The organism is Burkholderia sp. BCC1047 (genome assembly GCF_902833155.1).
GTDB classification, from domain to species: Bacteria; Pseudomonadota; Gammaproteobacteria; order Burkholderiales; family Burkholderiaceae; genus Burkholderia; species Burkholderia sola.
The window spans coordinates 57,672-114,226 of the sequence record NZ_CADFEH010000021.1 but is presented as its reverse complement, the minus strand read 5'-3'; the positions used below and the strand labels follow the sequence as shown (position 1 = coordinate 114,226).

Below are 56,555 nucleotides of genomic sequence, written 5' to 3'. Positions count from 1 at the left end.
ACCGACAACGAGGTGTTCCGCACCTTCATGCGCGAATCGCCCGAGTACAAGGCCGCGCAGGACGCCGGCAAGGACGACGCGGCGGCGATGAAGCTGCTCGCGGCCGACCGCGGCTTCCTGCATGCGCTGTGCAAGGCGAAGACCGACGTGCAGGCCGGCTTCCTCGCGATCGATCCGCGCGACGGGCAGATCCGCGCGTGGGTCGGCAGCCGCGACTTCACGCGCGAGCCGTTCGACCACGTCGCGCAGGCGCGGCGCCAGCCGGGCTCGACGTTCAAGCCGTTCGTCTATGGCGCCGCGTTCGCGAGCGGGATGAAGCCGGAGGACACGTTCATCGACCAGCCGGTCGAGATTCCGCTGAAGGGCGGCGAGATCTGGCGACCGAACGATGACGCGCCGCCTACGGGCAAGCCGATGACGCTGCGCGACGCCGTCGCGCTGTCGCGCAACCGGATCACCGCGCAGGTGATGGAGAAGGTCGGGCCGGGCGCCGTCGCGCGGCTCGCGCGCGACATGGGCGTGCGCGAAAGCCCGCTCGAACGCGTGCCGTCGCTCGCGCTCGGCACGAGCCCGGTCACGCTGAAGGAAATGGTCGCGTCGTATGCGACGATCGCGAACGACGGGCTGTACGTCGAGCCGCAGATGGTCACGCGCATCGAGAACCGCCAGGGCGAGGTGCTCGCCGAATACGCACCGGCGCCGCCCGAGCGTGCGCTCGATGCCGAAACCGACAAGACGCTGCTCGACGTGATGCGCGACGTCGTGACGCGCGGCACGGGCGGCAGCATCCGCACACGCTTCGGGATCCGCGGCGACGTGGCCGGCAAGACCGGCACGACGCAGGACAACGCGGACGGCTGGTTCATCCTGATGCAGCCAGGCCTCGTCGCCGGCGCGTGGGTCGGGTTCGACGACGGCCGCGTGACGCTGCGCAGCGATTACTGGGGGCAGGGCGCGCACAGCGCGCTGCCGATCGTCGGCGATTTCTTCCAGCGCGCGCAGCGCGCCCGGATCGTCGATACGAAGGCGAAATTCGATACCGAGCCGTCGCCGGGCTGGTTCGGATCGCTGCGCGAGCGCGTGACCGACCTGTTCGACACGTGGTTCCCGCCCGAGGCGAAGAAGGCGCCCACGCCGGTCAGGACACAGCGTATCGAGCGTCCGGCCGAGACCGACGAAGAGGCGGCGTCGGCGGCTTCGGCTGCATCGGCGCCGGATGCCGCGTCCGGCGGCATCGTCGAGGAATGGGTGCCGGCGTCCGAAGTGGCCGCGTCGGCCGCGGCGCTGTCGGCGAGCGCATCGCAGCCTGCGCAGCCGCCGGCAGGCGCCAGTGTCACGAGCGGAAGCAACGCCGGCGTCGGCGCCGCCCCGTCGGCCGTGCCGGCTCCGCCACCGCCAGCTCCAGTGCCGGCCGTGCCCGATACGCCGGGCGCCTCGCAGTAACGAAGCCGTTCAGATCCGCGCGATGCTGCCGTAATCAAGTTGTCACGATAGCTCGCGCGGTCGCTCCGCGCTTCTCCGATGCGGCTTTCCACCGACTACGTCGCGCTCGCGCGCGACGATCTTTCCGCCGGCGTCCCGCTCGGCTTCGACCTCTACGACGCCGACGGTGCCGCGCTGCTGCCGGCCGGCACGACGCTGCAGGATGCCGCGCAGCATGCTTTCCTGTTCGACCATTTCCACCCCGTACGCCGACGCGAGGGCAGCGGCATCGAGCCGAGCGTGCCCGGGGCGGCGGGCGCGCCCGCCACGCGCATGGGCTTGTCGGCGGGCGCCGCGATCGGTATTCGCCGCCGGGTCGGCACGACGCGTGCGCTGCAACGCTGCCGGCTGATCGGTGTCGGTGCGTCGGGCGCGCTGTTCGTCGAACCGCTACCCGCCGCCGTGCTCGAGTTCGCACGCGGCGACGACGTCGAAGCGGTGGCGATCGGCGCTGCCGCGGTGTTCCGTTTCGGCGCGACGGTCGAATCGGTGCAGGCGTCGGGCGCCGCGCCGTTCATGATCCTGTCGCCGCCCGGCTTCGTCGACCGGCTGCGTGCGCGCGCGGAGCCGCGCGTGCCGGTGCGCATCGCCGCCTGCTGCAGCGGCGCGGCGCAGGGGGCGGAAGGCATCGGAATGGTGCACGACATCAGCCTGAGCGGCTTGTCGATCGCCGTCGACCGGCCGCTCGCGGCCACCGGCGAGCCGTTGCGCGTGCTGCTTCCGTACGAAGCCGGCGGCCGCGTCGAGCAACTGGCGCTCGACGGCACGGTGCGGGCCGTGCATGCCGACCCGGCGGCTCCAGCGCTGACGCTGCATCATGCGGCGTTCGGCGACATCGATGCCGACGATCGCGTGCGCCTCAAGGCGTTGCTGTTCGACAGGCAGATGGCGCCGGTGGATACCGATCGCCCGCGCTGACGCGCTGCCGAGCGTGCCGGATGCCGAAGAACGGCATTCGGTGTGCGAGCGTCGATAATCGTCTGATGAATTGCGTTATTCCCGCGCGATTGTACGGTTTCGGTCAACAGTGAATTTGCGATTTAAGTATTTACCCTGATAGCCGCGACTCCTAGACTTCTACTCATGCGCAACGACCCCGAGTCCGAAGCGCCTGACAAAACAATCCTGGAGGTAACGCATCATGAAATCGCTGATCAAGGCAGTTGCACTGGCCGCCCTCGTGGCTGCACCGGTCGTCTCGTTCGCCCAATCGAACCAACAGCCGCTGACGCGCGCGCAAGTGCGCGCCGAGCTGGTCCAGCTCGAAAAGGCCGGCTACAACCCGAACGACTGGATCAACTATCCGGAAAACATCCAGGCCGCCCAGGCCAAGATCGCCGCCGCGCAGAACACGGGCGCGCAAGCCGACGCAACCGGTTACGGTTCGAACCCGGTCGCGACGTCGCAGTCGGGCCAGCGCGCGGTCGTGCCGGCCGTCGGCGACCGCTCGTCGGTGTATTTCGGCCACTAAGCCGGCCGTTGTGTCGCGGCCCTTGGGGGCCGTGGCTGAAGGTTTGTCGAGAAAGCCCGCACTCGGTTCAGTTCCGAGTGCGGGCTTTTTCAATGATGCGCAGCGATCGGATGCTCTCGCCGTCAGGAAAACACGACAACCGGCGAAATCGCGTCTCGGGCGTCACCCCGGCACCCGCTGACAATCCGCCGCGCGTGCGCTAGCATCGCGGTCGATGTCGCCGCGGTGGCGCGGCCCATGCACACGGGGCGCAACAAGGCACCGGGTTCCACACTTCAACGAACAACAAAGGAGCATCCATGCGTGTCTTGACCGGTCTGCTGGGCTCGCTGGCGCTGGTGGCGAGCGTCGCCCATGCGCAGGCGAATTGTGCGGACGCGACGGATCAGGCGACGATGACGGCGTGTGCCGATCGCGCGTACAAGAAATCCGACGGGGAACTGAACAGGATCTACCAGGCCGTCACCGCGCGCCTGCGCGACGCGCGGCCGCTCGCCGACAAGCTCGTGGACGCGCAGCGCGCGTGGATCGCGTACCGCGACGCCGAATGCCATTTCTCGAGTGCGAATGCCGAGGGCGGCAGTGCATACCCGATGGTCGTATCGACCTGCCTCGACGATCTGACCAAAGCGCGCACCGAAACGCTGAAAGGCTATCTGTCCTGCGAGGAAGGCGACCTCGCGTGCCCGGTGCCCGCGAAGTAACGCGTCATGCGCGGGCCTGCCGAGGCCCGCACCACGCCGGCCAGACGTCGTCCGCTACACGTCGTCCGTTACACGTCGTCCGTTTCGTCGAGCAGCTTGTGCCGCATCGCGTAACGTACGAGCGCCGCTTCGTGCGGCATCTGCATCTTTTCCAGGATCCGGGTCTTGTAGGTGCTCACTGTCTTCGCGCTCACGCACAACGCGTTCGCGATCTCGGTCAGCGTCTGGCCGGCGGCGATCCGCCGGAACACGTCGAATTCGCGGTCGGACAGCCGCTGGTGCGGCAGCGTTTCGGCCGGCTCGTTCAGGCTCTGCGCGAACTGCTCGGCCATCGCGAGGCTCACGTAGACGCCCCCCGACGCCACTTTCGTGACCGCGCCGACCAGCTCCGCGCTCGCGCTTTCCTTCGTCAGATAGCCGGACGCGCCCGCGCGGAACGCACGCACCGCGTATTGCTGCTCCGCGTGCATCGTCAGCACGAGCACGCGCAGCGCGGGCTTCTCGTCCTTGATCTGCTTGATCAGTTCGACGCCGTTGCGGCCCGGCATCGACAGGTCGAGCACGAGTACCTGCGCAGGCGTCGCCCGCACCAGCGCGATCGTCGACGGGCCGTCGAAGGCTTCGCCGGCCACCTCGAATCCGGTGGCGTTCTGGAGGATGTGCCGCAGACCGTCGCGTACGAGCGTATGGTCGTCGGCGATGAGCACCTTGATCATGTGATGAGCGTGTCCTGTTGAACGGTGCCGAGCGGAAACGAGACGGTAATCGAGAAACCGCGCGCGAGCGCGGTATCGATGGTCACGGTGCCGCCCAGCATGTGTGCGCGTTCGCGAATGCCGATCAGGCCGAACGATTTGTCCTCGTGGGCCGGACCGCCGGGCGCCGCGCCGCGGCCGTTGTCCGCGACGCGCAGCACGCAAAAGCCTTCCTCGATGTCGAGCCGCAACGCCACGCGCGTCGCATCCGCATGGCGCGCGACGTTCGTCAGCGCTTCCTGGACGATCCGGAACAGCGTGGTCGCGCCTGTGCTGGTGAACGTGAGGCCGCCCGTTTCGATGTGGCGCTCGACATCGATCCCGTAGCGGTTCGTGAAATCGTTCGCGAGCCATTCGATCGCGGGCACGAGGCCGAGGTCGTCGAGCATTACCGGCCGCAGGTCGGCCGCGATGCGCCGCACTGATGCGACCGTCGCGTCGATCAGCCGCCGCATGCCTTGCAGATGCGTCTGCAGGCCTGCGTCGGGCTGCGCGCGGCCGGGCATGCGCAGTTGCTGTTCGACGACCGACAGATCCATCTTCAGCGCGGTGAGCTGCTGCCCGAGGTCGTCGTGCAGCTCGCGCGCGATGCGGGTCTTTTCCTCTTCGCGCACGTTCTGCAGGTTCGCCGACAGTTCGCGCAATTCCTCGCGCGATTGCTTCAGCGCGTTCTCGGCCCGCAGCCGCTCGGTGATGTCGCGCAGCATCACCGTATACAGCTTGCCCGACGCGTCGCGGATCTGCGAGATCGATGCTTCGATCGGGAATTCCTCGCCGTTGGCCCGCAGCCCGAACAGCACGCGCTGGCGGCCCATCTGCCGCTCGGACACGCCCGTCACGCCGAACTGGTCGACGTGTTTCGCGTGCGCCGCGCGGAACCGTTCGGGAATGAAGCGCGACAGCGGCGCGCCGATCGCCTCCATCGCGGACACGCCGAACACCTGCTCGGCCATCGGATTGAAGATCACGACCGTCTGCTTCTCGTCGATCGTGATGATCGCTTCCATCGACGACCGGATGATGCCCATCATCCGCGCTTCGTTGAGGCTGCCGCGGCTGCTCGCGCCCGCATCGGCACGGCCGCGCAGCAGCGCATGGACGAGCGCCGCGAACCCGAACGACGCGATCAGCCCGGCGGCGAGCACGGTGCCGGCCGCTCGCTGCGCGCCGGTCGCGCTCGGCCGGCCGTCCGCGGAATAGGCGAGCGTCAGCGCGGTGCCGCCGAAATTCAGCACATCGGTGCGCCGCATCAGGTCGGGCGACGCCGATGCTTTGTCGGTCGTCGTCTCGACGCTGACGATCGCGCGCGAATCGCCGCTGGCGGTCATCCACAGATCGATCCCGCGTTCCGCGTCGAGCGCGCGCTCGACCAGGCGCCGCGGGCTCAGCGCCGCGAACAGCATCCCGTCGACGCCGGCTTCCCGCGTGCCGGACGGCGTGGCGGCGGCCAACGGCGAGGTCGTCACGGGCAGGAACAGCGTCAGGGTGCGGGCGTCGCGGGACGCGTCGTCGTCGGCCGGGTGAACGCCGAGCGCGATATCGCCGGTCCGCAGCGCGCGCGCGAGCGGCACCGCGTCGGACGCGCCGAAGCGCACGACCGGCGAGTTCGACGCGGGCGCGCTGAGCGTCGCTGCCGCGAGCGGATCGGCCGGCAGCGGCATCGCGCCGGCCAGCGCGCCGCGCGCCGCGCGCGTCAGCGGCGCATAGCCGATCTGCCGGACCGGCGAGCGGCCGCTGTCGAGATCGAGCGTCTCCGCATACCGGCGCCATTGGCCGGGCGTCATGTCCGGGACGAGGCCGAACGCGCCGCGCGCGCCTTCGAGCACGGCGACACCGGCCTGCAGTTCATGCCGCAGCATCGCGGTCACGTGCGTGGTCCGACGCTCGAAACGCGTATGAACGGCGGTTTGCCACTGCTCGCGCACGAGCAGCGCGACGCCGAGCGACAGCACGGCGCCCGCGCACAGCGCGACGACGCCAGCCGCGAACGGCTGGCGTAACATGATCTCGAGGCGCGTGGACTCTCGGGCGTCCCGTGTCGGGGTTCCACTGACGGTCATTCGATGGCCATTCTGTTGTTCGGGCTGCCCGGGGCACTCGGGCAGCGCGGCAAAACCGGGCGAAACTCGCACCGGCTGCGTGCAACGACTATTTTCAGGACGAAATTGTGCGCGTTTTACACATTTTTTGTAATGGGGGCAGTTGAAATTGCGGCAAACGGCGTGCAGCAGCGGGCGCGCCGGCCACGCTTGACGCGCGTCAACGCACGCGTCGGCACGTGGGGCAGACTGTTCGGCAGGCAAGCCGGCGCCGGGCCGGCTCGCGGTAACGGGCCGTGGTTGCGCAACGCGCGACGCACGCCCGGTCGGAGGGACGGACCATGTACAAGCGGATTTTCGTCGGGCTCGATGGCAGCCCAAGCGCGCGTCTCGCGCTGAACGAGGCGATCCGGATCGCGGCCGCGTCCGGCGGCGAAGTGACGTGTGCGTACGTCGTCGAACATCGGCCGCAGCTCGTCGACGTCGACGCCGGCTTCGCAGCCGAGCGCGACGGCGACGTCGCCGCGACCGATGCCGCGACGCCGGTGCTCGACGACGCGAAAGCCGCGCTCGCGCAGCAGCATGTGCGGGGCACGGTGCGCGCGCTCGACGCGTACGGCGAGGACATCGCGACGGTGCTGATGCGCACGGCGGCCGAAGCCGACGCCGATCTGGTCGTGATGGGCACGAGCGGGCGGCATGGCCTGCGCAGGCTGTTGCTCGGCAGCGTAGCGGAATCGTTGCTGCGCGCGGCCGACCGGCCCGTGCTGCTGGTGCGGCACGCCGAGGGCGGGACGCCGGCGGCCGCATAAGCGACGCCGACGCCGCCTGTCCCGCGCATTGGCGGGCCGCAGGAGGCCGCGTGCTTGACCGCACATGGGCGTGATCGGCGTACTGCGCCGTGCGACCGGTACGTTCGCCGGTGCGTGATTGCACGTCGGCGGTTGCCTCCCGGCACGCAGTTCTGGCAGCATCGGCCGGTGTCCGCTTGTTCGCCGCGCGCATGGCCGCGGCGATCGACGCAGGGACATCCGGCGGCACGCGATCGCAAGAATGAGGATCGGGCAGCCCGCCGGATGCCGGTTTCCACCCTTACCGACGTCATCCGCCATGCCGATTTCCGCGCCCGACCTGATTCGCCAGTTCGACCTGCAGCCGCATCCCGAAGGCGGTTATTTCCGTGAAACCTACCGCGCGACCGATTCGGTCGTGCGTCCGGCCGACGGCGCGCCACGTGCCGCGTCGACCGCGATCTACTACCTGCTGTGCGACGGCGCGTATTCGTCGTGGCATCGCATCCGCTCCGACGAGGTCTGGCATTTCTATGCAGGCGATCCGATCGAAGTGTGGGTGCTCGACGCGCGCGACGGGCTGACGATCCACCGGCTCGGCAACCCGCTCACGCATCCGGGCACCGTGTTCCAGGCAGTCGTGCCGGCCGGAAGCTGGTTCGGCGCGCGCTGCGCGTCGCCGGAGCACGTCGCGCTTGTCGGCTGCACGGTGGCGCCGGGGTTCGAGTTCTCGGAATTCGAGCTGGCGGATGCGGCCGCGCTGACGGCCGAGTTTCCCGACTACGCGGAACATGTCGCGCAACTCGCGCAGCGGCCGGACGTGTGACCGTCACGGTCGCGTCACGCCGCGTGCAAAGCCCGTGCGGACGGCCCGTGTTCCGCGCGGTCGAGGCCAAACCCGTTTAGAATGCGCAGGATGCACCGGTCGGTCGCGGACATGCCGCGGCAGCCGTTGCGCCGCCGTACCGACGGCCTTGTCGCGCGGCCCGCATGTCTTCCAGGAGCGCCGCCGTGTGGCACTTTCCCATCGCAATTCCATCGTCGCTCGGCCCGTGGGCCGTGTTCGCGAGCGTGTTGATCACGCAGCTCGGCGTGCCGGTGCCGGCCGTGCCGATGCTGATTCTCGGCGGCACGATGGCGGCGATGGGGCAGGCGTCCTGGGTCAGCATGTTCGCGGCGGCGATCGGCGCGACGATGTTGGCCGATTCGCTGTGGTTCTTCATGGGCCGCACGCGTGGCCGGCGCCTGCTGAACGGCCTCGTGCGCTTCTCGCTGTCGCTCGACACGACGCTGCGTTTCGCACGTAACGTATTCGAAAGGTATGGTGCGCCGCTGCTCGTGCTGTCGAAATTCCTGCCGGGCCTCGGCCTCGTATCGGCGCCGCTGCTCGGCACGACCGCGATCGGCATCGGCGTGTTCCTGTTCTGGGATCTGGCCGGCGCGTCGCTGTGGGCGGCGTTCTGGCTGATCGGCGGCGCGGCCATTCACGACCAGATCGTCCAGTTCGTGCTGTGGGTGCGCGCGAGCGGCGGCACGATCCTCGACGCGTTCCTCGCGATCTTCATCACGTTCCTGCTGTACCGCTGGGTGCGCCGCGTGCAGTTCCGCCGCTATCTCGCGCAGGTGCGCATCTCGCCGCCGCAGCTCGTCGAAATGATGACGTCCGACGAGCCGCCGCTGATCTTCGACGCGCGGCCGAAGGCGATTCGCGAACGCGAGCCGTACCGGATTGCCGGCGCGGTGCCGGTCGATCTCGATTCGCCTGACCTGCTCGACCCCGAAGTGCTGAAGCGGCCGATCGTCGTCTATTGCGTGTGCCCGAACGAGGCGACCGCGAAGCGCCTGATCGCGAAGATGCAGCGCAAGAAGATGATCCACAACATCCGCGCGCTGAAGGGCGGGCTCGATGCGTGGGAAAAGCACGGTTATCCGGTCGAGCCGCTGCCGGCCGATCTGGATTCGGCGCGGTATTTCGTGCGGCCGGAGCAGGGCGGGCTGGAAGGCGAGTATACGGTGCGGGCGACGTTGTCGAAATAAATCCGCAGGCCGTAAATACGTACGCCGCGTCCCTCGCATTCAAATCCAACCACCGCTTCCCCCACCGCGATTTTCCCCAAAATCGCCTGGCGTGAAACCGCCGATCTTCCCTATAATCCCGCCTGCATAATCCGTGCGTGAGATTGCGCACATTCGACGCGCGTTCGTTCGCGCCGAAAGCGACGGATTCCGTTACCGCTCGTCACGCGCACAGCCGCGTCGCGCGGGGCGCTCGGGTGTATTCCGTGAAAGGCCCTATCCGTATTTCCGGCTTGTTCCGGAAATACGGATAATCCGCGCCAATTCCAACCGAATCGGCGCGGCATCCGTGTCGTTTCTCATTCGGAAATCGACAGCGGGGATTATTTCGTTTTCGGCTGCCAAAATCGGCATGAACGGTCGCGCATTGTCATCGACACAATGACGGCGGCCCGCTCGCGGCTGTCAGGAGACGAATTTGAAACAACCTGAAGACCAGTTGCACCGCGGGCTGGAAGAACGGCACATCAATCTGATGGCGCTCGGCGCGACGATCGGCGTCGGCCTGTTCCTCGGCTCGGCCACCGCGATCCGCACGGCCGGCCCGGCCATCCTGCTGACCTATCTGCTGGGCGGCCTCGCGATCTTCCTGATCATGCGCGCGCTCGGCGAGATGGCGATCACCAACCCGGTCGCCGGCGCGTTCAGCCGCTATGCGCGCGACTACCTCGGCCCGCTCGCCGGTTACCTGACCGGCTGGACCTACTGGTTCGTGTGGATCGTCACCTGCATGGCGGAAATCACGGCGGTCGGCGTCTACATGCACATGTGGTTTCCCGGCGTGCCGAACTGGATCTGGGCGCTCGCGGCGTTGCTGGCGATGGGCTCGGTGAACTTCATCGCGGTCAAACTGTATGGCGAATTCGAATTCTGGTTCGCGCTGATCAAGATCGTCACGATCGTGCTGATGATCGTTGGCGGCGGGTTGATGATCGCGTTCGGCATCGGCAACGGCGGCATCGCGACCGGCATCTCGAACCTGTGGTCGCACGGCGGCTTCATGCCGAACGGAATCAACGGCGTGATCGCCGCGCTGCCAATCGTGATGTTCGCGTATCTCGGCGTCGAGATGCTCGGCCTCACGGCCGGCGAGGCGCGCAATCCGGAGAAGTCGCTGACGAAGGCCGTGAATTCGGTGTTCTGGCGCGTGCTGATTTTCTACATCGGCGCGCTGTTCGTGATCATGTCGCTCTATCCGTGGGACCAGATCGGCACGCAGGGCAGCCCGTTCGTGATGACGTTCTCGCGGCTCGGCATTCCGGCCGCCGCCGGCATCATCAACTTCGTCGTGCTGACCGCGGCGCTGTCGTCGTGCAACAGCGGCCTGTTCAGCACCGCGCGGATGCTCTACAACCTCGCGCAGCAGGGCCAGGCGCCGGCCGCGCTCGGTCGCGTGAACCGCAGCGGCGTGCCCGTGTATGGCGTGGCCGTGTCGGTCGCGCTGTTGCTGATCGGCGTGTTGCTCAACTATCTCGCGCCGCAGCACGTGTTTACGTGGCTCACGTCGGTGTCGACGTTCGGCGCGATCTGGACGTGGTGCGTCATCCTGATCGCGCAGATGCGTTTTCGTCGCACGCTGTCGGCCGACCAGATCGCGCGCCTGCCGATCCGCGTGCCGCTCTTTCCGCTCGGTTCGTTCGTCGCGCTCGGCTTTCTCGTGCTGGTCGTCGTGCTGATGGCGTTCACGCCCGATACGCGCGTCGCGCTCGTGATCGGGCCGGTGTGGATCGTGCTGCTCGGCATCGCGTACACGCTGTTCTACGCGAGCCGTCCGGCTGCGTCGATGCCGACGAAGTCGTAAGCCGCGCGGGCACGGTGTCGCGCGACCGTTCGCGATCGTTGATCGCGATCATGCACGCGCGGGCCGGACGGCCTATGCTGAACGAACGCATCGCTTGTCCGCGCTTCGCGTGGCATCCCGCCGATCCCTGACCGCAGCGGCTGTCCGGCCGCCGCGCGAAACGCCCCGTCGTCGCCCGGCGACGACGTGCACGCACGGAGACCTTCGCCATGCAGCCTGCCCAGCCCATCCCGACGCTCGCGCGAATCGCGCTGGCCGTCGATCCGACGCCCGAATCGCTGACCGCCGCCCGTTACGTGCGCACGCTGCTGCGTCCCGGCATGCGATTGCGCATCATTTGCGCGATCGACAATCCGCGTCTCGTATTGCCCGACATTCCGCGCATCGACGCGCTGCTGACGTCGGCGCGCGAGGACATGATGCGCGACGCACAGGCCACCTGCGAGCGGATCGCGGCGCTGTTCGCCGACAGCGAGATCGAAGTCGAACAGGTGGTCGTCGATACGTCGGTCACGGGCGGCTCGGTCGCCGACGCACTGGTCAACGATACGTCGACGTGGCACGCGGACGTGCTGGCGATCGGCGCGAATCCGCATCACGGGCTTTTGCGGCTGGTCGAAGGCGCGATGTCGGACACGCTGACGAAACGCGCGCGCTGCGCGCTGCTGATCGTGCCGTCCGCCTATGCACGGACGTCGGACGGCACGCTGCAGCGGCTGATGTTCGCGGTCGACGGCAGCGAGCCGTCGCTGCACGCGGTGCGCGTCGGGCTCGGCTTCGCGGCGCCGACGACGTTGCTGTATGCGGCGTACGTGATCGATCGCGCGGTTCGTCTGACCGATGTCGTGCCGGTGCGCGCCCTCGAGGATGCGTACCGCGCGGAGGGCGAGGATGCGCTCGCGAAGATCGGCCCGCTGTTTCATGCGACAGGCAATCCGACCAAGCGCGGCATCGTCGAAACGCATCCGACCAGCGACGACGTGGCCCATGCACTGATGCGCGACGCGGTGCACTGGCGGGCGGAGCTGCTGGTGGTCGGCACGCACGGCCGTCGCGGCATCGCCGCCTGGCTGATCGGCAGCGTCGCGCGGCGGGTCGCGCATCTCGCGCAGGTGCCGGTGCTGCTGGTGCGCGGTGCGGAATGAATCGCGCGTCGTCGCGATCGAAGCGGTATGGGTTGACCTGCATCAGAAACGCGGCGCATGTCGCGTGAGACAGTGGGGGAGCGCCCCCGCGACGCGGCTGGCCTTCGCATGCATGCGGGACCAAGGCCGCGCCGGCATGCGAAAGGCGATGAAAGGCGATCGCTGTCGCACTCGCCGCCACATCATGTTCGGGAGCCGCGCCGCGTGTGTGTCCGGCGCGCCATCCGACCGGAAACTCTCTGGCACGAGGGTAGGCAACCGACGGTTGCCTTGGAGGACGGGCGGGGTGGAAGTCACCCCGTCCGCTTTCCGCCTGGCCCCGTCGAATTCATTTCCCCGCACGAATGGTCTGGAATGCGGCCGCGTCGAGCGGCGCGTCATCGCGCGCGACCGATGCACGGCGCCGTGCCGTGCGCCGGTGACGTGCGCAGATCAGACGGAGCGAAGAATCGATCGCAGGTCGTGCCGGCGGCCCGTGCAGCGACGGGCCCGCGCATGCGGACGCACGACATGGAGCGGCGCACACGCGCTGCACGTGCGGCTGCGCAAACGATTCGCATGCGGCCAGCCGGGGCGCGCCTTGCGACGCGGCTCCGATGCGGCCGGCGCGTCGGCCGCGTTGCGCGCGGACAGCGCCGCGGCGAATCGCTGCAACGCGAGGACCGACCCCGCGACGCTCTGATACTTCTCGCGGCCGATCTGCCCGTCGAGCGTGACGAGCAATCCGGCCTCGCGTGCGAGCGCGAGCAAGGTGTCGAGGTCGTCGGACGGACGGTTGCCGGCCGACGCGGGCCGGGCGGGCAGGGCGCGCGCGTTGCCCGACGCGCGCCGCTGGCCGTCCCGGCCCGGTAAGGTGCGATGTGCCATGGTTGGTCTCCTGCGCCGGACCCCGCGTGCCGGCTCGATGGCCGACTGAGCGATGTTCCGGTATGAACGCCTGGTTCATGTGATCAGTATCGTGTGGCGACGGCGCGTTGCCAAGCGGCGCGCGCTGAAGTCGCTGTCAGGAAATTGCGCGACGCTATCGGAATCCGCTGACACGCGCGGCGGATGATCGGCCGCACCGCCGCGTTCGTCCGACGAATGCATCGCAGGGGGCGCTTGACGCATGATTTCGGACGGTCTAAGTTTCCCCACTGCATCGGCGTCGCGCGGCGGTCCACCCGCCGCCCGTCGCCCATGCCGCGCCCCGGGGTGGCGTGGCAAGGCTTCCATCCAGTCTCGTTCGCGGGCCATGTGCACCGCGAACCCTGCGCGAACGGTTCGGAAACGGATCGACGCGGCGGCACGCAACGTGCCGTTGATCGCGCGCAAACCCGCGCCGGCGCATCGTACGCCGCGTGTCTGTCCAGTCTTTAAGCTTCCAGTACCGTCATCTTTTCGTTCCTCGACCGTCAGGAGTCTGTCGATGTCCAAGGACAATTTGCTCGATTCACTGAAGGAAGCCGCCGAACGGCGCGCGATCGGCGCGGATCAGCTGCGTGCGATGCTTGACGACGAAGTGCGTGCGCTGTCGTCCGGCGCGCGCGTGCACGACTACATCCACGTATTCGCGATCCGGCACCTGCGCGAGCGGATGCGCCAGAAGGATGTCTTCGACCGCGACACCCGGGCCGATGCGGCGCCCGCGGACGCCGATCCACGTCCGCGCCACCGGCTGTAGCTAGTGGTCGGCGCGCAGCACGCCGGTCGAACCCGGCCATCCTGACGATCCCTTGACAGTCGCGGACACCTGTCGTCATACGTTTCAATGAATCGTCACAACGACCTCAAGTAAGTGGCCCGATTTGCCGTTTACACGGTGAATTCGTCCAATCGGGCGTTCCCGCTCCCTTACCGAGTCGTTGCCATGTTTTCGTCCATTCGCGCCCGCATCCTTGCCGCGTGCGTCGCCATCGTCGTATTCGCGCTCGTCGCCACGACCCTGATCAACTATTTCATCGCACGCGCGTACAACGACGACGCGATCGACCGCAACCTGACCTCCGTCGCGAGCGGCCACGTGGTCGGGATCGCCGACTGGGTCGCGACCCGCAGCCGGATGATCGCGTCGCTGCAGGATGCCGCGCTGACGCCCGACCCGCTGCCTGTGTTCAAGCAGATGGCGGCGGCCGGCGGCTTCACGAACGTCTATGCCGGCTATGCCGACAAGGCGTTCCACTTCTCCGACCCGACCGGCATCCCGCCCGACTACGACCCGACGGGCCGCCCGTGGTACAAGCAGGCCGCGCAGGCCGGCAAGCCGGTCGTCACGCCGCCGTACGTCGATGCCGGCACGGGCAATCTCGTCGTCACGTTCGCGGTGCCGATCCTGCGCGACGGCGCGCTGAAGGGCGTGGTCGCCGCGGACCTATCGATGGACAGCGTGATCGCCAACGTCAAGTCGATCCGCCCGACGCCGGCGAGCTTCGGGATGCTGGTCGACAGCAGCGGCCACGTCGTCGCCCACCCGGACGCGAAGCTCACGCTGAAGCCGGTCGCCGACGTGTCGCCCGAACTCGGCTCGCTGGGCGTGGCGTCGATCGCGGCGGCGAACGCGCCGGTCGAGGTCGGCGTCGGCGGCGACGCGAAGCTGGTGCGCGCGAAGCCGGTGCCGGGCACCGACTGGTACGCGCTGGTGCTGCTCGACAAGACCGAGGCGACGGCCGGGATGCGTTCGCTGCTGACCGCGTCGCTGATCACGCTGATCGTGATCGTCGGCGTGGCGTCGCTGATCATCGGCGCGATCACCGCGACCGCGTTCCGCCGCCTGTCCCAGGTGCGCCAGGCGATGGCCGCGATCGGCTCGGGCGCCGGCGACCTGACGAAGCGGCTGCCGGCCGACGGCCGCGACGAAGTCGCCGACATCGCGCGCTCGTTCAACAGCTTCGTCGACAAGCTGAACGACGTGATGCGCCAGATTCGCGACGCGAGCGAATCGGTGCGCACCGCCGCGAACGAGATCGCGGCGGGCAACCAGGACCTGTCGTCGCGTACCGAATCGGCGGCGGCGAGCCTCGAGGAAACCGCCGCGTCGATGGAAGAGATCACCGCGACCGTCGGTCAGTCGGCGGCGGCCGCCGGCCAGGCCGACGAGCGCGCGGCGGCCGCGTCGCGGATCGCGTCGCACGGCGGCGTGGTCGTGTCGGACGTCGTCGCGACGATGGGGAAGATCGAGGAAGCATCGGGCCGGATCGGCGACATCATCGGCGTGATCGACGGGATCGCGTTCCAGACCAACATCCTTGCGCTGAACGCGGCCGTCGAGGCGGCGCGGGCAGGCGAACAGGGCCGCGGCTTCGCGGTCGTCGCGCAGGAAGTGCGCAGCCTCGCGCAACGCAGCGCCCAGGCCGCGCGCGAAGTGAAGGTGCTGGTCGAATCGACGGTCGCGAGCGTGTCGGCCGGGGCCGGGCAGGTGCGCCAGGCCGGCGATACGATGCGCGAGATCGTGGCCAACGTGGCGAACGTGACGACCATCATCTCCGAGATCACGCATGCGGCGAACGAGCAGACGCGCGGGATCCAGGAAGTGAACCGCGCGGTCAGCCAGCTCGATGAGATGGTGCAGCAGAACGCGGCGCTCGTCGAACAGTCGACCGCGGCCGCCACCGCGCTGCAGTCGCAGGCGAACGCGCTCGCGACGACGGTCGGGCAGTTCAAGGTCGCCTGACGCGGCGGCGGACCGCGCCGCTTACGAACCGTCCTGATCGCGCATCAGCGCGAGCCGGTTGTAGAGCGTCTTCAGGCTGATGCCGAGCGCCTTGGCCGCGCGCGGCTTGTTGCCGTCGAAGTGACGCAGCGTCGCCGCGATGAAGCGCTGCTGAGCGTGGTGCAGCGTCGCACCGACCGGCAGCGCCATCGCGCCTTCCGAGGCACTGTCGGCCACCGGCATCGGCTGCTTCGGCAGGGCGACGTCGATGCCTTCGTCCGCCAGGATGTACGCGCGCTCGATCGTGTTATGCAGTTCGCGCACGTTGCCGGGCCACGAATACGCGCGCAATGCGGCGATCGCCGCGTCGGTCAGCCGCTTGTGCGCGCGATGCCGCGCGTTCAGCGTGTCGACGAATTCCTGCGCGATCGTCTCGACGTCGCCGTCGCGCTGGCGCAGCGGCGGCACGTAGATCGCGAACGCGGCGAGGCGGTAGAACAGGTCCTCGCGCAACCGGCCGTCGCGCACCGCGTCGGCCGGATTGTGGCGGGTGGCCGACACGAACCGCACGTCGAGCGGAATCGATTCGGTGCCGCCCACGCGCACGATCGTGTTCGACTCGATCGCCCGCAGCAGTTTCACCTGCAGCGCGGCGGGCATTTCCGCGACCTCGTCGAGCAACAGCGTGCCGCCGCGCGCGGCTTCGAAGAAACCCTCGCGCTGCGTGATCGCGCCGGTAAAACTGCCTTTCTCGTGCCCGAACAGTTGTGCCTCGGCAAGATCGGCCGGAATCGCGCCGCAGTTCATCGGCACGAACGGGCCGTCGCGCCGCGCGCTCAGATCGTGCAGCCGGCGCGCGACGATGTCCTTGCCGACCCCGCTTTCGCCGGCAATCATCACGCTCGCGCGGGTGGGCGCGATTTTGTCGATACGGGCGAGCAGCGTGCGCATCGCGGCGGACCGGCCGGACAGCCGGCGACCGTCTGCGCGCTGCTTCGTCCGGTTGGCGGATTCACCCATAAGCGTTCGCGGGCCGTTTTGAAAAACGGCATCACGCGTCCCGTTGATTGCAATATTTATCATCGACAGCGAAACGACCGCGAAGGTGCCGCGGAATAGAAAATTCCAATGTGTGCGGCGTGAGCGAAAGAAATCGTCCATCGTTTTTCGCGCACCCTTGCACGACGCCTCGGCCGGGTGACAATCGGCGCTTTTTTACAGAAACCCGATGAAAAAAGCGGCCGGCAACCCATTGCAACGGTGCGCGCGACAACACCGACAGCCTCCATCCGGGCTCCAGCCGGCGCGGGCGCAGGGTCCGGCCATCCATTGCCGCGAGCGCGGTGCGAGGCCGCGGCCGGGTACGCTGTTTGCTGACGCGTTCACGCTCGCCCGGCGCGCTCGACGGTATGCCGGATGGCCGAAAGGCGGCATCCCCCCGCACGACGGGAGCCGGCGCGATGCAAGGACGCAATGAGGACTCTGACCCGTGAGTTGTTCCGGCAGGGTGCATGGGTCGTGCTGGCCGTCGGGCTGGCGTCCGCGCTGCAGGCGTGGGCGATTCGGGCCGTCGGCCAGCACGCGCCCTTTGCGCCGCTGCCTTTTTATGCCGGCGTGGCGGCCGCCGCATGGCTGACGTCGTTCGGCGGCGGCCTCGTCGCGACCGTCGCGAGCGTCGGCGTGATCTCCGCATTGTGGTGGCGCGACGCGCCGCTGGCTACGCTGCTGGCGCAAGCCGGCGCGTTCGTCGCGATCGGTTTCGTCGAATGCGTGCTGGTGGCGGCGGTGAAGCCGCTGCTCGCGAACGATCGTCCGCACGGGACCGGCGACCACGACGGCGATCCGCATCCGCCGCATCGCGAGCCGTCGTCCGTCGCGCGCGTGCCCGACGACGGGCTGCTGCGCCGCGTGGTCGATGCGTCGCCCGATGCGATCGTCGGGACCGACGCCGAGCGCCGGATCGTCAGCTGGAATCCGGCCGCGGCACACATCTTCGGCATCGATCCGGCACAGGCGAGCGGACGCGACATCGTCACGATGATCGCGCCGCGCTGGTTGCGCCGGCATGCGGTGCCGGCGTCGTTCGCGAACCTGCGCACGCCGGTCGGGCCGCTCGACGTCCTGTGCGTGCGCCCCGACGGCGGCCGTTTTCGCGCCACCTTCGCCGCGTCGCCGCTCGTCGACGCGCAGGGCAACTGCGCGGGCCTGTCGCTGACGCTGCGCGAAGCGGGCGAACGCCGCCGCAACGAACGCCACCACCTGCGCTCGCTGCGCGGCGCGCGCGATGCGCGCGTGCAGGCCGACGCGTCGAACCGGCTGAAGGACGAACTGCTGGCGACGGTGTCGCACGAACTGCGCACGCCGCTGAACGTGATCTACGGCTGGGTCGAGGTGCTGCGCAACGCCGACGGGCAGGGCCTCGCGCAGCAGGCGGTCGACGCGATCGATCGCAGCGCGCGGTCGTTGTCGCACATGGTCGCCGACCTGCTCGACGCGTCGTCCCTCGCGACCGGCCGGCTGCGCCTGGAACGCGTGCCGGTCGATCTCGTGCGGATCGTGCGGGACGCCGCGCGCGAACTCGACGCGACGGCCGAGGCGAACGGGCTCGTGCTGTCGACGGAGTACGCGATGCCGGCCTGCGTGATTCCGGCGGACGGCGAACGCCTGCGCCAGGTCCTGTCGAACCTGCTGTCGAACGCGATCAAGTTCACGCCGCCGGGCGGACGCATCAACGTGTCGCTCACGCGTGCCGGGGAGCGCGTGCGGCTGTCGGTCTCCGATACCGGGCAAGGCATCGCGCCGGAATACCTGCCGCACCTGTTCGACACGTTCAGCCGGCCGGAAGGCGCGTTCACGTCGCCGAAGCGCGGCCTGGGGCTCGGCCTGTCGATCGTGCGCAACATCGCGCAGCTGCACGGCGGCGAGGTGGTCGCGACGAGCGCGGGGGTGGGGCGCGGCATGACCGTCACGGTGACGCTGCCGGCCGGCTGGGACGCCGACGATCCGGTGGAGCAGCCGCCGCGCACGAAGCGTATGTCCGATACGGTCGCGCTCGACGGCCAGCGCGTGCTCGTGGTCGACGACGACCCGACGTCGCGGACGAGCCTCGCGGTGGCGCTCGAAACGATGGGCGCGCAGGTATCGACCGCGCGGTCGGGGCACGATGCGCTCGACGCGGTCGAGCGGCAGCAGCCGAGCGTCGTGCTGTCGGATCTCGCGATGCCGGACGGCGACGGTTACTGGCTGCTGGACCGGATTCGCCGCCTGCCGAACGGCGGCGGGCATCTGCCGGTCGTCGCCGTCACCGCGCACGCCGGCAAGGCAGACCGGCGCCGCGTGATGGCCGCGGGGTTCGATGCCTATCTGTGCAAGCCGGTCGACATGCCGACGCTCGCGAGCGTGATCGTCGACGTCGTACCGGACGACCCGAACGACAGGAGCGGCGGGAAGCCGCGCGAGCAGTAGCGGCGCACACGGACGGCGCGGCACGCCGGTCGCCTGACGCTGAGCACATACGAAAAAGGAGACGCGATGGACGCAACGGAAAACCCGCGGCGCGACGGCACGGACGGCAAGCCGGCACGCACCCGACGCAGGACGCCGGTCGTGCCGATCGCGAGCATACTGATGCTGTCGTGTGCATGGATCGCGACGCCCCGCTACGCATCGGCCGACGAAAGCACCCATGCGAAGCTGGCGAGCCAGGCGTCGGCCGTCGGGGGCCAGATCCGCGATGCGACGCTCGCGTCCCGCGTCAGGGCCGCGCTCGTCGCCGAACGCGGCCTGGCCTCCGGCGACATCGACGTGCAGGTTCGCGACCGCGTGGTCGAACTCACGGGCAACGTACCCGACGAGCGGCAACGCGCGACCGCGATCCGCGTCGCGCACGACGTCAGCGGCGTGAGCGGCGTGCGCGACAAGCTGCAGATTCGCCGGAAGTAACGTGATGCGCGGGCCAGCGCCGGGCCGATCGGGCGTCGCGCGCCCGCGACCCTGCGCGTCACCGGGCAGGAGGTTCGACATGGACACCATCATCGCGGGCCGCTTCTCGCGGCTCGAGCAGGCGGAACGCTGCGCGGAGCAGTTGCGCGGCCACGCCATTCATCGGGACGACGTGAAGGTCTTCTTTCTCAATCCGCCCGGGCAGCACGCGCTGTTCTGGCTCGGCGGCGACGTCTATGCGGACTCCGCCGCGCGGCCCGGCGGCCTCGGCGCGCTGGAAGGCGTGGCCGTCGGCGCGGTCGTCGGGCTCGCCGGGGCCGCGCTGCTGTATCTAGGGGGTCTTCATTCGCCGCTTGCGTGGATCGGCGTGCCGCTCGTGGGCGGCTATGTCGGCGCGTTGTGCGGCGCGCTTGGCAAGATGCGCGGCGATGCGCCGGAGGGGCATGGCGCGTTGAAGCAATGCGAAAACGGCGTCGTGCTGGCCGCGCATGTGACGCGGCGCACGATCACGTTCGCGGAGCGGACGATGCTCGCGGCCGGCGCGCTGTCGGTGGAGCGCACCGAGGGCGCATGGCACAACGGCGCGTGGACCGATTTCTTCACGTCGTCGGCCCATCGTCCCGCGTGACGGCACGCCGCGCGGCCGGCCCGCTCCGTCGTTCCACACGGAGGCCCGGATGACGAAAACGAACCGAATCGAGCAACGCGCGCGTCGGCGGCTGGCCAGCGTGCTGACGGCCATCGCCGGCGTCCTGGCGTGCGCGGCCTCTCACGCGCAGACGCCGGCTTCGTCCGCCCGGGTCGCACCGGGCGTCATCCTCCCCGGCCCGACCGCCGACGAGCCCGGCATGACACAGCGGCCGACCGGCATCGACGCCGAGTTCGTCGACAAGGCCGGCATGATCGGCAAGGTGGAACGGCAGGCCGGCCAACTCGCGCTCGACCGCTCGTCGAACGCGGACGTGAAGGCCTTCGCGCGCCGGATGGTCGACGATCACGCGCGTATCGCGGACGAACTGCGGCACCTTGGCGCGCAAAAGGGCGTGCCGGTCCAGACGCGAATGCTCGTGGACCCGGCCGTGACGGCATTGCGGGCGAAGAACGGGCGCGCGTTCGATACGGCGTATGTGGCGCTGGCCGGCCCACACGCGCACGAAGCGGCGGTCCGGCTTTACGAAGCCGAGGCGAAAGAGGGCCGCGACCCCCAGCTACGCGCATTCGCGGCCCGCACGCTGCCCACGCTGAACGCGCATCTGGGCGCCGCGCGGCAACTCGCGAAGGCGGTGGCCGCCGCGCAGTGACCGGCCTTCGGGCGGGCAGGTTCAGACAGGCTTCAGTGCTGCCGCGTGCCGTCTTCGGGGCCGCCCGGCGACGCCTCGTACGGCGGCGAATCGAGCGCCGTTTCGCCTTCCTCGATCAGCCAGTACGGCGAACGGCCGTAATACGCATGCAGCGCTTCGGCCCACTCGGGGTCGGCCATCGTCGGCCAGCGGCTCTTGTCGAAGCCGGGCGCCTCGCGCACACGTGCAGTGTCGACGGGCAGCACGAAGCATTCGCGTTCGGCATCGAGAACGAGCGCGTTCCACGGCACCGCGAGCAGCTTGTCGCCGATCCCGAGCAGACCGCCGGACGACACGACCGCGTACGCGATCCGTCCGGTGCGCACGTCGAGCATGATGTGGGCGATCTTGCCGATGTCGTCGCCGTCCATCGTCAGCACGCGATCGCCTTCGAGCGTGCGGGCGGCCATGACGTCGGGTCCCGGCCCGCCGGCGACGGTGCGCGGATTCGCGCCGACGATGCGCGCGGCATCGCGCGACGGTTTGTCCGTTGTCATCGAAAACCTCCTGGTCGAAGCGGCGCCCGCGGCCCGCGCGCAAACTCGTTGCGCGGGTAGTGCGCCGGGGCGGCACGCCGCGGGATGATCGGGGCGCCGGTCGGTCAGCGGCGGCGCGGCAACGAGACGTCCTCGAGCGTATTGGCCAGCTCGTCGCGCGCCGGGCCGCCCGCGCGCGTCGCGATGTCGCCGAGCGACACCATGCCGACGAGCTTCAGGCTGCGGTCGAGCACCGGCAAGCGGTGCAGCTGCACGTCGGCCATCCGCTGTTGAACGTCGCCGACGCCGTCGTCCTCGACGCACCACTGCACGGGTCTGGACGCGACCGCCTGCACCGGCGTATCGGGCGAATGGCCGTGCGACAGCGCCCGCACCGCGAGGTCGCGATCGGTCACGATCGCGACGAGCTCGGCGCCGTCGCAAACGGGCAGCACGCCGATATCGAAGCGCTGCATCAATTCGGCCGCATGGCGAATCGTGTCGGTCGGCGCGACGCACACTACGTCGCGCGACATGATCTCGTTGACGCGATACATGAACGCCTCCTTCGTGATCGGGACGATACGGGAGCACCGCTTGTGCCACGCGCACGGCGCGTACACCGGAGCCAAGGCCTGTTCACGCTGATCACGCACCTGCACCGGGCTTGCCGGGCGACGGAGAAATTTGCCAGCGCGCTTGTACATCTTCCACGGCGGCAGCCCGCGGCGGGTCGATGCGGGACGTCAGTGACCGATGCCCGTCATCGTGACGATTGCCAGCACCACCGCGCTTTCGATCGCGGCCAGCGCCGCGACGCCGGCCGCGCCACTGATTTCATGCCATCTACGTTCAAGGACTTTCATCGGATCGCTCCTGATTTGGGCCGACGCGGGGTGCGCTACCACGCAACGCGCGCCGGATGCCACCGTCAGCCGTGATCGCGGGGCGGGGAAGGGACGTGCGGCGCGCGACGTTCGCGCTCGCCGGACGGCTTGGTGGGGTCGATACGCGTCGCACCGCCGACGGCGGGCGGGTCGCTGGCCGGAAACGTCTCCTCGAGCCCTTCGTCGATGCGCTCCTCCGTCTTGTCTTTAGACGGCGGACGCGACGAGGCGAGCCGGAGCAGTCCGGCAGCCGGTGACACGGCGTCGCGGCGGCCGGTGGCGTATACGGTCATGGTCGAACCTCCTTGTCGATGAGAAGTCGCAAGCACCGTACCCGCGGCAGCCGGGGGCACGGCGCTTGCAAGCCGGCGGGAACCGGCCGGCACGCGCCCGGGATGGACGAGAGGACATCGTGATGAATGCAGCCAGGGAAAGAATACGTTACGACGCGAACGTATGCGGTGGCGATTTCGGCCATGTGCGCGAGCGTTTCGATACGTGGAAACGCGAATCGCGGCTTTATCGGCCGGAGCGGCGCATGTTCGACGGCAAGGACGAGGTGCGCGAACTGAATGACACCGTTTACGACGGCGCGGAACGCGCGCAGCAGGCACTCGTCGCGCAATGCGAACCGTCCGATCCGTTCGCGCTCGCCGTGCAGCTGACCGCCGAGGGGCGCACGATGTGGCTCGTCATGGCGGCGTACGACGCGTGAGCCGACCGGCCAACGGGCGCGGCGCGACAGCAGGCACGGCGCTTGCGAGGGCTCGCCTCGCCATTGAACGGCGCGCGCCGCCGCGCAGGAGTGACATGAACACGCCATCCATGCTGCACCGCCCCGAACCGACGACACCCGACGTCGACCCGGATCCGCCGCCGCCCGGGCACGACGACCCGGTCGATCCGCCCGTGCCCGACGGGCTGCCGCAAGGCGACCCGCCGTCGAACCCACCGCCGATGCGGATGCCGGGCGGGCGCCGTGCGCCACGACCGGCCACGCGAACATTGAAAAGGAGGACCGTCATGGACATTCACGTGCAATCGCCAGACAAGCGCGCGATCGCTCAGGTACTGGGCCGCTATTTCGAATCGCGTTCGCTCCGCTATCACATCGAGGAATTGCCCGGCGGCGTGCTGCAGATCGGCTTTCGCGCGAGCGGCCGTCCGGTCGCCGTCACCGTTTCGTTCGACGATGCCGCCTACGACACCTACACGCACTGGGACGCGAGCCAGAAGCAGCTCGCGCTCGGCCGGCTCGCCGACGGCTTCTCGCGAATGATGTCGACCCGCAGTCCGGCCGCGCTCGCCGGCGACTATCACGTCGAGCGTTTCTGATTCCGCAATCGTCCGCCGGCTCATGCCGGATTCCGGCAAAGTGCCCGCCCACAACGGGCGCTTTGCGTCTGCGCGCGCGTCGCGTAGGATGTCCGTTAATTCAGCGCATGCTACGTTCGCGCCGCAGGCTGCCTGCCGTTGCAGCCGATGAAGCGCGACGCGCTTTCCCTCAGGTTCGTTTCGTGCAACCGACGGAGACCGCCTTGACCACTGTTGCTCGCCTGTTGCTGTCCCCCGGCGTACGCCGGTTCGTATCCGGCCTGTCGGCATTCGCGGCGCTCGCCGCCGCCGGCGCCCGCGACGCGTCGGCCCAGACGCCTTCGCCGCTCGGCGAATGGCAATACACGGCGGGCGTACCGCTCCAGAAACTCTTCGATCCGAACATCCCCACGTGGCAGGTGAGCGTCGGCGCCGCGATGACGCTGCAGCCGCGCTACGCGGGCTCCGACCGCTATCGCGTGATGGGCGGCCCGAATTTCGACATCCGCTATCGCGACCTATTCTTCCTGTCGACGGGCGAGGGCCTCGGCGCGAACGTGCTGCGCGGGCCGAACTGGCGCGTGAGTTTGTCGGTCGGCTATGACCTCGGGCGCCGGTCGGCCGACGATCTCGGCCATCTGAACGGTCTCGACAACATCAACGCGGCGCCCGTGATGAAGCTCGCGGCCGACTACGTGGTCTCGAAGGATTTCCCGCTCGTGCTGCGCGCGGACATCCGGCGCAGCATCGGCGGGTCGAACGGCTGGACCGGCGATTTCTCCGCGTACATGCCGATGCCCGGCAGCAACGAGCACTTCTTCTGGTTCGCGGGGCCGACCGTGACGTTCGCCGATTCCCGCTACATGAACAGCTGGTTCGGCGTGAACCAGGGCGCGGCCGCGCGCTCCGGGCTGCCGGCCTATTCGTCGGGGGCCGGGATCAAGTCGGCCGGCGTGGGCATGACGATGGTGTGGTTCGTGAACAAGCACTGGTTCGTCACGGTGGACGGCGCGCTCGAGCAGCTCGTCGGCCGCGCGGCGCGCAGCCCGATCACGCAGCAGTCGACCAACGGCGTGTTCGACATGTCGGTGAATTACCAGTTCTGACCGGCCGGGCAGCGCAAGGGCGATGCCGCGTGCGGCATTGCCCGTCATATTTGATATGATTGCGACCTGTACAAATGTACAGTGATCGATCCCCGTGACGCCTGCCTCGCCGACGCCTCCGGCGTTTTACTACCTGACCAATTTCGAACGCGCGCTGGCCTGGCTCGGCGAGCGTTACGACGACCTGTTCGACGCGCACGAGCACGCGTTCGTCCGGCAGTTCGCGACGCTGCCGCAGGCGTCGCGCGCGCTGCTCGTGCGGATGCTGATGCGCAACGGGTCCGATTTCCGCGCGAGCAAGCTCGTGTACGACGAGATCGGCTGCACGCTCGACGCCGCCGCGCCGCTCGTCGCGCTCGGCTGGGTCGATCCGGCGCCGGCGCTCACGCTCGACGAGCTGTTCGCGCTGTCCACCAAGGCCGATCTGCTGCGCATCTTCCCGGCGCTCGCCGCGCATGCGGGCGAGCGCAAGGCCGACTGGCTCGACCGGCTGCGGCCCGCGCACAACGTCGCGCAACCGCTCGACGCGTGGTGCGCGCAGCCCGGCGATCGGGTGTTACGGGTGACGGTCGGCGCGCTGTGCGACCGGCTGCGGCTGATGTTCTTCGGCAATCTGCATCAGGACTGGAGCGAATTCGTACTCGCCGATCTCGGCGTGTTCCAGTACGAAAGCGTCCCGATCGCGCCGTCGTCGCGCGCGTTCCAGCAGCGCGGCGACGTCGACGCGTATCTCGCGCTGCAGATGTGCCGCGACGCACTCGATGCATGGTCCGACGATCTGCCGTTCGACGACCTGATCCGCGCGCTGGATGCAGTCGACTGCGCGCAACCGTGGCTCGCGACGCGCCGCGCGAAGTTGCTGTTCGCGCTCGGCCAGGCGTGCGAACGCCGTGCCGACTGGTGCGCCGCACTCGACGCGTACGCGCGCAGCGCGTGGCCCGGCAGCCGCCACCGGCGCATCCGCGTGCTCGAACGCTGCGGGCGCGACGACGACGCGCTCGCGCTGGCGCTCGACGCCCGCGGCGGCTTCGAGAGCGACGAGGAACGTCAGCGCGTCGAACGCATGCTGCCGCGCCTGCAGCGCCGTGCCGGCCAGCGCGTCGAACGCGCGGCCGCTGCCGCGGACGTGCCGCGCGAGACGCTCGTGCTTGCGCGTCCCGACGCGTCCGTCAGCGTCGAATTCGCGGTGCGCGACCATCTGGCGCAGCCGGCTTCGCCGGTCCACTACGTCGAAAACACGCTGATCAATTCGCTGTTCGGGCTGCTGTGCTGGGAGCCCGTGTTCGCGGCCGTGCCCGGCGCATTCTTTCACCCGTTCCAGCGCGGCCCGGCCGACCTGCACGCACCCGATTTCGCCGTGCGCCGCGCGGCGGCCTTCGATGCCTGCTTCGCGCAGCTCGATTCGGGCGCGTACCGCGACACGATCCGCCGGCATTTCGCGACGAAGGCCGGGCTGCAGTCGCCGTTCGTGTTCTGGGGCGTGCTGACCGACGCGCTGCTCGACGAAGCGCTCGCCTGCCTGCCGCCCGAGCACCTGCGGCTGTGGTTCACGCGTCTGCTCGCGGATATCCGCAGCAACCGGTCCGGCTTGCCCGATCTCGTCCGCTTCTGGCCCGACGAGCGCCGCTACGAGCTGATCGAGGTGAAGGGCCCCGGCGACCGGCTGCAGGACAACCAGACGCGCTGGCTCGCGTACTGCCTCGCCCACCGGATGCCGGTGCGCGTCGTCGACGTCGAATGGGCCGGCGACGACGTCGCGCACGCCGAGGCGGCGGGGTTGTCCGCATGAGCTACGTGGTCGCGGTGCGGGCGATGTGCGAGTTCACCGCGCGGCGCGGCGATCTCGACCTGCGCTTCACGCCCGCGCCGACCGCGCTCGAAGGCATCGCCGGCCACGGCGCGGTCACGTCGAAGCGCGGCGCGCGCTACGAAACCGAGATCGCGCTGACGGGCACGTGGGGCACGCTCACCGTGCGCGGCCGCGCCGACGGCTACGATCCGGTGGCGAACCGGCTCGAGGAAATCAAGACCTATCGCGGCAGCCTCGACGCGATGCCGGCCAACCATCGCGCGCTGCACTGGGCGCAGGCGAAGGTCTATGCGCACCTGATGTGCGACGCGCGCGACCTCAAGGCAATCGACGTCGCGCTCGTGTATTTCGACATCGTGTCCGAGCGCGAGACGGTGCTGACGGAAACGCTGGATGCCGCCACGCTCGCGACGTTCTTCGCCGAGCAGTGCGCGTGCTTCGTCGGCTGGGCCGAACGCGAGACGGCCCACCGCGCCGCGCGCGATACGGCGCTGCGCGCGCTCGCGTTCCCGCACGGGCAGTTCCGCAGCGGCCAGCGCGAGCTGGCGGTGGCCGTCTATCGCGCGGCGCGCGACGAACACTGCCTGATGGCGCAGGCGCCGACCGGCATCGGCAAGACGCTCGGCACCGTGTTCCCGCTGCTGAAGGCATGCGGCGAGGGCGAGCTCGACCATGTATTTTTCCTGACCGCGAAAACGCCCGGCCGCGCGCTCGCGCTCGAAGCGGCGACGACGCTCGGCGCCGGCACGCCCGCGCTGCCGTTGCGCGTGCTGGAACTCGTCGCGCGCGCCAAGGCGTGCGAGCATCCGGACCTCGCGTGCCACGGCGAATCGTGCCCGCTCGCGAAAGGCTTCTACGACCGGCTGCCGGCCGCGCGCGACGCGGCGATCGAGGCCGGGCTGCTCGATCGCGATACCGTGCGCGCCGCCGCGCTCGCGCACGACGTCTGTCCGTACTACCTGGCGCAGGAGCTCGCGCGCTGGTCGGACATGATGATCGGCGACTACAACTACTACTACGACGGCAGCGCGATGCTGCACACGCTCGCGCAGCAGAACCAGTGGCGCGTCGGCGTGCTCGTCGACGAAGCGCACAACCTGCTCGACCGCGCCCGCAAGATGTACAGCGCGTCGCTCGATCCGTTCGCGTTCGCGGCCGCGCGCGAAGCGGCGCCCGCGGCGCTGCGCAAGGCGTTCGACCGGCTCGCCCGCGCGTGGGGCACGCTCAATCGCGCGCAGGCCGAGCGCTATGCGGCTTATCCCGACGTGCCGGGCCCGATCGTGTCGGCCGTGCAGAACCTCGTCGCGGCGATCGGCGAACACCTGACCGACGCGCCGCGCGCGAACGGCGACGCGCTGCTGCGTTTTCATTTCGAGGCGATCCAGTTCGGCGTGCTGGCCGAGGCGTTCGATAGCGCGTCGATCTTCGACGCGACACTGCAGGGCGAACCGATGCCGCGGCAGCCGGCGCTCGACGGCGTCGCGACGGCCGGCCGTCGGCGCCGCGTCCAGTCGACGCTGTGCGTGCGCAACGTGATCCCGGCCGGTTTCCTCGCGCCGCGCTACGAAGCCGCGCGTGCGACCGTGCTGTTCTCGGGCACGCTGAGCCCGTTCCATTTCTATCGCGACACGCTGGGGTTGCCCGGCGATACGGGCTGGCTCGACGTCGACGGGCCGTTCCGCGCCGAGCAGCTGACGGTGCGCGTCGCGAGCCACGTGTCGACGCGCTGGCGCGACCGCGATCGTTCGCTCGAACCGATCGCCGACCTGATCGCCGCCCAATACGCGGCACGGCCCGGCAACTATCTCGGCTTCCTGAGCAGCTTCGACTACCTCGGGCGCGTGGTCGCGCTGATGCAGACGCGCCATCCGGACGTCCCCGTGTGGGCGCAGGCGCCCGGCATGGCCGAAAACGAGCGCGACGCGTTTCTCGCGCGCTTCGACGCGGGCGGACGCGGCGTCGGCTTCGCGGTGCTGGGCGGGGCGTTCTCGGAAGGCGTCGACCTGGTCGGCGAGCGGCTGATCGGCGCGTTCATCGCGACGCTCGGGCTGCCGCAGGTCAACGACATCAACGAGCAGATGCGGCGCGCGATGGACGCGCGCTTCGGCAACGGTTACGACTACATGTACCTGTATCCGGGGCTGCAGAAGGTCGTGCAGGCGGCCGGGCGCGTGATCCGCACCGAGCAAGACGAGGGCGTCGTGCATCTGATCGACGACCGGTACCGACGGCGCGAAGTGCGCAACCTGCTGCCGCGGTGGTGGCGGATCGGGTGACGGCGGCGTCGGTCGCTACAGCACGTTGAGCATCGCGAGCGCGGCTTCCTGCAGATGCGGCAGCACACGTCGCACGGCCGCGTCGGTTGTCTCCGCGCCGATCGGCATGTTCGTGCTCAGCGCGGCGACGACTTCGCCGTGACGGTTCTTCAGCGGCACCGCGATCCCGCGTACGCCGACCTGCAGTTGCTGTTCGATCGCCGCGTAGCCGGCGTCGCGCGCATGGTCGACCTGTTCGAGCAGCCGCGCCTTGTTGGTGATCGTGTGCGGCGTGAACGGCGGCAGTTCGGTCTCGTCGAGCCACGCGCGCACGGCTTCGCGATCGGGATGATGGGCGAGCAGCACGACGCCGGGCGACGTCAGCGGCGCCGGCACGCGCGCGCCGAGCACGAAACCCGTCGTCATCACGCGCGACACGCCGTTGCGGGCGATGAACACGAGCTCCCAGCCGTCGAGCACGCTGACGTACGCCGATTCGTTCAGCGACGCGCTCAGTTGCTGCAGATAAGGCTGGACCGTGCGCGGCAGCCGCGCCGAATCGAAGTACGACCAGCCGACCCGCAGCACGCGCGGCGTGAGGCCGTACAGCTTGCCGTCGGTGTACACGTAGCCGAGCGATTCCAGTGTCAACAGGTAGCGCCGCGCGGCCGTGCGCGTGAGGCCCGTGCGTGCGGCGGCCTGCGTGGGCGTCATGCGCGCGTGCTGGCTGTCGAAAGCCTCCAGGATCATCAGGCCTTTTTCGAGGCCGGCAATCCAGTCGCGTCGGTCGAGTTCGGGCTTTTTCGTCATCATGGATGGGCTATGGCGCGCGGTATTCGCGCAGGAGTGGGCGATTATCGCGCGAGTGGTGGGGGAACGGGACGCGTAGCGCAAAATTGTCCATTCAGCTGACTTGCGGATTTGCCCTGAAGATATACAATCCATTATGTATATCCATGGAGGCTCATATGCAGGTCGCAAAGTGGGGCAATAGCCTGGCAGTTCGCCTTCCGGCCAGTGTGGTTGACGCACTGGAACTTCGCGAAGGCGACGATATCGAGATCGTGGTGGACAGTCCTCGGGTTTTCGCGGTAAGCCGCAAGCCCAGGCCCGACGAGCTTCTGGAGCGGCTGCGGCGTTTCAGGGGCAAGCTGCCCGCCGATTTCAAGTTCAGCCGGGACGATGCGAATGAGCAGGATTGAGTCCGAGAAATCGTTCGTCGACAGTAACGTTGTGCTTTATCTGCTGTCCGAGGACGAAACCAAGGCAAATCGTGCGGAGGCGCTGTTCCGTCGGCGGCCAATCATCAGCGTCCAGGTATTGAATGAGGTCGCCAGTGTCTGCAACCGCAAACTACGGATGCCGTGGCGTGAGGTAGGGAAGTTTCTGGAGCCGATCAGGAGTTTGTGCGAGGTCGTGCCGCTCACCGTCGAGGCGCACGACCTCGCGCGGCGGCTGGCGGAGTGGCATCGCTTGTCCTTCTACGACGCATGCATCGTGGCAACTGCATCGATCGAGGGATGTGAATACCTGTACACCGAAGACATGCACGACGGCTTGCAAGTGGACGGCGGTCCGTTATTGCGAAATCCGTTTGCCTGAGGACGGCGAACGGGAAAAGCGGAGAAACCGGATGCGACGCGACCGTTACGCGCGCCGCATCCGTCATGACTTTACTCGCTACTCGTCCACTCGACGTTCGCGCCCACCGAACGCAGGTTTTCGACGAAATGCGGATGCGCGCGGCGAATCGGCAGCGCGTTCATGATTTCCGAACGGCCTTCGATGCTCGCGGCCACCATCAGCAGCGCGATCGCGACGCGAATGATGTACGGGCTCTCGACGCGCGCCGGCGTCAGTTGCAGCCCGCCGAACGTGATCAGCCGATGCGGATCGGACAGCAGCACGTGCGCGCCGAACTTCGACAGTTCGCCGGACCAGCCGAGCGCGCCGTCGTAGACCTTGTTCCAGAACATCGCGCTGCCTTCCGCACGCACGCCGAGCGCGATGAAGATCGGCAGCAGGTCGACCGGCAGGTACGGCCACGGCGCGGCCTCGACCTTGGTCAGGATGTTCTGCGTGAACGGCCGGCGCACGCGCAGCGGGCCGTCGCGTTCCGCGCGCGACCAGCCGTCGCGGTGCGTGACGGTGACGCCGAACTTCGCGAACGTGCGGTCGATCAGCGGGAAATGCTCGGGCGACGAATTGCGCACCGTGATGTCGCCGCCGGTGATCGCGCCGAGCGCGAGGAACGTCGCGATTTCATGGAAATCCTCGGCGAAGCGGAACTCGCCGCCGCCGAGCTTGCCGCCGCCCGTCACGCAAAGCCGCGACGTGCCGATGCCCTCGATCGCGACGCCGATCATCGCGAGGAACTGGCTGAACTCCTGCACGTGCGGCTCCGAGGCCGCGTTCATCAGCGTCGACGTGCCGTTCGCGGCCGTCGCGCACAGCGCGAAGTTCTCCGTGGTCGTTACCGACGCGTAATCGAGCCAGTGATCGTTGGCGGTCAGCGGGCCGTCGGTACGGACGATCAGCGAATCAGGCGTGCGTTCGATATGCGCGCCGAAACGTTCGAACACCTCGACGTGCGGATCGATCTCGCGCACGCCGAGCGTGCAGCCTTTCACGTCGTTCTCGAGGCGCGCGACGCCGAAGCGCGCGAGCAGCGGCGGAATCAGCATGATCGACGAACGCATCGCCTCGGGCAGCCGATGGACGGCCGGATCGAACGTCGTGTTGCGATGGTGAAGCTCGAGCAGGCCCGTCGTGAAGTCGACCGACACGTCGCTGCCGAGCGTGCGGAAGATATCGAGAATCTTGCGCACGTCGGTGATGTCCGGCACGCCGACGAGACGCAGCGGCTGATCGGTCAACAGGGTGGCGCACAGAATCGGCAGGACGGCGTTCTTGTTCGCGGACGGCTTGATGTCCCCGCGCAGCGGAGTGCCGCCGTGGACGATGAGATTCGACATGATATGGGGGCGTATCGGTGACTGACGTAGGCCCATATGATGCCATTGGTCGGCACGCGGCGTGGAATGTTCGGAGGGGGAAAAGGGAAATCGGCGCGCGTAACTGACAGTGTTTGACGTCGCGCCCGCGATGTAGCAGGTCGAATTGCAGCAGGTCGAATGTCGGCCGGCATGGCCGCATGACCGGCCGCGTGGCCGACCGTGAATCGGGTCGGCCATCCGGTCAGGCGATCATTGCGCCGCCCGCATCCGCGCGGCGACCACCAGCGAGATCAGGCAACCGGCCGCCAGATAGCCGGCCACGAGGTGCCACGAACCGCCGGCCACGCTGACGAGCCCGACCGCGATGAACGGCGTGAACCCGCCACCGACGACGCTCGCGAACTGATAGCCGACGCCCGCGCCGCTGTAGCGATATTCGGCGCCGAACAGCTCGGTGAACAGCGGCTGCTGGACGCTCACGACCATGTCGTGCGCGGCGTTCGCCAGCAGGATCGAGAAGATCACGATCCACGCGATCGAGCGCGACTCCAGCGCGACGAAGAACGGTACCGCGGACGCAAGGCCGATCAGCGCGCCGATCAGGTAGATGCGGCGCAGGCCGTAGCGATCGGCCAGCCACGCGAAGCAGGGGATCGTCACGCAGCTCACCGCGCCGACCAGCAGGCCGATGTTCAGGAACAGGTCGCGCGACATGCCGAGGTTCGTCGTCGAATAGCTGAGCGCGAACGCGGTGACGATGTACATCGTGAACAGTTCGGCGAGCCGCAGCGCGACGATCAGCAGGAACGCCTTCGGGTGGCGCGTCAGCGCTTCCAGCACCGGCAGGCGCAGCTTGCGGTTGCCGTGCTCGACCTTGTCGACGAACTCCTGCGATTCGTCCATGTTCTTGCGCACCCAGAGCCCGATCAGCACCAGCACGATGCTGAACACGAACGGCAGGCGCCAGCCCCACGACTTGAACGCGGCCTCGCCGAGCGTATGGCTCAGGATCGAGACGATGCCGGTGGCCAGCACGAGCCCGACGCCGTAGCCGACCTGCACGCCGCTGCTGTAGAACGCCTTCTTCTGCTTCGGCGCGCTCTCGACGGCCATCAGCGCCGCACCGCCCCATTCGCCGCCGACCGCGAAACCCTGGATCGCGCGCATCAGCACCAGCAGCACGGGCGCCCACCAGCCGATCGTCGCGAACGTCGGCAGCAGGCCGATCGCGACCGTCGACAGCCCCATCAGCATCACGGTCAGCACGAGCATCCGCTTGCGGCCGAGCCGGTCGCCGTAGTGGCCGAACACGATGCCGCCGAGCGGCCGGAACAGGAAGCCGACGCCGAAGGTGGCGAACGCCGCGAGCGTGCCCATCGTCGGGCTGACTTTCGGGAAAAACTCGGAATTGAATACCAGCGCGGCGACGATTCCATACAGCAGGAAGTCGTACCAGTCGACGACGGCGCCGACGAAGCTGCCGATCGCGGCCTTGCGGGCCTGAGTGCGTGCACGAGCGCCGGCGGCGGCGTCGAGGGTGTCGAAGGTAGGGGTCATGGCGGTGTCTCCTGGCACGGCGCATCGTGGAATCGTGGCGGCGCCGCGTCCGATGCTGCATTGAAGTCGATGGGTGAACGGAGAATAGGGCGCGCGCCGCACGGCGGCAATTGGCCAATCGGATAATGCGCGCGATTATCGTTCAATTCCGTGCGATTATCGAACGATTTTCGGGTTTGCACTAGGCGACGTGTCGATATCCCGTTCGGCCGGGGTGTGCCGTCGTGAACGATCTGGTTAAAATCTGCAGCATCGACAACTCGCCCGTCCGGGGCGGAGGCGCGGCCGCCACATCGGCCGCGCATGCCGCACGCGACAGGCACCATCCCCCCATCGACCGCATGCCCCCGGAGACTGGAATGCCCGGCAATTCCCACCCGTTATCCAGCGATACGCCGCCCGTCGCCGATCCGGCCGCCAATCCGCTCGGGATGGCCGGCCTCGAATTCGTCGAATTCGCGGCGCCCGTGCCGGACGCGCTTGCGCAGCGCTTCGAGCAGTTCGGGTTCAAGGCGATCGCGCGGCACGTCAGCAAGAACGTCACGCTGTACCGGCAGGGGCAGATGCATTTCCTGATCAACGCCGAACCCGAGTCGTTCGCCGCGCGCTATGCGGAGGAATACGGGATGGGCGTGTGCGCGATCGGGTTGCGCGTGGCGAACGCCCGGCGCGCGTTCGAGCGCGCGATCCAGCTCGGTGCGTGGGCGTTCGAAGGCGAAAAGGTCGGCGTCGGCGAACTGAAGATTCCGGCGATCCAGGGCATCGGCGATTCGCACCTGTATTTCGTCGACCGGTGGCGCGGGCGGGACGGCCAGCGCGGCGGCGTCGGCGACATCTCGATCTTCGACATCGATTTCCGGCCGATCGACATCGCGACCGCGCATACCGATCTCGATTGCGCGGGCGTCGGCCTGCAGCAGGTCGACCACTTCACGCAAACCGTCGGCGCGGGCCGCATGCAGGAGTGGCTGGATTTCTACCATGACTTGCTGCATTTCCGCGAGATCCACCAGATCGACGCGCACTGGCATGTGTCGGAGGAATCGCGCGTGATGGTGTCGCCGTGCGGCGCGGTGCGGATTCCGGTCTATGAGGAAGGTACGCAGCGCACCGAGCTGATGCATGCATACCTGCCCGACCATCCGGGCGAGGGCGTGCAGCACGTCGCGCTGGCCACCGACGACATCCTGGCGTGCGTCGATGCGCTGCGTGCGAACGGTGTCGAGTTCATCGAGCCGCCCGCGCGCTATTACGACGACGTCGATGCGCGGCTGCCGGGGCACGGCGTCGATCTCGACGCGCTGCGCCGCCGCGCGGTGCTGGTCGACGGCGAGATCGGCAGCGACGGCGTGCCGAGGCTGTTTTTCCAGACCTTCGTCAAACGCCGCCCCGGCGAGATCTTCTTCGAGATCGTACAGCGCAAGGGGCACCACGGGTTCGGCGAGGGCAACCTCGCGGCACTCGCCCGCGCGCGCGACGCCGGCTGAACGACCTGGCGCCGGCGGCCGTTACGCCGCCGCGCATGCCTTCGATCACGCCGGATCGGCCGCCGCGAGCTTGCGGCTGTGCCGACGCATGCCGTCGAAGATCGCGTCGGCCACGTCCGCCGGAAAATCCGCCGGGATCTGCGCGGCGGCTTCGGCAATCGCGGGCTCCGTCCGTGCGGCGACGGCCGCCATCGCGGCACGCACGTCGTCTTGGGTCAGGCCGACGCGGCGGCCCTGCGCGATCCAGTGGCGCGGCTGGATTTCGCCGATCACGTAGTGCCGGTTCTTCCCGCAGACGGCCATCGCGAGGCGTGCACGGCGCGGCGGAATCTGGTTGCGGCGCGTGCCGATGATCGGATGCGCGGACAGCACGTCGTACAGCGGCGTGCTTCGATACGCACTGCCGGGCAGGTGCGCGATGCTGAAATTCTTCGCGTGGCCGTCGATCGCCGCCAGCACCCAGAACACGAGCTGGGCGACGAAAAAATTCATCCGGTCGCGCGACGCATCGGCCGAATTCGCGAGGATGCCCATGATCGTCTCGATGCCGGGGCCGCCGTCCGATTCGTATTTCGCGCCCGATGGCGTGCCGGTCGCCTGGCACATGTCCTCCTGCGGCAATCGCAGGATCCACGAGCCGTCGCGCGACGGACGCCGGTCGAAGCGCTCGACGATCAGCGCCTTCTGGTCGTCGAACCGGCCGATCTCGCACGGCGCGACCGGCAGGCCGTACGCGGCGACGAGTTTCGAGCACAGCCATTCGTTTTCGACGGACGTGCGCATGTCGGCCTGCATGTTGCCGACGCGCCCGAGCGGCAGCTTGAAGATGTGCGTCGTCGGCGTGCTGCCCGACGGCCGCAGCCAGCGATTGCGCCGACGCAGCAGCGCGGTCTTTTCCTGCGCGCCGGCAATCGACAGGCGCAGGTCGGCGTCCGGCTCCGCGCGGCCGGGCAGCGGCGCGGCAGTCGCGTGGCGCAGCACGTCGGCGACGGCTGCGTCGTCGAGCGTCGCGCCTTCGATGGCCTCGAGATCGACCGGCGTCTCGCCCGGCGGCAGCATCTGGATCGCGCCGACGCAGTCGCGGCCGATCGACGCGAGCAATTCGAACGGCGCCGTCGATCCGAGCCGGTAACGCTGCGCGATGCGGCGGCGGATCGGCTCGCTGTCCGGCAGCAGGTTGTCGAAGTAGTCGGCCACGATCGCGCCTTGGTGCGGCTGGTTGCCGGGCGTGAAGGGCAGCGACAACGACAGGGGCCGGCCCTGAGGATCGTCGAGCCAGTCCGGCAGGTAGACGAGACGTTCGACGCCGCGGCGGATTTCCCAGTACCCGACGGGAATGCCGTTCATCCACAGGTCGAGCCGGTCGTGGCGGGCACGTGCGGCCATCGTCACCAGTCCTCCCGCTTCGACACGCGTGGCCTGGCGCGAGTCGTCGCTGCCGGGCGCTTCCGCGCGGCGTCGGCCGCGGCTCCGGTCGAGGCCTTGGCGGCCGTGGCGCCGCGCTTGCTCGCGACCGGCTTGCGGCGCGCCGGCGGCTCGACGCCGGAAGCCGAATCGGCCGCTTCCGCCGGCGCATCCCGTTCGTCCGGGCTGAGCATCATCCGAACGCCGAGCGCGTTCAGCACCTTGAAAAGCCGTTCGATGCTGACCGCCGACGGGTTGGCTTCGAGCTGGGCATAGGATTGCTGGGTGATGCCGAGGCGGGCGGCCAGTTGCGCCTGCGTGAGCCCCGCGGATTTCCGGAAGCCGACGAGTATCGGGCGCAACTGGGTCAGGGTCTGGACAGGAAAGGCCATCGGGGCGCTCCGCGAGATGACAGGCGATCGTTTGTAATCGGAAAATACAGTCTATGGCATGTATTGTACAAATACAAATCATAGCCTGTATCAACGAAAAACAAACGATAGCCTGTTACGCGGAGCCGATCGTACAGGCATTGGCGCGAATCGGGCGTTGGGCGACACCCGCGGCGTTCACGACCCGCGCGTCGAGCGATTCGCCCAATCCGCCCATGCCGGCCACTGCGCCCAGCCGCGACGGACGAACCCGGCGCCCGTGCGGATCACGAGCGCGCCGATCGCGAGCGCCGCGAGGTCGTCGAGACGGCCGAAGCCGACCAGCGCCGCGCTCATCGCGAGCGCCGCGAGCAACGACGACAGCGCATCGGTCCGCACGTGCCAGCCGCTCGCCTCGAGCAGCGCGGAGCCGGTCTCGCGCGCCTTGCGCAGCATCCAGTACGACAGCACGGCCTTGCCGGCGAGCGTGACGACAACCAGCGCAAGCGCGGTCGCGCCCGGCTGCACGACGGGCGGCGTATCGAACCGCGTCAGCGCATGCCAGATCATCTGCGCACCGGTTACGGCCAGCAATGCGCCGAGGCCCGCGAGCGCGAGCGGCTCGTAGGTCGGGCGGCGCTCTGGCGGCAGGCGCGCGTCGAACCGGCAGGCGACGAGGAGCAGCGCATCGGCCGCGAGATCGATCGCCGCGTGCGCGACGTCCGCGAGCAGCCCCGACGAATGCGCGGACCATGCCGCCGCCGCCTCGACGGCGAGCAACAGCAGGTTGATCGCGAGGCTGACGGCGAGGGCGCGGGACGTGGCTGTGTAAACATGGGACGTGGCGCGCGATGGGCGCTGCATGGCGGATCGCTTGTCGGAATCGGGGACGATTTTGAACGCTACCGGTCTACGGTGGCACGCGAATGACAGACGAAACGCAGGCGCCGGGCGAGGATTCGGCGCACGGCGGGCGATCCGCTGACCGATAACCCGTAGCGCTCAACGCTTTCGATCGTGCTGAAAAAATTACAGCGCGCGTTCATGTGGTCGCGAATTCGGCGGCATCGCGCGAGACTGCGGCGCCATCGACGCAGGCCGCTCGATGGAACGCGAAAGCGTGCTGAGCGATGCTGCCGCCTGGCGAGCGGGACCGTGCGTTGCTCGCGCGACAGCCCGGCGTGTGCGTCCAAACGGCATATCGAAGGCCTTTCTCGGCCGCCCTCGAGCACCGCCGGGCAACGGGCATGCATTGCCCACTCGCTTGAGCAACCCGATGCACGACAGCCAACGCCTTTCCCCGCCCGACACGATGCGTGAGTCAAGCACGATCGTGGTCAGTCGCGTCGTTCATCCGGGGCGGGAAAGGCAATTCGATCGCTGGGCACGCGAGATCGACGCGGCGGCGCGGCGTTACCCGGGGCATCTCGGAAACGTTCGCCTGAGCGATTCCAGCGGCATCAACTACCTGATTTATCGTTTCGATTCGCCGGCGCACCTGCATGCGTGGACGTCCTCCGCGGAACGGCAAAAACTGGTCGCGAAGGGCGACGAAATATCGGACGAGCATCGCGATGCCGCCGTCGGCATGGATGCGTGGTTCGCGATCGCCGGCAAGCCCGCTACACCGAAGTGGAAGACGTTTCTCGTGACGTGGCTGGCCGTCTACCCGGTCCTGCTGTCGATCACCTTTCTCCTGAATGCGCTCCTGCCAGCGTTGGAGCGTCCTGTCCAACTCGCGCTCAGCTCCGCGCTGCTGACCTCATCGCTGACCTGGATCATCATGCCGTTCCTGACGAGGCAGCTTCGGCCGTGGCTGCTCCGGGGCGTGAAGCAGGTCGACAGGCTGAGCGAGCGGCAAAGCAACGGATGACGACCCATGCAGAATGATCACGCGATGTCAGGCATGCCCGCGCCCGGCCTGCCGGCCGGTTTCGATCGACGATTCAGCCGACGCTACGCGCTCGTCAACGACGTTCGCCTCCACTATGTGACCGGCGGCCCCGACGACGGCGAGATGGTGATCCTGCTGCATGGCTGGCCGCAAACCTGGTACACGTGGCGTCACGTAATGCCGGTGCTGGCGGAAGAGGGGTATCGGGTCGTCGCGGTCGATTACCGCGGTGCGGGCGAATCCGACAAGCCGCTCGGCGGCTACGACAAAGCGTCGATGGCGGGCGACATCCGCGCACTCGTTCGCCACCTCGGCGCGACGCACATCAACCTCGTCGGCCGCGATATCGGCGTGATGGTCGCCTACGCGTACGCCGCGCAATGGCCCGCCGAGATCCTGAAGCTGGCGATGCTCGACGTTCCGGTGCCGGGGACGCGCATCTGGGACGAAGCGAAGGCGCGTTCCGATCCGCAGATCTGGCATTTCGGATTGCATCAGCAGCGCGATATCGCCGAGATGCTGATCGCGGGCAGGGAGCACGCCTACATTCTCGATTTCTACAAGAAGCGGACCCATGTCGCGCTGTCGAACGACGATATCGCCGTCTATGCGGATGCTTATGCCGCGCCGGGCGCGCTACGCGCAGGGTTCGAACTCTATCGCGCGTTCCCGCAGGACGAGATGCAGTTCAAGGCGTTCATGAAGCACAAGCTCCCGATGCCGGTGCTCGCGCTTGCCGGCGACAAGAGCAACGGCGCCAAGGAGTTCGACATGGCGAGCGAGCTGGCGCTGGACGTTCGCGGAGCCGTTGCGCCGGACACGGGGCATTGGCTGCCGGACGAAAATCCGGCCTTCCTGACGCGGCAGTTGATCGATTTCTTCAGGGAAGCGGTCCCAGCGCGCTGACGGCCGCTGCCGTAACGCGTCGCGCCCTGATCGCACGCATGCCTATGTTGCCGCGCGGGGCGTGCGGCGTGTGACGCCATCGCACTGGGTCGCCAGCCGCGCAAATGGCGGCTGCCTCGATCCGGCAAAGCCCCCGAAACACTCAGTGAATCTGCGGCCCATGGCCCGATAGGGGATTCCAGCGTTTTGTTGCCGCACCGTGCCACGCCGCCGTAACAAGCCCGGGCCGGACTTGCACGTCTCCGCCTACAAATTCTCAACATTATAGAAATAATGTCAAATCTACACTTCGGCACAATTGGATATTTAACGGTTTACGTTATATTATTTACGAAATTTCCTTCGAAGCCCGTCATGTCCGACCTCGCAGCCGACGAAACCCGCCTGACCGCCGAAATCGAGCGCCTCAAGGCCGACTTCCCGAAAACCCGCGAGCTGTACCGCGAAGCCTGCGCACTACTATTTTTCCGTTTCGGCATCACGCCGACGGCCAACCGCCTGTATCAGCTCGTTCGCAAGGGCAGCATGAGCACGCCGACAGCGGTTCTCGGCGAGTTCTGGGCCGAGCTGCGGGAAAAGAGCCGTGTACGCATCGAGCATCCGGACCTGCCCGCCGATCTGCAGGCGGCGGCTGGCGAACTGGTTGCGGCGCTATGGAACCGGTCGAGCACCGACGCGGCCGCCGCACTCGACGCGCTGCGCGCGGAAGTCGAGGCCGAGCGGGCAGCGGCGCAAGCAGAAGTGGCGACGCTGCAAGCCGAACTGGCCCGCACCGAAACCGCGCTGGAGCAACGCACGGCCGCGCTGCTGGCTGCGCAGGTCCGCATTCAGGAACTGGAGCAGGCAAGAGCGGCGGACGATGCATCGCGGCGAGCGATGCAAGCGGATATCGAACGCCTGAAAGCCGACAACGCGGAGGGCTACCGTGCGCTCGCGCAGGCCCGTGCGGACTTCACCACCCAGCTCGAGCGGCTGCGCGACGACGCCGGTCGCGCGGAAGAGCGGCTGCGCGCATCGGAAAAGCGGGCGCTTCAGGAAATCGATCGCGAGCGGCTCGCGGCCGCGCGCTTGCAAAAGGAACTCGACGCGGCGACATCGCGCGCGGAACAGCGCGACGCGCAGCAGCGGAAGGAAGCGGCCGCGCTACAGGCGCAACTCGGTGACGCGCTGCATCGCTGCGGCGTGCTTCAGGGGCAGCTCGACGGTGCACTGGCGGCCGACGCGGCGCGCAGCGCCGAACTCGATGCGCTGAGGCGCGAGATGGCGGCGCGGGTGCGCCGGCCGCCGTTGCGCGGCGTCAAGACCATCCCGGCCGCCGAGCGGAGCGAGCGGCGGGCGCGCACGAGAAAGCGTGCCGACGAAGCGCCGCGCTGACGGCGAAACCGAGTCGTCGACATGACGCGCCACGCGCAGACGGCACGCGCGGGCGAGCAGCGCGCCGGCCGGGCATTGGGCGCACGACCGGGATCGGGTAAAGTGCCGCTCAATATGCCGGCTCGACGTTACTAGACGACCGGTCTAATCGTTGCTACCATACGCCATCATGAATGCATCTTCAGGCGCCGAAGTCCGCCAGCACATCCTGAACATCGCGAAGCCGATCATGCTCCACAAGGGGTTCTCGGCGGTCGGTCTGAACGAGATTCTCGCTGCGGCGGGCATCCCGAAGGGCTCGTTCTACCATTACTTCGGCTCCAAAGAAGCATTCGGCGAAGCGCTGCTCGACTCGTATTTCGAAGGCTATCTCACGCATCTCGACAAGCTGCTCAAGCAGCAGGCCGGCACGGGCGCCGAGCGCCTGATGACGTACTGGGGTAACTGGCTGCACACGCAATGCGCGGACGATCCGGAAGGCAAGTGCCTCGCGGTGAAGCTCGGCGCGGAAGTGTCGGATCTGTCGGAAGCGATGCGCGCGGTGCTGCGGCGCGGCACCAGCCAGATCATCGAGCGGCTCGCGGGCGGCATCGAGGCCGGGCTCGCCGACGGTTCGCTGAGCGGCGTCGACGATCCGTCGCACACGGCCGCGATCCTGTACGAGCTGTGGCTGGGCGCGACGCTGCTGGAAAAGATTCACCGCAACCGCCAGCCGCTCGAAAGGGCGATGGCCGAAACGCGGCGCATGCTGAACCTGCCGCCGGCCGCGTCCGACGGCGCGCAGTCGTAGTCGGGGCGCGCATCGGCGCGCCTTGTTTTTGCCTTGATCCTAGACGACTGGTCTACTCAATCACTCATGACGAACGCTTCACGCCGCGTTACGCTGTCCCGATCGTTCCCACCGCCCGCCTGCGACCGCACCGGCCTGCTTGCCGATGCCGCCGCAGACGCGCACTTCCCGCTGGTCCATCCCTGATCCGATCGTGCCCACGAAGCACGTTCATTCCTGTTGACGGAGGCACACATGCCGCAAAGCAAGATCGCAAACCGCCAGATCGTCCTGAATTCGCGCCCGGTCGGCGCACCGACGCCGGACAACTTCCGCGCCGAAACCGGTGACGTGCCGGTTCCCGGCCCCGGTCAGGTGCTGCTGCGCACCGTCTGGTTGTCGCTCGACCCGTACATGCGCGGCCGGATGAGCGACGCGCCGTCCTATGCGCCGCCCGCCGAACTGGGCCAGCCGATGGTCGGCGGCACGGTCAGCCGCGTGGTGTCGTCGAACCTGCCCGCGTTTCGCGAAGGCGATCTCGTCGTCGCCGGCGCCGGCTGGCAGGACTATGCGCTGTCCGACGGACGCGACCTGATCCCGCTCGGCCGCGATTTCGCGCACCCGTCGTACGCGCTCGGCGTGCTCGGCATGCCGGGCTTCACCGCGTACACGGGGCTGCTGAAAATCGGCGAACCGAAGGCCGGCGAAACCGTGGTCGTCGCGGCCGCGAGCGGCGCGGTCGGCGCGGTGGTCGGCCAGATCGCGAAGCTGAAGGGTTGCCGCGTGGTCGGTATCGCCGGCGGTGCCGACAAGTGCGCATACGTGACCGGTACCCTCGGCTTCGACGCGTGCGTCGACCATCGCGATCCGGCGTTCGCCGCGAAGCTGAAGGACGCGTGTCCGAACGGCATCGACGTGTATTTCGAGAACGTCGGCGGCGCGGTGTTCGACGCAGTGTGGCCGCTGCTGAACGACCATGCGCGCGTGCCCGTCTGCGGGATCATTGCGCACTACAACGACGCGGCCTACGACGACAACGCCGTGTCGACCGGCCGCGACCGCGTGCCGGCGCTGATGGGCGCGATCCTGCGCAAGCGCATCCGCGTGCAGGGTTTCATCATCCTCGATCACTATGCAACCGGCTATGCGCCGTTCCTGAAGGACATGAGCGAGTGGCTCGCGCAGGGCAAGGTCAAGACGCTCGAGGACGTCGTGCCCGATCTCGCCGACGCGCCGCAAGCGCTGATCGGCTTGCTGGCCGGCAAGAATTTCGGCAAGGTCGTCGTGCGCGTCGGCCCGGACGAACTGGCCTGATCGCGCCGCTCGGCGACAGACAACCGCTGCACGCTGGCGTCGCGAGACGCCGGCTTGTGGCATGCTCGTTTCCGTTTTCAAAGGAGTAGAAAATGGCGCTTCACGTGATTGCTTCGCTGTTCCTGAAACCCGAACACGCGCAGGCCGCCGAGGCCGAACTGCGCAGCATGGTCGCGAAGACGCGCACCGAGCCGGGTAACCGGCGCTACGACCTGTTCCGCGCGCAGGACGGCGCGCCAACCCTGCATCTGTACGAAATCTTCGACGACCAGGCGGCGTTCGACGCGCATCTCGCCAGCCCGTATTTCGGCGAATTCCGCACGAAGTCGGCCGACTGGTTCACCGCACCGCCGGTCATCAAGGTGCTGTCGGCCATCGACGTGGCCGAGTAACACGCAAGCCCGCAACACCACCGCCGCGGCTCGCCCGCACCCGGGCCGCGCGGCACCCGTTGCGCACGACGCAACGGTGATGACGACGATCCCATGACGCAGCGCGCATCGTTCGCGCCGCTCCCCAATACAACGGCCCCGGAGGCTGAATGATCACCCTCAACATCAACGGCGAAACCCGCTCGGTCGACGCCCCCGACGACATGCCCTTGCTCTGGGTGCTGCGCGACGTCGTCGGCCTGACCGGCACCAAGTTCGGCTGCGGGATCGCGCAATGCGGCGCGTGCACCGTGCATCTCGACGGCGTGGCCGCGCGTTCGTGCGTGCTGCCGGTCGCCGCCGTCGCGGGCCGCAAGATCACGACGATCGAAGCCGTCGGCGCGACGCCGGCCGGCCACAAGGTCCAGCAGGCCTGGCGCGAGCTCGACGTCGTCCAGTGCGGCTACTGCCAGTCGGGACAGGTGATGGCCGCCACCGCGCTGATCGCGTCGAACCCGAACCCGAGCGATGCCGACATCGACGCGGCCATGGCCGGCAACATCTGCCGCTGCGGCACGTACCACCGCATTCGCGCGGCCGTCAAACAAGCCGCGAAGGAGGCCTGACATGTCGCGAGGACTCCTCGAAGCAGGCAGGGTCGGCGCCGGTGTGTCGCGCCGCGGGTTTCTGAAACTCGGCATGTCGCTCGGCGCGGCGGCCGGCGGCGGCTTGCTGCTCGGCTTCAGCCTGCCGGCGGCGGGCGACGATGCGCGCCGCTCGGTGATCGGCGGCGACGCAGCCGAGCCCGCCCCGTCGGGCGTGTTCGCCCCGAACGCATTCGTGCAGATCGACCGCGCCGGCAAGATCACGCTGGTGATGCCGAAGGTCGAGATGGGGCAGGGCGTCTATACGGCGCTCCCGATGCTGATCGCGGAAGAGCTCGAGGTGCCGCTGTCGAGCGTCACGCTCGATCATGCGCCGCCGAACGAGAAGCTGTTCCTCGATCCGCTGCTCGGCGGCCAGCTCACCGGCGGTTCGACGTCGGTGCGCTACGCGTGGGAGCCGCTGCGCCGCGCGGGCGCCACCGCGCGCACGCTGCTGGTTTCGGCTGCCGCGAAGCAATGGAACGTCGATCCGGCGAGCTGCCGCGCGGCGAACGGCGAAGTGCAGCATCCGCCGAGCGGCCGGCGCGCATCGTACGGCCAGTTGGCCGACGCCGCGGCGAAACTGCCGGTGCCGAAGGACGTCGCGCTGAAGCAGCCGGCGGATTTCAAGCTGATCGGCACGCCCGCGAAGCGCCTCGATTCGCCGGAGAAGGTCGACGGCACCGCACAGTTCGGACTCGACGTGCGCCTGCCCGGCATGCTGTACGCGGTAATCGTGAACAGCCCGGTGTTCGGCGGCACGGTCGCGAGCGTCGACGACACGGCCGCGAAGAAGATCCCCGGCGTGCGCCAGGTCGTGCGCGTCGACAACGCGGTCGCGGTGGTCGGCGACCACACGTGGGCCGCGAAGCGCGGCGCATCGGCGCTCGTCGTGAAGTGGAACGAAGGCGCGGGCGCGAAGGTGTCGACGAAGGACCTGTTCGCGGATCTCGCGCAGGCGGCGGCGAACGGCAAGGGCGCGGTCGCGCGCAAGGAAGGCGACGTCGGCAACGCGTTCGCGAACGCGAAGACGCGCGTCGACGCCGTCTACGAACAGCCGTTGCTCGCGCACGCGACGATGGAGCCCGTGAACTGCACGGTGCACGTGCGCGGCGACGGCTGCGAGATCTGGGTCGGCACGCAGGTGCCAACCCGCGCACGGGACACGGCACAGCAGTTGACCGGCCTGTCGCCGGACAAGATCGTCGTGCACAACCATCTGCTCGGCGGCGGGTTCGGCCGGCGGCTCGAGACCGACATGATCGGGCAGGCCGTGAAGGTCGCCAAACAGGTCAATGCCCCGGTGAAGGTGATCTGGACCCGCGAGGAGGACGTCCAGCACGACATGTACCGGCCGTGCTACTACGACACGATCTCGGCCGGCCTCGACGCGAACGGCAAGCCGGTCGCGTGGCGGCACCGGATCGTCGGCTCGTCGATTCTCGCGCGCTTCGCGCCGCCCGCGGTCAAGGACGGCGTCGATCCCGACGCGGTCGAGGTCGCGGCCGAGCTGCCGTACGACCTGCCGAACCAGCTCGTCGACTACGTGCGCCAGGAGCCGCGCCACGTGCCAACCGCGTTCTGGCGCGGCGTCGGGCCGACGCGCAGCACGTTCGTCGTCGAAAGCTTCATCGACGAACTGGCCGTGCAGACCAAGACCGACCCGGTGCAATACCGTCGCGCGCTGCTCGACAAGACGCCGCGCGCCCGCAACGTGCTCGACGTCGCGACGAAGGCGGCCGGTTGGGGCGGCCCATCGCTGCCGAAGGGGCAGGGGCGCGGCGTATCGGTGATGCATGCGTTCGGCAGTTTCTTCTCGATCGTCATCGACGTCGCGGTGGACGGCGGCGAAGTGCAGGTCAAGCGCGTCGTGTGCGCGGTCGATTGCGGGATGGTCGTGAATCCGAACACGATCGAGGCGCAAGTGCAGGGCGGCATCATCTTCGGGATCACGGGCGCGCTGTACGGCGAGATCACGATCGAGGACGGCCGCGTCGTGCAGACCAACTTCACCGACTACCGGATGATGCGAATCAACGAGGTGCCCCCGATCGAAGTCCATCTGGTGAAGAGCGGCGAGGCGCCGGGCGGGATCGGTGAGCCGGGCACGGCCGCGACCGCGGCGGCGCTGGCGAACGCGATCTTCGCGGCGACCGGCACGCGGCTGCGCAAGCTGCCGGTCGGCAACCAGCTGAAAACGGCCTGAGGAGGAGGGGACGACCATGCGACATCTCACCCTGAACCCGAATGCGCTCCGCGCGTCGCTGCTCGCGCTGTCCGCACTGCTGGCCGGCACGGCCGCGCAGGCCGCGCAAACGGCGGCCGCCGACAGCGCACTCGTCGCGCGCGGCGCGTATCTCGCGAAAGCCGGCGACTGCGTCGCGTGCCACACCGCGCCGCGCGGCACGCCGTTCGCGGGCGGCCTGAAGATGGTCACGCCGATGGGCGCGATCTACACGACCAACATCACGCCCGACCCGGAGACCGGCATCGGCGGCTATACCGAAGCCGAGTTCGCCGGCGCGTTGCGCAAGGGCGTCGCGAAGGACGGTCACAATCTGTATCCGGCGATGCCGTATCCGTCGTACGCGAAGCTGAGGGACGACGACGTGAAGGCGCTGTATGCGTACTTCATGCACGGCGTCGAACCGGTGAAACAGGCGAACCGGCCGTCCGACATCCCGTGGCCGCTCAACATGCGCTGGCCGCTCGCGTTGTGGAACAAGGTGTTCCTCGACACGACGCCATACGCGGACAAGCCGGCGAAGGACGCAATGTGGAACCGCGGCGCGTATCTCGTGCAGGGGCTCGGGCACTGCGGGTCGTGCCACACGCCACGCGGTGTCGGCTTCCAGGAGAAGGCGCTCGACGAAAGCGGCGCGGCGTTCCTGTCGGGCGCGTCGATCGACAACTGGTTCGCGTCGAACCTGACCGGCGAGCACAACACCGGGCTCGGCCGCTGGAACGAGGCCGACGTCGCGCAGTTCCTGAAGACCGGCGCGAACCAGCACGCGACCGCGTTCGGCTCGATGGTGAGCGTGATCAACCACAGCACGCAGGAACTGACCGACGACGATCTGGCATCGATCTCGCGCTACCTGAAATCGCTGCCGGCGGCAGGCGGCACGGGCGCGCCGCCGTACCGCTATGATCCGAAGGCGACGCAGGCCGCGCTGGGCCGACCGGCAACGGATCCGGGCGCGAAGGTGTATAACGCTTACTGCCTGCATTGCCACGGTGTGGACGGGCGCGGCTATGCGCCGTTGCTCGCGCCGCTCGCCGGCAATCCGAACGTGCTCGAGACCGATGCATCGTCGCTGATCAACGTGACGCTGAACGGCAGCGACACGCTCGTGATCGGCGGCGTGCCGTCCGCGTATCCGATGCCGGCGTTCGCGAACCAGTTGAACGACCGGCAGATCGCCGACGTGCTGACGTTCATGCGCGCCGGCTGGAACAACGGCGCGCCGGCCGTGCAGGCGGCGGACGTCGCGAAACTCCGCAAGGCGACGGCGGCCGCGCACTGAGCGCGGCGCGCCGCGCGACGATGGCGGGCCGCCGTGCCTGCCGTCGACGCCGCCGGGTGCGTGCCTGCCCCGGCGGCGTGGTTTTCTTCTGTCAACCGGCGTGCGGCCGTTCGCGGCCGCGCGCGTTTTATCGACGCAATGTAGGGGTGTCTGGATGGCTAACGTGACTTATACGGATACGCAACTGCTGATCGACGGCAAGTGGGTCGACGCCGCGAGCGGCAAGACGATCGACGTCGTGAACCCGGCGACCGGCAAGGCGATCGGCAAGGTGGCCCATGCGGGCATCGCCGATCTCGACCGTGCGCTCGCCGCCGCGCAGCGCGGCTTCGAAGCATGGCGCAAGGTGCCCGCGCACGAGCGCGCGGCAACGATGCGCAAGGCGGCCGCGCTCGTGCGTGAGCGCGCCGACGCGATCGCGCAGCTGATGACGCAGGAGCAGGGCAAGCCGCTCACCGAAGCGCGCGTCGAAGTGCTGTCGGCGGCCGACATCATCGAATGGTTCGCGGACGAAGGGCGCCGCGTGTACGGCCGGATCGTGCCGCCGCGCAACCTCGGCGCGCAGCAGACGGTCGTGAAGGAGCCGGTCGGCCCGGTCGCGGCGTTCACGCCGTGGAATTTCCCGGTCAACCAGGTCGTGCGCAAGCTGAGTGCGGCGCTCGCCACCGGCTGTTCGTTCCTCGTGAAGGCGCCGGAAGAAACCCCGGCGTCGCCGGCCGCGCTGCTGCGCGCGTTCGTCGACGCAGGCGTGCCGGCGGGCGTGATCGGTCTCGTGTACGGCGATCCCGCTGAAATCTCGTCGTACCTGATTCCGCACCCGGTGATCCGCAAGGTCACGTTCACGGGTTCGACGCCAGTCGGCAAGCAACTGGCCGCGCTCGCGGGCCAGCACATGAAGCGCGCGACGATGGAGCTGGGCGGCCACGCGCCGGTGATCGTCGCCGAGGATGCGGACGTCGCGCTCGCGGTGAAGGCCGCCGGCGGTGCGAAGTTCCGCAACGCGGGACAGGTCTGCATTTCGCCGACGCGCTTCCTCGTGCACAACAGCATCCGCGACGAATTCACGCGCGCGCTGGTCAAGCATGCGGAAGGGCTGAAGATCGGCAACGGTCTCGACGAAGGCACGACGCTCGGCGCGCTCGCGAACCCGCGACGCCTGACCGCGATGGCGTCGGTCGTCGACAACGCGCGCAAGGTCGGCGCGAGCATCGAGACCGGCGGCGAGCGGATCGGCGCGGAAGGCAACTTCTTCGCACCGACCGTGATCGCGAACGTGCCGCTCGAAGCGGACGTGTTCAACAACGAGCCGTTCGGCCCGGTTGCGGCGATTCGTGGGTTCGACAAGCTCGAGGATGCGATCGCCGAGGCGAACCGCCTGCCGTTCGGTCTGGCCGGCTACGCGTTCACGCGTTCGTTCGCGAACGTGCACCTGCTGACGCAGCGCCTCGAAGTCGGGATGCTGTGGATCAACCAGCCGGCGACGCCGTGGCCGGAAATGCCGTTCGGCGGCGTGAAGGATTCGGGCTACGGGTCGGAAGGCGGGCCGGAAGCGCTGGAGCCGTATCTCGTCACGAAGTCGGTGACGGTGATGGCGGTTTGATGGCTGGTTGAGGGTGGGCGCGCTGCTGTTGGGGGCGCGCCCGATTGGCGGATTTTTCAGCGTATGGACGCATTCGAGATTGCCGAACCCGCGCCATAGAGGGTGATCATGGCTATTTGAAATTTGACATAAGGTGAATTATCGATGATTTATGTGTGGCAGCCATATCCTAATGTCGTGTTCTGGCTATTTACAGATGTCGTGTTTTTGACTGCTGGCATGCTGGACGGCTCGTTGAGCAAGCGCGGGAGCCGACCATGCAGCCAGCCGGATTGGTGACACTGACGATGCGAGAGCTTGATCGACTCAAGGTGATCCAGGCCGTGGTGGATATGGGTTTGAAGCCCGGGCGTGCAGCCGAACGGCTGGGCCTGAGCGTGCGCCAGGTAGAACGGCTGGTCATCCGGTATCGCGAGCACGGACCTGACGGCGTCGCTTCGGGCCGTCGTGGCCGGCCAGGCAACCGCAAGCTCGACGACGGGCTCGCGTTACGCGCCTTGACCATTATTCGAGAGCGCTACGCCGATTTTGGGCCGACGCTGGCCTGCGAGAAGCTCTGGGAGTGTCACGGCATTCGGCTGGCCAAGGAGACGGTCAGGAAGCTGATGACAGACGCAGGTTTGTGGATTCCGCGCCGGCAGCGTCCGCCGAAGGTCTACCAGCCGCGAGCACGGCGGGCCTGCCTGGGCGAACTGATCCAGATCGACGGCTGCGATCATCGGTGGTTCGAGGAACGAGCGCCGGCCTGCACGCTGCTGGTGTACGTCGACGACGCGACGAGCCGGTTGATGCATCTGCACTTTACGGCGACCGAATCGACCTTCAGCTACTTTGAGGCTACGCGGGCGTATCTGGAGCGTTACGGCAAGCCGGTGGCGTTCTACAGCGACAAGTACAGCGTGTTCCGCAATACGAGCGCCGGCAAGACAGGCCAGAGCGTCACGCACTTCGGCGGCGCGATGTACGAACTGAACATCGACACGTTTTGCGCGAACAGCAGCTCGGCCAAGGGACGTGTCGAGCGAGCACATCTGACGTTGCAGGACCGGTTGGTCAAAGAGATGCGCTTGCGTGGCATCGGTACGGTGGCTGATGCCAATGCTTATGCGCCCTCCTTCATCGCCATGTATAACGCGCGCTTCGCGAAGCCGCCGCGCAGCGGCTTTGATGCGCATCGGCCGCTGCGATCCGACGAGGATCTGGATCTGCTGCTGACCTGGCGTGAGACACGCCGGGTGACGAAGGCGTTGACGGTGCAGTACGACCGGGTGCTGTACCTGCTGGACGATACGCCGGGGAATCGAGCGTGGATACATCGCGACGTCGAGGTGTGGGAGTACCCGGATGGTCGGATTGAAATCCGAGCAGCCGGTCAGATACTGGCAGCTCAGTCCTATGACCGGCTGGCTGAGGTCGACCAAGGCGCAATCGTGGACCACAAGCGGCTGAGTCACGCGTTGCAGGTGGCGCAAGCGTTTCAGGCGCAGCGCGACAGCCGGCGGATCGGCACCGCGCCGTCGCGAACGCATCGCGGGCTGCCGGTGCGGGCAAATGAAGCGCAACCCGGCACGAAGAAACCCCGCCGGTTCACGGTGGCTGACATGGAAACGGCGATTCTGGAAGTTGCGTCAAAAGCAGCAACTGAGCGGCGGTCTGCCAAGGCCCGCGGGCGAGCGTAAGCGCCCTGCTGCTTCAGGCTTGGCGCTTCAACGTTAAAGGATGGAAAGGCCGATGAAACATGCGACATCTGTATTTAGCTGGCGCTACGACATCTGAATCCGGGTATGACATTGATGTAAGAGCAAAGTAGTAATGTCGCATCTGGGCAAAGTTGAAATGTCCGCTTTCGGGCCGCGTAAGCTGCCGGCTGCCGGTTTCCCGGCGCCGGAGGCTGCGATGGCTGCAACGGAGCGGATCACGATGACGTCCACGTCACATCGGATCAGCCCGCCGTCGTCCGCCCCGATTCAACACGGAACCCGACCACCCACACCATTGCCCATCATCGTGCACCAGCGCTGCGTGTCTTGTTGCGGTGCTGGATACGGCAACCCGGTCCGCGGATCGATCGAGTCCAGCGGATTCGGCCCCGGAGGATGGTTTGCCGCGTGCATCGCGGCGTTCTCCGCCATCTGCCTGGCGGTCGCCGCGTTCTGTCGAGCGAGGTCCGCCTTCTGCGCGTCGTCGACCTTCTTCGTCATGGTCACCAGCCTCGCGAACTGCGGATCGCGAACATCCTGCAGCGGCGGCAAAGGCGGTGCGAACGGCATGAAAAGCAACGGCCCGTCATATCGCGGCACCGCCAGTTTCGACGGCTTGCCGAAATCCGCGGCCATGCTGATCTCCCACATGCCGGCGTTCATGCCGAGCGCGTGTTCGTAGCGTCGGTTCACGTCCGCCAGGCTGAGCGGCCCGGACGGCGCAGGCAACGGTTGCAGGGATGGCGGCAACGTCTGCCGGGCGGCAGGATAGATTGCGCGAACCCAGCTCACCGCAGCGAGCGAGTATTGATAGAGAACCGCGTCGTACTTTTCCAGCACCTGCGCTCGACTGTAGTTGCCGGGATTCTGGAAAACGGGCTTGTACGCCGCGAGGGTATCGATATACCGCATGTTCGCATTTCGCTGCTCCGCAACGAACTGCTGCTGAGGGTCGACCGGCGCGGATGAAGTCATCGCAGCGCAGCCGGCAAGCAGGCTGACGACGAATGCAACGCCGGCCGCCGCTCGAGACGCGGATCGGATGGGACGCAAGATAGGGGGCATTGGAAACGCCGTGGAGACTTGACAGGTTTCATGAATCGGCACGCTGCCGACAGCAGCCGGCATGCGCTACGCGCGCCCTATTCTGCCCCGCTCCATGTCGTTCCGGGTGGAATCGCGTCCGATCCTGGTGGATTCCGGTCTCGGGATTTCGTCCCGTACGGCCGCAGCGCGATCAATTCCGTTCAAGACCGGGCGCCGGATACCCGATAGGATCGAACTACACCCACACCACCCACCGGAGGGCACCATGGCGATTCACGAAGTCTTTCCGTATCTGCGCGCCAAACGCGCGGACGACGCCATCGCGTTCTATGCGAAGGCATTCGACGCGCGGGAGAAATTCCGGCTCGTCGAACCGTCGGGGCGCGTCGGTCACGCGGAATTGCAGCTCGGGCCGTGCACGCTGATGATCTCGGACGAGTTCCCGGAATACGATCTCTTCGCCCTCGACCCGAACGGCAACGCGCCGATGGCGCTCCATCTTCATGTCGACGACGCCGACGCGACGATCGCCGCCGCCGTCGCGGCCGGCGCACGCGTGACACGTGCGGCCCAGGACCAGTTCTACGGCGAGCGTTCGGGCCGAATCCGCGATCCGTTCGGTTACGATTGGCTGATCGGGCACACGATCGAAACGGTCGACCCCGACGAAATGCAGCGGCGTTACACGGCGCTGATGTCCGGCAATCAGTAAGCGATCCAGACGGCGTACCCCCGAGCGATCACCTCGACGATGCACTACCACCCCGACGACATCAGCCGGCTTTTCCTCGGTGTTCCGACGCTGAAGTTGAATCGCCCTGCGCCGGCCGAACGGTTTCTCGCCGCTACCGTCGATACTGGCGCCGAACTCCGGCATGTGCTCCGCGACTACCCGCATGTCCGCTATCAACCGCTCGACTTCCACTACCTGTGCCAGCAAAGCCTGTCCGCGTTGGACGACGCGCTGCTGGACGACCTGACACGCAACATGCAGTTCGGCTGGCGTGGCGTGCACTGGGCCGCGCTGCTGATCGCGTTGTCGGGCGACGCGCGTTATCTGCGGCATCTCGACGAGGCCAGGCGCCATCGCGGCGTCGAATGGACCGCCGCGCTTGCCGAAGCCGCAGCGGCCTCCGACGCGCAATCGTCGGCTTGCGGTTGCTGCCGGTCGATCGTGCAGTTGCGCAACCAACTGGCCGAGCTGCCGCGCGTCGTCGTCCGGCTGCGACCGTGGCATTCGCCAGAAGCGCTCGAAGCAAAGACAAACGCCGTTCGCGCCGCCTATCGGAGCGGCGGCGCCGACGCGGCCGCCCGCGGCTAGACGGTCGCCGCACTACCCTCGCACGGTGGCGCGCCGTACCCCGAACGCCGTCTCACCCGCCCCTTCCCGACCGCCTCCCCGCAAGTCGCCCCACCGCGATTCCGAGTGATTGGGCAGAGGACCTTTCCTGTGCAACGCCTTAATCGACCGCCGCACGATCTCCAATAATGGCCGCTCGATCCATCGGCCGCCAGGCCGCTCCAACAACAACAAAACGCCTATGCACTCCTGCCAAACGAACCAGCATGCCGGCGCACGCGTCGCGGGGACCGTCATTGCCGCCTGCCTGACCGGCTTCGTGCCGGATGTCGCGCTTGCCCAGAGCAGCGTGACGCTGTACGGCCTGATCGACACGTCGATCACCTACTCCACCAACCAGCGCACGCGCGGTGCCGGCTCGCCCGGCAGCGGCGGCGTCGCGATGACGAGCGGCGCATTGAATGCGTCGCGCTGGGGGCTGCGCGGCCGCGAGGATCTCGGCGGCGGAATGGCCGCGGTCTTCGCGCTCGAAAACGGCTTCTCGGGCACCACCGGCAAGCTGTCGCAGAAAGGCGTCGATCTGTTCGGCCGCCAGGCGTGGCTCGGCGTGGAATCCAGGACGGCCGGTGCGCTGACCTTCGGCCGCCAGTACGACCTGATCCTCGATTTCGTGACGCCGCTCGGCGCGTCCGGCCCCGGCTGGGGCGGCAACCTTGCGGTCCACCCGTACGACAACGACGATTCGAACCGCAACCTGCGCATCAACAACGCGGTGAAGTACACGAGCCCGACGGTTCGCGGGTTGACCTTCGGCGCGATGATCGGGTTCTCGAACACGCCCGGCCAGTTCTCCAACAACGCGGTGTGGAGCACGGGCGTGTCGTACGCGAACGGGCCGCTGAAGCTCGGCGCCGGCTACCTGAAGATCAGCCGCGACCGCCACGCGCCGAACCCGGACGGCGCGCTGAGCACGGTTGACGGCTCGGCGACGATCACGGGCGGCAACCAGCAGATCTGGGCGATGGCCGGCCGTTATGCGTTCGGGCCGCACTCGGTCGGCGCCGCGTGGTCGCATTCGACCACCGACGGCGTGACGGGCGTGCTCCAGGGCGGCAACATCGCGCCGCTGAAGGGCGAATCGCTGGTGTTCGACAACTTCACGATCGACGGACGCTACTTCGTCACGCGCGCGCTGAGCGTCGCCGCCGCGTACACGTACACGATGGGCCGCTTCGACACCCACACGGGACGGACGCGCCCGAAATGGAACCAGGTCGTCGCGCAGGCCGGCTATGCGCTGTCGAAGCGCACGGATGCGTATCTCGAAGGCACTTACCAGAGCGTGAGCGGCGGCAACGGCAATCCGGCGTTCAACGCGACGGTCTGGACCATGACGCCTTCCGCGAACAGCAACCAGGCCGTCGTCGCGCTGGGGCTGCGGCACAAGTTCTGACGATGCGGCGTGTGGGCGGCCCCGTCACGCGGCTGACCGACTGCATTCGGCGAATGCTGCCCGCATCACCCGATCGCCGTGACCAGCACCGGCGAGGCCGAGCCCTCTGCACGTCCTTTTTCGCCGTGGCGGGCGTCGCATACCGCACCCCAGGCACGGAAGCAAGAATGCCTCCCGGCTGTCGCGTTTGCGCAAAAAATGCGGAGAAACTGGGCACGTTGTGACATTTTTCCTAATCTGTTTGCAGCGACGCCGCGATCCGGCGTTCCGGCCGCAACATTCTTTCATCTGGCGCACCACCGGCTTACGAACCTGCATCACGGCAACGGAGCCTGATCTTTCGCGCCATGGCGGCCGGACGGCTGCGTGCGAATGGCGCGCGCCCCGCTTTCAACGCAGTCAACCGCTGGAGAAGAACGATGAGCAAAATGAAGCGAATTGCGGTCCTGGCAACTTTCGTCCTGCTGGCCGGTTGCCACCACGCGGCGAAGACGCCCGAGAATGCCGGCGCGGCGCCGACGCCGTCGAGTGAAGCCGTCGCGACGGTGACGGCCGACGATCTGAACAATCCGAACAGCCCGCTCGCGAAGCGCAGCATCTACTTCGATTTCGACCAGTACTCGGTGAAGCCCGAATTCCAGTCGCTGCTGCAGGCGCACGCCGACTACCTGCGCAGCCATCCCGCGCGGCGCGTGCTGATCCAGGGCAACACCGACGAGCGCGGCACGTCCGAATACAACCTCGCGCTCGGCCAGCGCCGCTCGCAGGCCGTGGCGAGCGCGCTTGAAACGCTCGGCGTGCCGGCGACGCAACTCGAGGCCGTCAGCCTCGGCAAGGAAAAGCCGGTCGCGCTCGGCCACGACGAGGAAGCGTGGGCGCAGAACCGCCGCGCCGATCTCGTCTATCGTTGATCCGACGCCGACGCCGACGCCAACGCCGCCGCGATACGCAAAAAGCATGGAATAAACGCCCCGCCGAAACGTCTTGTCATCGCGCAGACGCGGTTCACGCGAACCGCCTTTCCTGTTGCCTGCGCGCAGCAAGGAGATCGCATTGACGTCCTCCTCCGCGCCTAAAGGCGGAGGATTCCCACACCTGGCGATGCACGTCCGCATCGGAGAATGTTCAGCGCAGCGTTGGTATCTCGATCATGCTCGACACCACAGTCACTGCAGGCCCACTCTCTTATTCGCAGTCCCGCGATACCTTTCGGCCGCGTCGTGCTGTCTTTCGACCCGCACGCCGAACAGGACTGGGTCGAACCGCTTTCGTCGACTTCCTCGAACGTGGCCCCGTGCGCGATCGCTTTGTAGCGGAGCTTGTTTCGGAAGGACGACCAGGATGCGTCGTAGACGCTTTTCGCCATCCTGGTTCTGGCGAGCTTCACGGTCGACACGTTGCCGACCGCGATGTAATCAAAACGCCGCACCAGATCGAGCGCGAGCTTGTGTTGGAAATCGGCACGGGCATTCGCGACCTTGGCGTACAGCTTCGCGATATGCCGCTTGTGCTTTCGCGCCCGTTGCGCTTTCGCCAGCTTTTCCGCCGCGCGTCGACCGAACTGGTCATTGGGCAGCTTCTCACCAGTCGAAAGTGTGGCGAAGTCTTTCAGGCCGAGATCGATGCCGACACCGGAACGGATCGGGCGAGCCTGCACATCGGGCATCTCGATCACGATGTTGAGAAACCAGTTGCCGCGTGCATCCTGCGCAAAGTTGGTCCCGTCCTTGATCTTGCCTTCGGGAAGCGGCCGGCTGTTGAACACGCGAAACGTGTTGCCGGCAAAACGGAACGCGTCGCCCTCGCGCTTCAGGTCGCGCCCCTTCAGCGGCACCCAGCCGAGCGATTTCCTGCCGCG

The 56,555-nt window shown here is 68.0% G+C and carries 54 protein-coding genes (2 of these 54 cut by a window edge); 38 read left to right on the top strand and 16 right to left on the bottom strand.

From position 1 onward, the window contains the following. From HWX55_RS21680 to HWX55_RS21665, 4 genes are all read left to right on the top strand, one after another. A protein-coding gene (locus HWX55_RS21680; protein ID WP_175977230.1) for a transglycosylase domain-containing protein crosses the window boundary here: on the top strand, positions 1-1,443 show its 3' portion. It extends 1,137 nt beyond the left edge of the window; 1,443 of the gene's 2,580 nt are visible here — the last part of the coding sequence; the start codon falls outside the window, past its left edge; it ends in the stop codon at positions 1,441-1,443. Positions 1,444-1,521: 78 nt separating this feature from the next. Beyond that, a complete protein-coding gene (locus HWX55_RS21675; RefSeq protein WP_175977229.1) occupies positions 1,522-2,400 on the top strand; it encodes a PilZ domain-containing protein in 879 nt (292 codons plus the stop codon). 223 nt (positions 2,401-2,623) lie between these two features. Further along, positions 2,624-2,953: a DUF4148 domain-containing protein gene (locus HWX55_RS21670; protein ID WP_175977228.1), complete on the top strand. Its 330-nt coding sequence runs from the start codon at positions 2,624-2,626 to the stop codon at positions 2,951-2,953. Positions 2,954-3,252: 299 nt separating this feature from the next. Next, complete coding sequence (locus tag HWX55_RS21665) at positions 3,253-3,657, top strand: lysozyme inhibitor LprI family protein (protein ID WP_175977227.1); 405 nt, start codon at positions 3,253-3,255, stop codon at positions 3,655-3,657. Positions 3,658-3,725: 68 nt separating this feature from the next. On the opposite strand, the gene HWX55_RS21660 is transcribed toward HWX55_RS21665, so the two are convergent. After that, positions 3,726-4,373: a response regulator transcription factor gene (locus tag HWX55_RS21660; RefSeq protein WP_006479054.1), complete on the bottom strand. Its 648-nt coding sequence runs from the start codon at positions 4,371-4,373 to the stop codon at positions 3,726-3,728. Then, entirely contained in the window at positions 4,370-6,472 is a 2,103-nt protein-coding gene (locus HWX55_RS21655) for a PAS domain S-box protein (protein ID WP_175977256.1), read from the bottom strand. The genes HWX55_RS21660 and HWX55_RS21655 overlap by 4 nt, the downstream gene beginning before the upstream one ends. A gap of 320 nt (positions 6,473-6,792) precedes the next feature. Here HWX55_RS21655 and HWX55_RS21650 point away from each other — a divergent pair, with 320 nt between their 5' ends. The 5 genes from HWX55_RS21650 (at position 6,793) to HWX55_RS21630 (ending at position 12,264) form a co-directional block, all read left to right on the top strand. Further along, the gene (locus HWX55_RS21650) at positions 6,793-7,263 is read left to right on the top strand and encodes a universal stress protein (RefSeq protein WP_124554261.1); all 471 of its coding nucleotides are present in this window, start codon (positions 6,793-6,795) and stop codon (positions 7,261-7,263) included. A 298-nt stretch (positions 7,264-7,561) separates the two neighbouring features. After that, positions 7,562-8,068 carry a cupin domain-containing protein gene (locus HWX55_RS21645; RefSeq protein WP_175977226.1) on the top strand — a complete coding sequence of 169 codons (507 nt, stop codon included), beginning with the start codon at positions 7,562-7,564 and terminating at the stop codon, positions 8,066-8,068. A 185-nt stretch (positions 8,069-8,253) separates the two neighbouring features. Then, positions 8,254-9,279, top strand: coding sequence for a DedA family protein/thiosulfate sulfurtransferase GlpE (locus HWX55_RS21640; protein WP_175977225.1), 1,026 nt, complete (start codon positions 8,254-8,256; stop codon positions 9,277-9,279). Positions 9,280-9,736: 457 nt separating this feature from the next. Further along, positions 9,737-11,119 carry an amino acid permease gene (locus HWX55_RS21635; protein ID WP_175977224.1) on the top strand — a complete coding sequence of 461 codons (1,383 nt, stop codon included), beginning with the start codon at positions 9,737-9,739 and terminating at the stop codon, positions 11,117-11,119. A gap of 209 nt (positions 11,120-11,328) precedes the next feature. Next, on the top strand, positions 11,329-12,264 hold the full coding sequence (locus tag HWX55_RS21630) for a universal stress protein (RefSeq protein ID WP_175977223.1): 936 nt from the start codon (positions 11,329-11,331) through the stop codon (positions 12,262-12,264). A gap of 432 nt (positions 12,265-12,696) precedes the next feature. Here the strand turns inward: HWX55_RS21630 and HWX55_RS21625 are convergent, their stop codons facing one another. Both HWX55_RS21625 and HWX55_RS21620 read right to left on the bottom strand, forming a co-directional pair. Next, the gene (locus tag HWX55_RS21625) at positions 12,697-13,131 is read right to left on the bottom strand and encodes a hypothetical protein (protein ID WP_175977222.1); all 435 of its coding nucleotides are present in this window, start codon (positions 13,129-13,131) and stop codon (positions 12,697-12,699) included. Between the two features lie 75 nt (positions 13,132-13,206). Next, entirely contained in the window at positions 13,207-13,680 is a 474-nt protein-coding gene (locus HWX55_RS21620; protein ID WP_175977221.1) for a hypothetical protein, read from the bottom strand. Here HWX55_RS21620 and HWX55_RS21615 point away from each other — a divergent pair. Together HWX55_RS21615 and HWX55_RS21610 are read left to right on the top strand one after the other, a co-directional pair. Next, complete coding sequence (locus HWX55_RS21615; protein WP_050011051.1) at positions 13,673-13,927, top strand: DUF3562 domain-containing protein; 255 nt, start codon at positions 13,673-13,675, stop codon at positions 13,925-13,927. The genes HWX55_RS21620 and HWX55_RS21615 overlap by 8 nt on opposite strands. 186 nt (positions 13,928-14,113) lie before the next feature. Further along, positions 14,114-15,913: a methyl-accepting chemotaxis protein gene (locus HWX55_RS21610; RefSeq protein ID WP_175977220.1), complete on the top strand. Its 1,800-nt coding sequence runs from the start codon at positions 14,114-14,116 to the stop codon at positions 15,911-15,913. A 21-nt stretch (positions 15,914-15,934) separates the two neighbouring features. Here HWX55_RS21610 and HWX55_RS21605 read toward each other — a convergent pair whose 3' ends face one another. Next, a complete protein-coding gene (locus tag HWX55_RS21605; RefSeq protein ID WP_175977255.1) occupies positions 15,935-16,975 on the bottom strand; it encodes a sigma-54 dependent transcriptional regulator in 1,041 nt (346 codons plus the stop codon). Positions 16,976-17,365: 390 nt separating this feature from the next. Between HWX55_RS21605 and HWX55_RS21600 the strand changes: the two genes are divergently transcribed. The 4 genes from HWX55_RS21600 to HWX55_RS21585 all read left to right on the top strand — a co-directional run bounded on the left by HWX55_RS21600 (position 17,366) and on the right by HWX55_RS21585 (position 21,135). Then, a complete protein-coding gene (locus HWX55_RS21600; RefSeq protein WP_175977219.1) occupies positions 17,366-19,357 on the top strand; it encodes an ATP-binding protein in 1,992 nt (663 codons plus the stop codon). A gap of 66 nt (positions 19,358-19,423) precedes the next feature. Beyond that, positions 19,424-19,834, top strand: coding sequence for a BON domain-containing protein (locus HWX55_RS21595; protein ID WP_175977218.1), 411 nt, complete (start codon positions 19,424-19,426; stop codon positions 19,832-19,834). Positions 19,835-19,913: 79 nt separating this feature from the next. Next, positions 19,914-20,462: a hypothetical protein gene (locus HWX55_RS21590; RefSeq protein WP_175977217.1), complete on the top strand. Its 549-nt coding sequence runs from the start codon at positions 19,914-19,916 to the stop codon at positions 20,460-20,462. 49 nt (positions 20,463-20,511) lie between these two features. After that, positions 20,512-21,135 carry a DUF4142 domain-containing protein gene (locus HWX55_RS21585; protein ID WP_175977216.1) on the top strand — a complete coding sequence of 208 codons (624 nt, stop codon included), beginning with the start codon at positions 20,512-20,514 and terminating at the stop codon, positions 21,133-21,135. 32 nt (positions 21,136-21,167) lie between these two features. Here HWX55_RS21585 and HWX55_RS21580 read toward each other — a convergent pair whose 3' ends face one another. The 3 genes from HWX55_RS21580 to HWX55_RS21570 all read right to left on the bottom strand — a co-directional run bounded on the left by HWX55_RS21580 (position 21,168) and on the right by HWX55_RS21570 (position 22,830). Beyond that, entirely contained in the window at positions 21,168-21,671 is a 504-nt protein-coding gene (locus HWX55_RS21580) for a PRC-barrel domain-containing protein (protein ID WP_175977215.1), read from the bottom strand. A gap of 104 nt (positions 21,672-21,775) precedes the next feature. Further along, complete coding sequence (locus tag HWX55_RS21575) at positions 21,776-22,207, bottom strand: CBS domain-containing protein (protein WP_012340039.1); 432 nt, start codon at positions 22,205-22,207, stop codon at positions 21,776-21,778. 374 nt (positions 22,208-22,581) lie between these two features. After that, on the bottom strand, positions 22,582-22,830 hold the full coding sequence (locus HWX55_RS21570) for a hypothetical protein (protein ID WP_175977214.1): 249 nt from the start codon (positions 22,828-22,830) through the stop codon (positions 22,582-22,584). A 122-nt stretch (positions 22,831-22,952) separates the two neighbouring features. Here HWX55_RS21570 and HWX55_RS21565 point away from each other — a divergent pair, with 122 nt between their 5' ends. The 5 genes from HWX55_RS21565 (at position 22,953) to HWX55_RS21545 (ending at position 29,043) form a co-directional block, all read left to right on the top strand. Beyond that, positions 22,953-23,252, top strand: coding sequence for a hypothetical protein (locus tag HWX55_RS21565; RefSeq protein WP_175977213.1), 300 nt, complete (start codon positions 22,953-22,955; stop codon positions 23,250-23,252). A gap of 308 nt (positions 23,253-23,560) precedes the next feature. Beyond that, positions 23,561-23,872, top strand: a complete 312-nt coding sequence (locus HWX55_RS21560) for a hypothetical protein (RefSeq protein WP_041492268.1) — start codon at positions 23,561-23,563, stop codon at positions 23,870-23,872. Between the two features lie 203 nt (positions 23,873-24,075). After that, entirely contained in the window at positions 24,076-24,957 is an 882-nt protein-coding gene (locus HWX55_RS21555; protein ID WP_175977212.1) for a MipA/OmpV family protein, read from the top strand. A 94-nt stretch (positions 24,958-25,051) separates the two neighbouring features. After that, a complete protein-coding gene (locus HWX55_RS21550; RefSeq protein WP_175977211.1) occupies positions 25,052-26,746 on the top strand; it encodes a VRR-NUC domain-containing protein in 1,695 nt (564 codons plus the stop codon). After that, entirely contained in the window at positions 26,743-29,043 is a 2,301-nt protein-coding gene (locus HWX55_RS21545; RefSeq protein WP_175977210.1) for an ATP-dependent DNA helicase, read from the top strand. The genes HWX55_RS21550 and HWX55_RS21545 overlap by 4 nt, the downstream gene beginning before the upstream one ends. A gap of 15 nt (positions 29,044-29,058) precedes the next feature. On the opposite strand, the gene HWX55_RS21540 is transcribed toward HWX55_RS21545, so the two are convergent. Then, complete coding sequence (locus tag HWX55_RS21540) at positions 29,059-29,832, bottom strand: IclR family transcriptional regulator C-terminal domain-containing protein (RefSeq protein WP_050011062.1); 774 nt, start codon at positions 29,830-29,832, stop codon at positions 29,059-29,061. 158 nt (positions 29,833-29,990) lie between these two features. On the opposite strand from HWX55_RS21540, the gene HWX55_RS21535 reads away from it, so the two are divergent. Together HWX55_RS21535 and HWX55_RS21530 are read left to right on the top strand one after the other, a co-directional pair. After that, positions 29,991-30,224, top strand: a complete 234-nt coding sequence (locus HWX55_RS21535) for an AbrB/MazE/SpoVT family DNA-binding domain-containing protein (RefSeq protein ID WP_027808267.1) — start codon at positions 29,991-29,993, stop codon at positions 30,222-30,224. Further along, positions 30,211-30,624 carry a PIN domain-containing protein gene (locus HWX55_RS21530; RefSeq protein WP_175977209.1) on the top strand — a complete coding sequence of 138 codons (414 nt, stop codon included), beginning with the start codon at positions 30,211-30,213 and terminating at the stop codon, positions 30,622-30,624. The genes HWX55_RS21535 and HWX55_RS21530 overlap by 14 nt, the downstream gene beginning before the upstream one ends. 71 nt (positions 30,625-30,695) lie before the next feature. On the opposite strand, the gene HWX55_RS21525 is transcribed toward HWX55_RS21530, so the two are convergent. Together HWX55_RS21525 and shiA are read right to left on the bottom strand one after the other, a co-directional pair. Further along, positions 30,696-31,997: a UDP-N-acetylglucosamine 1-carboxyvinyltransferase gene (locus HWX55_RS21525; protein WP_124554271.1), complete on the bottom strand. Its 1,302-nt coding sequence runs from the start codon at positions 31,995-31,997 to the stop codon at positions 30,696-30,698. Between the two features lie 231 nt (positions 31,998-32,228). After that, positions 32,229-33,536, bottom strand: a complete 1,308-nt coding sequence (gene shiA, locus HWX55_RS21520) for a shikimate transporter (protein ID WP_175977208.1) — start codon at positions 33,534-33,536, stop codon at positions 32,229-32,231. Between the two features lie 359 nt (positions 33,537-33,895). On the opposite strand from shiA, the gene HWX55_RS21515 reads away from it, so the two are divergent. Further along, positions 33,896-35,023: a VOC family protein gene (locus HWX55_RS21515; RefSeq protein ID WP_175977207.1), complete on the top strand. Its 1,128-nt coding sequence runs from the start codon at positions 33,896-33,898 to the stop codon at positions 35,021-35,023. Positions 35,024-35,068: 45 nt separating this feature from the next. Here HWX55_RS21515 and HWX55_RS21510 read toward each other — a convergent pair whose 3' ends face one another. The 3 genes from HWX55_RS21510 to HWX55_RS21500 all read right to left on the bottom strand — a co-directional run bounded on the left by HWX55_RS21510 (position 35,069) and on the right by HWX55_RS21500 (position 37,662). Beyond that, positions 35,069-36,409, bottom strand: coding sequence for a type II toxin-antitoxin system HipA family toxin (locus HWX55_RS21510; RefSeq protein WP_175977206.1), 1,341 nt, complete (start codon positions 36,407-36,409; stop codon positions 35,069-35,071). 2 nt (positions 36,410-36,411) lie between these two features. Next, positions 36,412-36,819, bottom strand: coding sequence for a helix-turn-helix transcriptional regulator (locus HWX55_RS21505; protein WP_175977205.1), 408 nt, complete (start codon positions 36,817-36,819; stop codon positions 36,412-36,414). 177 nt (positions 36,820-36,996) lie between these two features. Then, complete coding sequence (locus HWX55_RS21500) at positions 36,997-37,662, bottom strand: cation diffusion facilitator family transporter (protein WP_050011068.1); 666 nt, start codon at positions 37,660-37,662, stop codon at positions 36,997-36,999. Positions 37,663-38,074: 412 nt separating this feature from the next. On the opposite strand from HWX55_RS21500, the gene HWX55_RS21495 reads away from it, so the two are divergent. From HWX55_RS21495 to HWX55_RS21445, 11 genes are all read left to right on the top strand, one after another. Further along, positions 38,075-38,671 carry a hypothetical protein gene (locus tag HWX55_RS21495; RefSeq protein WP_175977204.1) on the top strand — a complete coding sequence of 199 codons (597 nt, stop codon included), beginning with the start codon at positions 38,075-38,077 and terminating at the stop codon, positions 38,669-38,671. Positions 38,672-38,677: 6 nt separating this feature from the next. Continuing rightward, positions 38,678-39,598, top strand: coding sequence for an alpha/beta hydrolase (locus tag HWX55_RS21490; RefSeq protein WP_175977203.1), 921 nt, complete (start codon positions 38,678-38,680; stop codon positions 39,596-39,598). Between the two features lie 354 nt (positions 39,599-39,952). Further along, on the top strand, positions 39,953-40,972 hold the full coding sequence (locus HWX55_RS21485; RefSeq protein ID WP_175977202.1) for a DNA-binding protein: 1,020 nt from the start codon (positions 39,953-39,955) through the stop codon (positions 40,970-40,972). Positions 40,973-41,141: 169 nt separating this feature from the next. Next, complete coding sequence (locus HWX55_RS21480; protein ID WP_175977201.1) at positions 41,142-41,762, top strand: TetR/AcrR family transcriptional regulator; 621 nt, start codon at positions 41,142-41,144, stop codon at positions 41,760-41,762. Positions 41,763-41,996: 234 nt separating this feature from the next. After that, positions 41,997-43,055, top strand: coding sequence for an NADP-dependent oxidoreductase (locus HWX55_RS21475; protein WP_175977200.1), 1,059 nt, complete (start codon positions 41,997-41,999; stop codon positions 43,053-43,055). A 92-nt stretch (positions 43,056-43,147) separates the two neighbouring features. Next, a complete protein-coding gene (locus tag HWX55_RS21470; protein WP_175977199.1) occupies positions 43,148-43,447 on the top strand; it encodes a putative quinol monooxygenase in 300 nt (99 codons plus the stop codon). Positions 43,448-43,596: 149 nt separating this feature from the next. Continuing rightward, positions 43,597-44,052: a (2Fe-2S)-binding protein gene (locus tag HWX55_RS21465; RefSeq protein WP_006479019.1), complete on the top strand. Its 456-nt coding sequence runs from the start codon at positions 43,597-43,599 to the stop codon at positions 44,050-44,052. A 1-nt stretch (position 44,053) separates the two neighbouring features. Next, entirely contained in the window at positions 44,054-46,276 is a 2,223-nt protein-coding gene (locus tag HWX55_RS21460; protein WP_175977198.1) for a xanthine dehydrogenase family protein molybdopterin-binding subunit, read from the top strand. Between the two features lie 16 nt (positions 46,277-46,292). Beyond that, entirely contained in the window at positions 46,293-47,597 is a 1,305-nt protein-coding gene (locus HWX55_RS21455) for a cytochrome c (protein ID WP_175977197.1), read from the top strand. Positions 47,598-47,751: 154 nt separating this feature from the next. Beyond that, entirely contained in the window at positions 47,752-49,197 is a 1,446-nt protein-coding gene (locus HWX55_RS21450) for an NAD-dependent succinate-semialdehyde dehydrogenase (RefSeq protein WP_175977196.1), read from the top strand. Between the two features lie 257 nt (positions 49,198-49,454). After that, complete coding sequence (locus HWX55_RS21445; RefSeq protein ID WP_175977195.1) at positions 49,455-50,876, top strand: ISNCY family transposase; 1,422 nt, start codon at positions 49,455-49,457, stop codon at positions 50,874-50,876. A gap of 288 nt (positions 50,877-51,164) precedes the next feature. On the opposite strand, the gene HWX55_RS21440 is transcribed toward HWX55_RS21445, so the two are convergent. Continuing rightward, entirely contained in the window at positions 51,165-51,872 is a 708-nt protein-coding gene (locus HWX55_RS21440; RefSeq protein ID WP_244140621.1) for a hypothetical protein, read from the bottom strand. A gap of 337 nt (positions 51,873-52,209) precedes the next feature. Between HWX55_RS21440 and HWX55_RS21435 the strand changes: the two genes are divergently transcribed. The 4 genes from HWX55_RS21435 to pal all read left to right on the top strand — a co-directional run bounded on the left by HWX55_RS21435 (position 52,210) and on the right by pal (position 55,608). Further along, positions 52,210-52,656: a VOC family protein gene (locus HWX55_RS21435; RefSeq protein WP_175977254.1), complete on the top strand. Its 447-nt coding sequence runs from the start codon at positions 52,210-52,212 to the stop codon at positions 52,654-52,656. Between the two features lie 39 nt (positions 52,657-52,695). Beyond that, positions 52,696-53,265: a hypothetical protein gene (locus tag HWX55_RS21430; protein WP_175977194.1), complete on the top strand. Its 570-nt coding sequence runs from the start codon at positions 52,696-52,698 to the stop codon at positions 53,263-53,265. Positions 53,266-53,485: 220 nt separating this feature from the next. Next, positions 53,486-54,697 (top strand): porin, encoded by a 1,212-nt coding sequence (locus tag HWX55_RS21425; RefSeq protein ID WP_175977193.1) that lies wholly within the window; start codon positions 53,486-53,488, stop codon positions 54,695-54,697. A 419-nt stretch (positions 54,698-55,116) separates the two neighbouring features. Then, a complete protein-coding gene (gene pal / locus HWX55_RS21420; RefSeq protein WP_175977192.1) occupies positions 55,117-55,608 on the top strand; it encodes a peptidoglycan-associated lipoprotein Pal in 492 nt (163 codons plus the stop codon). Between the two features lie 161 nt (positions 55,609-55,769). On the opposite strand, the gene HWX55_RS21415 is transcribed toward pal, so the two are convergent. Continuing rightward, positions 55,770-56,555 carry the 3' portion of an RNA-guided endonuclease TnpB family protein gene (locus HWX55_RS21415; protein ID WP_175977191.1) on the bottom strand. It continues 267 nt past the right edge of the window, so 786 of the gene's 1,053 nt are visible here — the last part of the coding sequence; its start codon lies beyond the right edge, outside the window — the gene reads right to left on this strand; the stop codon is at positions 55,770-55,772.

Excerpts from the sequence above, each read along its gene's own strand:
- HWX55_RS21490 (WP_175977203.1), top strand. The coding sequence starts at position 38,678 with ATGCAGAATGATCACGCGATGTCAGGCATGCCCGCGCCCGGCCTGCCG.
- HWX55_RS21470 (WP_175977199.1), top strand. The coding sequence starts at position 43,148 with ATGGCGCTTCACGTGATTGCTTCGCTGTTCCTGAAACCCGAACACGCG.
- HWX55_RS21540 (WP_050011062.1), bottom strand. The coding sequence starts at position 29,832 with ATGACGAAAAAGCCCGAACTCGACCGACGCGACTGGATTGCCGGCCTC.
- HWX55_RS21425 (WP_175977193.1), top strand. The coding sequence starts at position 53,486 with ATGCACTCCTGCCAAACGAACCAGCATGCCGGCGCACGCGTCGCGGGG.
- HWX55_RS21665 (WP_175977227.1), top strand. The coding sequence starts at position 3,253 with ATGCGTGTCTTGACCGGTCTGCTGGGCTCGCTGGCGCTGGTGGCGAGC.
- HWX55_RS21650 (WP_124554261.1), top strand. The coding sequence starts at position 6,793 with ATGTACAAGCGGATTTTCGTCGGGCTCGATGGCAGCCCAAGCGCGCGT.
- HWX55_RS21605 (WP_175977255.1), bottom strand. The coding sequence starts at position 16,975 with ATGATAAATATTGCAATCAACGGGACGCGTGATGCCGTTTTTCAAAAC.
- HWX55_RS21485 (WP_175977202.1), top strand. The coding sequence starts at position 39,953 with ATGTCCGACCTCGCAGCCGACGAAACCCGCCTGACCGCCGAAATCGAG.
- HWX55_RS21530 (WP_175977209.1), top strand. The coding sequence starts at position 30,211 with ATGAGCAGGATTGAGTCCGAGAAATCGTTCGTCGACAGTAACGTTGTG.
- HWX55_RS21535 (WP_027808267.1), top strand. The coding sequence starts at position 29,991 with ATGCAGGTCGCAAAGTGGGGCAATAGCCTGGCAGTTCGCCTTCCGGCC.
- HWX55_RS21580 (WP_175977215.1), bottom strand. The coding sequence starts at position 21,671 with ATGACAACGGACAAACCGTCGCGCGATGCCGCGCGCATCGTCGGCGCG.
- pal (WP_175977192.1), top strand. The coding sequence starts at position 55,117 with ATGAGCAAAATGAAGCGAATTGCGGTCCTGGCAACTTTCGTCCTGCTG.
- HWX55_RS21670 (WP_175977228.1), top strand. The coding sequence starts at position 2,624 with ATGAAATCGCTGATCAAGGCAGTTGCACTGGCCGCCCTCGTGGCTGCA.
- HWX55_RS21630 (WP_175977223.1), top strand. The coding sequence starts at position 11,329 with ATGCAGCCTGCCCAGCCCATCCCGACGCTCGCGCGAATCGCGCTGGCC.
- shiA (WP_175977208.1), bottom strand. The coding sequence starts at position 33,536 with ATGACCCCTACCTTCGACACCCTCGACGCCGCCGCCGGCGCTCGTGCA.
- HWX55_RS21430 (WP_175977194.1), top strand. The coding sequence starts at position 52,696 with ATGCACTACCACCCCGACGACATCAGCCGGCTTTTCCTCGGTGTTCCG.
- HWX55_RS21600 (WP_175977219.1), top strand. The coding sequence starts at position 17,366 with ATGAGGACTCTGACCCGTGAGTTGTTCCGGCAGGGTGCATGGGTCGTG.
- HWX55_RS21505 (WP_175977205.1), bottom strand. The coding sequence starts at position 36,819 with ATGGCCTTTCCTGTCCAGACCCTGACCCAGTTGCGCCCGATACTCGTC.
- HWX55_RS21475 (WP_175977200.1), top strand. The coding sequence starts at position 41,997 with ATGCCGCAAAGCAAGATCGCAAACCGCCAGATCGTCCTGAATTCGCGC.
- HWX55_RS21615 (WP_050011051.1), top strand. The coding sequence starts at position 13,673 with ATGTCCAAGGACAATTTGCTCGATTCACTGAAGGAAGCCGCCGAACGG.
- HWX55_RS21465 (WP_006479019.1), top strand. The coding sequence starts at position 43,597 with ATGATCACCCTCAACATCAACGGCGAAACCCGCTCGGTCGACGCCCCC.
- HWX55_RS21525 (WP_124554271.1), bottom strand. The coding sequence starts at position 31,997 with ATGTCGAATCTCATCGTCCACGGCGGCACTCCGCTGCGCGGGGACATC.
- HWX55_RS21460 (WP_175977198.1), top strand. The coding sequence starts at position 44,054 with ATGTCGCGAGGACTCCTCGAAGCAGGCAGGGTCGGCGCCGGTGTGTCG.
- HWX55_RS21625 (WP_175977222.1), bottom strand. The coding sequence starts at position 13,131 with ATGGCACATCGCACCTTACCGGGCCGGGACGGCCAGCGGCGCGCGTCG.
- HWX55_RS21435 (WP_175977254.1), top strand. The coding sequence starts at position 52,210 with ATGGCGATTCACGAAGTCTTTCCGTATCTGCGCGCCAAACGCGCGGAC.
- HWX55_RS21440 (WP_244140621.1), bottom strand. The coding sequence starts at position 51,872 with ATGACTTCATCCGCGCCGGTCGACCCTCAGCAGCAGTTCGTTGCGGAG.
- HWX55_RS21545 (WP_175977210.1), top strand. The coding sequence starts at position 26,743 with ATGAGCTACGTGGTCGCGGTGCGGGCGATGTGCGAGTTCACCGCGCGG.
- HWX55_RS21675 (WP_175977229.1), top strand. The coding sequence starts at position 1,522 with ATGCGGCTTTCCACCGACTACGTCGCGCTCGCGCGCGACGATCTTTCC.
- HWX55_RS21655 (WP_175977256.1), bottom strand. The coding sequence starts at position 6,472 with ATGACCGTCAGTGGAACCCCGACACGGGACGCCCGAGAGTCCACGCGC.
- HWX55_RS21565 (WP_175977213.1), top strand. The coding sequence starts at position 22,953 with ATGAATGCAGCCAGGGAAAGAATACGTTACGACGCGAACGTATGCGGT.
- HWX55_RS21480 (WP_175977201.1), top strand. The coding sequence starts at position 41,142 with ATGAATGCATCTTCAGGCGCCGAAGTCCGCCAGCACATCCTGAACATC.
- HWX55_RS21445 (WP_175977195.1), top strand. The coding sequence starts at position 49,455 with ATGCAGCCAGCCGGATTGGTGACACTGACGATGCGAGAGCTTGATCGA.
- HWX55_RS21570 (WP_175977214.1), bottom strand. The coding sequence starts at position 22,830 with ATGACCGTATACGCCACCGGCCGCCGCGACGCCGTGTCACCGGCTGCC.
- HWX55_RS21585 (WP_175977216.1), top strand. The coding sequence starts at position 20,512 with ATGACGAAAACGAACCGAATCGAGCAACGCGCGCGTCGGCGGCTGGCC.
- HWX55_RS21450 (WP_175977196.1), top strand. The coding sequence starts at position 47,752 with ATGGCTAACGTGACTTATACGGATACGCAACTGCTGATCGACGGCAAG.
- HWX55_RS21495 (WP_175977204.1), top strand. The coding sequence starts at position 38,075 with ATGCACGACAGCCAACGCCTTTCCCCGCCCGACACGATGCGTGAGTCA.
- HWX55_RS21595 (WP_175977218.1), top strand. The coding sequence starts at position 19,424 with ATGGACGCAACGGAAAACCCGCGGCGCGACGGCACGGACGGCAAGCCG.
- HWX55_RS21560 (WP_041492268.1), top strand. The coding sequence starts at position 23,561 with ATGGACATTCACGTGCAATCGCCAGACAAGCGCGCGATCGCTCAGGTA.
- HWX55_RS21590 (WP_175977217.1), top strand. The coding sequence starts at position 19,914 with ATGGACACCATCATCGCGGGCCGCTTCTCGCGGCTCGAGCAGGCGGAA.
- HWX55_RS21510 (WP_175977206.1), bottom strand. The coding sequence starts at position 36,409 with ATGGCCGCACGTGCCCGCCACGACCGGCTCGACCTGTGGATGAACGGC.
- HWX55_RS21515 (WP_175977207.1), top strand. The coding sequence starts at position 33,896 with ATGCCCGGCAATTCCCACCCGTTATCCAGCGATACGCCGCCCGTCGCC.
- HWX55_RS21610 (WP_175977220.1), top strand. The coding sequence starts at position 14,114 with ATGTTTTCGTCCATTCGCGCCCGCATCCTTGCCGCGTGCGTCGCCATC.
- HWX55_RS21660 (WP_006479054.1), bottom strand. The coding sequence starts at position 4,373 with ATGATCAAGGTGCTCATCGCCGACGACCATACGCTCGTACGCGACGGT.
- HWX55_RS21455 (WP_175977197.1), top strand. The coding sequence starts at position 46,293 with ATGCGACATCTCACCCTGAACCCGAATGCGCTCCGCGCGTCGCTGCTC.
- HWX55_RS21500 (WP_050011068.1), bottom strand. The coding sequence starts at position 37,662 with ATGCAGCGCCCATCGCGCGCCACGTCCCATGTTTACACAGCCACGTCC.
- HWX55_RS21575 (WP_012340039.1), bottom strand. The coding sequence starts at position 22,207 with ATGTATCGCGTCAACGAGATCATGTCGCGCGACGTAGTGTGCGTCGCG.
- HWX55_RS21645 (WP_175977226.1), top strand. The coding sequence starts at position 7,562 with ATGCCGATTTCCGCGCCCGACCTGATTCGCCAGTTCGACCTGCAGCCG.